The organism is Citrobacter sp. wls706, from assembly GCF_005281305.1.
GTDB classification, from domain to species: Bacteria; Pseudomonadota; Gammaproteobacteria; order Enterobacterales; family Enterobacteriaceae; genus Citrobacter; species Citrobacter werkmanii.
On sequence record NZ_SZXG01000007.1, the window covers coordinates 1 to 54,254 of the forward strand.

The 54,254-nt window shown below is 50.9% G+C and carries 56 protein-coding genes, 1 tRNA gene and 1 pseudogene; 27 read left to right on the forward strand and 31 right to left on the reverse strand.

Features of this window, described 5'->3' with window-relative positions:
- Positions 1 to 78 precede the first annotated feature (78 nt).
- Complete coding sequence (locus tag FDW92_RS03280; RefSeq protein WP_003036022.1) at positions 79 to 252, reverse strand: general stress protein; 174 nt, start codon at positions 250 to 252, stop codon at positions 79 to 81.
- A gap of 386 nt (positions 253 to 638) precedes the next feature.
- On the opposite strand from FDW92_RS03280, the gene wrbA reads away from it, so the two are divergent.
- Both wrbA and FDW92_RS03290 read left to right on the forward strand, forming a co-directional pair.
- Positions 639 to 1,235 (forward strand): NAD(P)H:quinone oxidoreductase, encoded by a 597-nt coding sequence (gene wrbA, locus FDW92_RS03285; RefSeq protein WP_003036019.1) that lies wholly within the window; start codon positions 639 to 641, stop codon positions 1,233 to 1,235.
- A 20-nt stretch (positions 1,236 to 1,255) separates the two neighbouring features.
- A complete protein-coding gene (locus FDW92_RS03290; protein WP_038639537.1) occupies positions 1,256 to 1,483 on the forward strand; it encodes a YccJ family protein in 228 nt (75 codons plus the stop codon).
- 38 nt (positions 1,484 to 1,521) lie between these two features.
- On the opposite strand, the gene agp is transcribed toward FDW92_RS03290, so the two are convergent.
- The 7 genes from agp to FDW92_RS03325 all read right to left on the reverse strand — a co-directional run bounded on the left by agp (position 1,522) and on the right by FDW92_RS03325 (position 7,926).
- On the reverse strand, positions 1,522 to 2,763 hold the full coding sequence (agp, locus tag FDW92_RS03295) for a bifunctional glucose-1-phosphatase/inositol phosphatase (protein WP_042314118.1): 1,242 nt from the start codon (positions 2,761 to 2,763) through the stop codon (positions 1,522 to 1,524).
- Between the two features lie 87 nt (positions 2,764 to 2,850).
- The gene (locus FDW92_RS03300) at positions 2,851 to 3,558 is read right to left on the reverse strand and encodes a winged helix-turn-helix domain-containing protein (RefSeq protein WP_042314119.1); all 708 of its coding nucleotides are present in this window, start codon (positions 3,556 to 3,558) and stop codon (positions 2,851 to 2,853) included.
- A 68-nt stretch (positions 3,559 to 3,626) separates the two neighbouring features.
- Entirely contained in the window at positions 3,627 to 4,382 is a 756-nt protein-coding gene (locus FDW92_RS03305) for a sulfite exporter TauE/SafE family protein (protein ID WP_042314122.1), read from the reverse strand.
- A 135-nt stretch (positions 4,383 to 4,517) separates the two neighbouring features.
- Positions 4,518 to 5,024, reverse strand: coding sequence for a protein disulfide oxidoreductase (locus tag FDW92_RS03310; RefSeq protein ID WP_042314123.1), 507 nt, complete (start codon positions 5,022 to 5,024; stop codon positions 4,518 to 4,520).
- Positions 5,014 to 5,637 carry a DsbA family protein gene (locus tag FDW92_RS03315; RefSeq protein ID WP_042314125.1) on the reverse strand — a complete coding sequence of 208 codons (624 nt, stop codon included), beginning with the start codon at positions 5,635 to 5,637 and terminating at the stop codon, positions 5,014 to 5,016. Before FDW92_RS03315 ends, FDW92_RS03310 begins: the two co-directional genes overlap by 11 nt.
- Positions 5,634 to 7,514 (reverse strand): protein-disulfide reductase DsbD domain-containing protein, encoded by a 1,881-nt coding sequence (locus FDW92_RS03320; protein ID WP_042314127.1) that lies wholly within the window; start codon positions 7,512 to 7,514, stop codon positions 5,634 to 5,636. Before FDW92_RS03320 ends, FDW92_RS03315 begins: the two co-directional genes overlap by 4 nt.
- 49 nt (positions 7,515 to 7,563) lie before the next feature.
- Complete coding sequence (locus FDW92_RS03325; RefSeq protein WP_042314128.1) at positions 7,564 to 7,926, reverse strand: hypothetical protein; 363 nt, start codon at positions 7,924 to 7,926, stop codon at positions 7,564 to 7,566.
- Positions 7,927 to 8,346: 420 nt separating this feature from the next.
- Between FDW92_RS03325 and dsbA the strand changes: the two genes are divergently transcribed.
- From dsbA to FDW92_RS03345, 4 genes are all read left to right on the forward strand, one after another.
- Positions 8,347 to 8,970, forward strand: a complete 624-nt coding sequence (dsbA, locus tag FDW92_RS03330) for a thiol:disulfide interchange protein DsbA (protein ID WP_042314130.1) — start codon at positions 8,347 to 8,349, stop codon at positions 8,968 to 8,970.
- A gap of 203 nt (positions 8,971 to 9,173) precedes the next feature.
- Positions 9,174 to 10,094: a curved DNA-binding protein gene (gene cbpA, locus FDW92_RS03335; RefSeq protein ID WP_042314132.1), complete on the forward strand. Its 921-nt coding sequence runs from the start codon at positions 9,174 to 9,176 to the stop codon at positions 10,092 to 10,094.
- Entirely contained in the window at positions 10,094 to 10,387 is a 294-nt protein-coding gene (gene cbpM, locus FDW92_RS03340) for a chaperone modulator CbpM (protein WP_042314134.1), read from the forward strand. Before cbpA ends, cbpM begins: the two co-directional genes overlap by 1 nt.
- 120 nt (positions 10,388 to 10,507) lie before the next feature.
- Positions 10,508 to 11,194 carry a Crp/Fnr family transcriptional regulator gene (locus tag FDW92_RS03345; protein WP_042314136.1) on the forward strand — a complete coding sequence of 229 codons (687 nt, stop codon included), beginning with the start codon at positions 10,508 to 10,510 and terminating at the stop codon, positions 11,192 to 11,194.
- A gap of 42 nt (positions 11,195 to 11,236) precedes the next feature.
- On the opposite strand, the gene FDW92_RS03350 is transcribed toward FDW92_RS03345, so the two are convergent.
- The 3 genes from FDW92_RS03350 to deoD form a co-directional block, all read right to left on the reverse strand.
- Positions 11,237 to 12,073, reverse strand: coding sequence for an outer membrane protein OmpK (locus tag FDW92_RS03350; RefSeq protein ID WP_042314138.1), 837 nt, complete (start codon positions 12,071 to 12,073; stop codon positions 11,237 to 11,239).
- Positions 12,074 to 12,168: 95 nt separating this feature from the next.
- Complete coding sequence (gene tsgA / locus FDW92_RS03355; RefSeq protein WP_042314140.1) at positions 12,169 to 13,323, reverse strand: MFS transporter TsgA; 1,155 nt, start codon at positions 13,321 to 13,323, stop codon at positions 12,169 to 12,171.
- Between the two features lie 38 nt (positions 13,324 to 13,361).
- A complete protein-coding gene (deoD, locus tag FDW92_RS03360; protein ID WP_042314143.1) occupies positions 13,362 to 14,069 on the reverse strand; it encodes a purine-nucleoside phosphorylase in 708 nt (235 codons plus the stop codon).
- Between the two features lie 271 nt (positions 14,070 to 14,340).
- Between deoD and FDW92_RS03370 the strand changes: the two genes are divergently transcribed.
- The 3 genes from FDW92_RS03370 to FDW92_RS03380 are packed head-to-tail and all read left to right on the forward strand — an operon-like array spanning position 14,341 to position 17,067.
- Complete coding sequence (locus FDW92_RS03370; protein ID WP_042314145.1) at positions 14,341 to 14,703, forward strand: GtrA family protein; 363 nt, start codon at positions 14,341 to 14,343, stop codon at positions 14,701 to 14,703.
- Positions 14,700 to 15,623, forward strand: coding sequence for a glycosyltransferase family 2 protein (locus FDW92_RS03375; RefSeq protein ID WP_137400542.1), 924 nt, complete (start codon positions 14,700 to 14,702; stop codon positions 15,621 to 15,623). The genes FDW92_RS03370 and FDW92_RS03375 overlap by 4 nt, the downstream gene beginning before the upstream one ends.
- A 1-nt stretch (position 15,624) precedes the next feature.
- A complete protein-coding gene (locus FDW92_RS03380; protein WP_042314149.1) occupies positions 15,625 to 17,067 on the forward strand; it encodes a glucosyltransferase domain-containing protein in 1,443 nt (480 codons plus the stop codon).
- A gap of 247 nt (positions 17,068 to 17,314) precedes the next feature.
- Here the strand turns inward: FDW92_RS03380 and FDW92_RS03385 are convergent.
- From FDW92_RS03385 to FDW92_RS23100, 3 genes are all read right to left on the reverse strand, one after another.
- A tRNA-Ser gene (locus tag FDW92_RS03385) sits at positions 17,315 to 17,402 on the reverse strand.
- A 142-nt stretch (positions 17,403 to 17,544) separates the two neighbouring features.
- Entirely contained in the window at positions 17,545 to 19,173 is a 1,629-nt protein-coding gene (locus FDW92_RS03390; protein ID WP_042314151.1) for an ABC transporter substrate-binding protein, read from the reverse strand.
- A 45-nt stretch (positions 19,174 to 19,218) separates the two neighbouring features.
- Positions 19,219 to 19,413 (reverse strand): hypothetical protein, encoded by a 195-nt coding sequence (locus FDW92_RS23100; protein WP_042314153.1) that lies wholly within the window; start codon positions 19,411 to 19,413, stop codon positions 19,219 to 19,221.
- Positions 19,414 to 19,442: 29 nt separating this feature from the next.
- On the opposite strand from FDW92_RS23100, the gene yccA reads away from it, so the two are divergent.
- Positions 19,443 to 20,102, forward strand: coding sequence for an FtsH protease modulator YccA (gene yccA / locus FDW92_RS03400; protein ID WP_003035917.1), 660 nt, complete (start codon positions 19,443 to 19,445; stop codon positions 20,100 to 20,102).
- Positions 20,103 to 20,157: 55 nt separating this feature from the next.
- Here yccA and FDW92_RS03405 read toward each other — a convergent pair whose 3' ends face one another.
- Both FDW92_RS03405 and FDW92_RS03410 read right to left on the reverse strand, forming a co-directional pair.
- The gene (locus FDW92_RS03405; RefSeq protein ID WP_042314156.1) at positions 20,158 to 20,634 is read right to left on the reverse strand and encodes a hypothetical protein; all 477 of its coding nucleotides are present in this window, start codon (positions 20,632 to 20,634) and stop codon (positions 20,158 to 20,160) included.
- Positions 20,631 to 21,386, reverse strand: coding sequence for a winged helix-turn-helix domain-containing protein (locus tag FDW92_RS03410; protein ID WP_042314157.1), 756 nt, complete (start codon positions 21,384 to 21,386; stop codon positions 20,631 to 20,633). The genes FDW92_RS03405 and FDW92_RS03410 overlap by 4 nt, the downstream gene beginning before the upstream one ends.
- A gap of 308 nt (positions 21,387 to 21,694) precedes the next feature.
- On the opposite strand from FDW92_RS03410, the gene FDW92_RS03415 reads away from it, so the two are divergent.
- The 6 genes from FDW92_RS03415 to tusE all read left to right on the forward strand — a co-directional run bounded on the left by FDW92_RS03415 (position 21,695) and on the right by tusE (position 27,928).
- A complete protein-coding gene (locus FDW92_RS03415) occupies positions 21,695 to 22,438 on the forward strand; it encodes a fimbrial protein (protein ID WP_042314158.1) in 744 nt (247 codons plus the stop codon).
- Between the two features lie 73 nt (positions 22,439 to 22,511).
- Positions 22,512 to 23,018, forward strand: a complete 507-nt coding sequence (locus tag FDW92_RS03420) for a CS1 type fimbrial major subunit (protein WP_042314159.1) — start codon at positions 22,512 to 22,514, stop codon at positions 23,016 to 23,018.
- Between the two features lie 72 nt (positions 23,019 to 23,090).
- Positions 23,091 to 25,808 (forward strand): TcfC E-set like domain-containing protein, encoded by a 2,718-nt coding sequence (locus FDW92_RS03425; protein ID WP_042314160.1) that lies wholly within the window; start codon positions 23,091 to 23,093, stop codon positions 25,806 to 25,808.
- Position 25,809: 1 nt separating this feature from the next.
- Complete coding sequence (locus FDW92_RS03430; protein WP_052511216.1) at positions 25,810 to 26,967, forward strand: CfaE/CblD family pilus tip adhesin; 1,158 nt, start codon at positions 25,810 to 25,812, stop codon at positions 26,965 to 26,967.
- Between the two features lie 10 nt (positions 26,968 to 26,977).
- Positions 26,978 to 27,529, forward strand: a complete 552-nt coding sequence (locus FDW92_RS03435) for a LuxR C-terminal-related transcriptional regulator (RefSeq protein WP_042314162.1) — start codon at positions 26,978 to 26,980, stop codon at positions 27,527 to 27,529.
- A gap of 69 nt (positions 27,530 to 27,598) precedes the next feature.
- Positions 27,599 to 27,928, forward strand: coding sequence for a sulfurtransferase TusE (tusE, locus tag FDW92_RS03440; RefSeq protein WP_042314164.1), 330 nt, complete (start codon positions 27,599 to 27,601; stop codon positions 27,926 to 27,928).
- On the opposite strand, the gene yccX is transcribed toward tusE, so the two are convergent.
- From yccX to FDW92_RS03455, 3 genes are read right to left on the reverse strand one after another with little or no spacing between them, the layout of a single operon-like run.
- Entirely contained in the window at positions 27,925 to 28,206 is a 282-nt protein-coding gene (yccX, locus tag FDW92_RS03445; protein WP_042314167.1) for an acylphosphatase, read from the reverse strand. The two genes, tusE and yccX, sit on opposite strands and share 4 nt — an antisense overlap.
- A 45-nt stretch (positions 28,207 to 28,251) precedes the next feature.
- A complete protein-coding gene (locus FDW92_RS03450) occupies positions 28,252 to 29,040 on the reverse strand; it encodes an AraC family transcriptional regulator (protein WP_042314169.1) in 789 nt (262 codons plus the stop codon).
- Between the two features lie 13 nt (positions 29,041 to 29,053).
- Positions 29,054 to 29,605 (reverse strand): YbhB/YbcL family Raf kinase inhibitor-like protein, encoded by a 552-nt coding sequence (locus FDW92_RS03455; protein WP_042314171.1) that lies wholly within the window; start codon positions 29,603 to 29,605, stop codon positions 29,054 to 29,056.
- A gap of 214 nt (positions 29,606 to 29,819) precedes the next feature.
- Here FDW92_RS03455 and rlmI point away from each other — a divergent pair, with 214 nt between their 5' ends.
- A complete protein-coding gene (rlmI, locus tag FDW92_RS03460; RefSeq protein ID WP_042314173.1) occupies positions 29,820 to 31,031 on the forward strand; it encodes a 23S rRNA (cytosine(1962)-C(5))-methyltransferase RlmI in 1,212 nt (403 codons plus the stop codon).
- Positions 31,032 to 31,088: 57 nt separating this feature from the next.
- Positions 31,089 to 31,406, forward strand: a complete 318-nt coding sequence (hspQ, locus tag FDW92_RS03465; RefSeq protein WP_038639447.1) for a heat shock protein HspQ — start codon at positions 31,089 to 31,091, stop codon at positions 31,404 to 31,406.
- Positions 31,407 to 31,510: 104 nt separating this feature from the next.
- Here the strand turns inward: hspQ and FDW92_RS03470 are convergent, their stop codons facing one another.
- Entirely contained in the window at positions 31,511 to 31,924 is a 414-nt protein-coding gene (locus FDW92_RS03470; RefSeq protein WP_006685217.1) for a CoA-binding protein, read from the reverse strand.
- Between the two features lie 172 nt (positions 31,925 to 32,096).
- Between FDW92_RS03470 and FDW92_RS03475 the strand changes: the two genes are divergently transcribed.
- Together FDW92_RS03475 and mgsA are read left to right on the forward strand one after the other, a co-directional pair.
- Positions 32,097 to 32,759, forward strand: a complete 663-nt coding sequence (locus FDW92_RS03475; protein ID WP_042314175.1) for a DUF2057 family protein — start codon at positions 32,097 to 32,099, stop codon at positions 32,757 to 32,759.
- A gap of 93 nt (positions 32,760 to 32,852) precedes the next feature.
- Positions 32,853 to 33,311, forward strand: a complete 459-nt coding sequence (mgsA, locus tag FDW92_RS03480; RefSeq protein WP_016152487.1) for a methylglyoxal synthase — start codon at positions 32,853 to 32,855, stop codon at positions 33,309 to 33,311.
- A gap of 32 nt (positions 33,312 to 33,343) precedes the next feature.
- Here the strand turns inward: mgsA and helD are convergent, their stop codons facing one another.
- Positions 33,344 to 35,398, reverse strand: a complete 2,055-nt coding sequence (helD, locus tag FDW92_RS03485; protein WP_042314178.1) for a DNA helicase IV — start codon at positions 35,396 to 35,398, stop codon at positions 33,344 to 33,346.
- Between the two features lie 125 nt (positions 35,399 to 35,523).
- On the opposite strand from helD, the gene FDW92_RS03490 reads away from it, so the two are divergent.
- Together FDW92_RS03490 and yccS are read left to right on the forward strand one after the other, a co-directional pair.
- Entirely contained in the window at positions 35,524 to 35,970 is a 447-nt protein-coding gene (locus FDW92_RS03490) for a YccF domain-containing protein (protein ID WP_042314180.1), read from the forward strand.
- An 18-nt stretch (positions 35,971 to 35,988) separates the two neighbouring features.
- A complete protein-coding gene (yccS, locus tag FDW92_RS03495) occupies positions 35,989 to 38,151 on the forward strand; it encodes a YccS family putative transporter (protein ID WP_042314206.1) in 2,163 nt (720 codons plus the stop codon).
- Here yccS and FDW92_RS03500 read toward each other — a convergent pair.
- Positions 38,120 to 38,734: a TfoX/Sxy family DNA transformation protein gene (locus tag FDW92_RS03500; RefSeq protein WP_042314181.1), complete on the reverse strand. Its 615-nt coding sequence runs from the start codon at positions 38,732 to 38,734 to the stop codon at positions 38,120 to 38,122. The genes yccS and FDW92_RS03500 overlap by 32 nt on opposite strands.
- A gap of 216 nt (positions 38,735 to 38,950) precedes the next feature.
- Here FDW92_RS03500 and sulA point away from each other — a divergent pair, with 216 nt between their 5' ends.
- Together sulA and ompA are read left to right on the forward strand one after the other, a co-directional pair.
- Entirely contained in the window at positions 38,951 to 39,460 is a 510-nt protein-coding gene (sulA, locus tag FDW92_RS03505; RefSeq protein ID WP_042314183.1) for an SOS-induced cell division inhibitor SulA, read from the forward strand.
- Between the two features lie 357 nt (positions 39,461 to 39,817).
- On the forward strand, positions 39,818 to 40,876 hold the full coding sequence (gene ompA, locus FDW92_RS03510; protein WP_042314186.1) for a porin OmpA: 1,059 nt from the start codon (positions 39,818 to 39,820) through the stop codon (positions 40,874 to 40,876).
- Between the two features lie 98 nt (positions 40,877 to 40,974).
- Here ompA and matP read toward each other — a convergent pair whose 3' ends face one another.
- Positions 40,975 to 41,427: a macrodomain Ter protein MatP gene (gene matP, locus FDW92_RS03515; protein ID WP_042314187.1), complete on the reverse strand. Its 453-nt coding sequence runs from the start codon at positions 41,425 to 41,427 to the stop codon at positions 40,975 to 40,977.
- Between the two features lie 185 nt (positions 41,428 to 41,612).
- Between matP and FDW92_RS03520 the strand changes: the two genes are divergently transcribed.
- Positions 41,613 to 43,373 (forward strand): Lon protease family protein, encoded by a 1,761-nt coding sequence (locus FDW92_RS03520; protein ID WP_042314189.1) that lies wholly within the window; start codon positions 41,613 to 41,615, stop codon positions 43,371 to 43,373.
- 68 nt (positions 43,374 to 43,441) lie between these two features.
- Complete coding sequence (gene fabA / locus FDW92_RS03525) at positions 43,442 to 43,960, forward strand: bifunctional 3-hydroxydecanoyl-ACP dehydratase/trans-2-decenoyl-ACP isomerase (protein ID WP_003035875.1); 519 nt, start codon at positions 43,442 to 43,444, stop codon at positions 43,958 to 43,960.
- A gap of 114 nt (positions 43,961 to 44,074) precedes the next feature.
- On the opposite strand, the gene rmf is transcribed toward fabA, so the two are convergent.
- From rmf to rlmKL, 6 genes are all read right to left on the reverse strand, one after another.
- Entirely contained in the window at positions 44,075 to 44,242 is a 168-nt protein-coding gene (gene rmf, locus FDW92_RS03530) for a ribosome modulation factor (RefSeq protein ID WP_003035871.1), read from the reverse strand.
- Between the two features lie 246 nt (positions 44,243 to 44,488).
- Positions 44,489 to 45,052 (reverse strand): membrane integrity-associated transporter subunit PqiC, encoded by a 564-nt coding sequence (pqiC, locus tag FDW92_RS03535; protein ID WP_042314191.1) that lies wholly within the window; start codon positions 45,050 to 45,052, stop codon positions 44,489 to 44,491.
- Positions 45,049 to 46,689, reverse strand: a complete 1,641-nt coding sequence (pqiB, locus tag FDW92_RS03540) for an intermembrane transport protein PqiB (protein WP_042314193.1) — start codon at positions 46,687 to 46,689, stop codon at positions 45,049 to 45,051. Before pqiB ends, pqiC begins: the two co-directional genes overlap by 4 nt.
- 4 nt (positions 46,690 to 46,693) lie before the next feature.
- Positions 46,694 to 47,947: a membrane integrity-associated transporter subunit PqiA gene (pqiA, locus tag FDW92_RS03545; protein WP_042314195.1), complete on the reverse strand. Its 1,254-nt coding sequence runs from the start codon at positions 47,945 to 47,947 to the stop codon at positions 46,694 to 46,696.
- Positions 47,948 to 47,962: 15 nt separating this feature from the next.
- Complete coding sequence (locus FDW92_RS03550) at positions 47,963 to 49,870, reverse strand: ABC transporter ATP-binding protein (RefSeq protein WP_042314196.1); 1,908 nt, start codon at positions 49,868 to 49,870, stop codon at positions 47,963 to 47,965.
- A gap of 12 nt (positions 49,871 to 49,882) precedes the next feature.
- Entirely contained in the window at positions 49,883 to 51,991 is a 2,109-nt protein-coding gene (gene rlmKL, locus FDW92_RS03555) for a bifunctional 23S rRNA (guanine(2069)-N(7))-methyltransferase RlmK/23S rRNA (guanine(2445)-N(2))-methyltransferase RlmL (RefSeq protein ID WP_042314198.1), read from the reverse strand.
- Between the two features lie 98 nt (positions 51,992 to 52,089).
- On the opposite strand from rlmKL, the gene FDW92_RS03560 reads away from it, so the two are divergent.
- Positions 52,090 to 53,196 carry a YcbX family protein gene (locus tag FDW92_RS03560; RefSeq protein WP_042314199.1) on the forward strand — a complete coding sequence of 369 codons (1,107 nt, stop codon included), beginning with the start codon at positions 52,090 to 52,092 and terminating at the stop codon, positions 53,194 to 53,196.
- Here FDW92_RS03560 and zapC read toward each other — a convergent pair.
- Positions 53,193 to 53,735 (reverse strand): cell division protein ZapC, encoded by a 543-nt coding sequence (gene zapC, locus FDW92_RS03565; RefSeq protein ID WP_042314201.1) that lies wholly within the window; start codon positions 53,733 to 53,735, stop codon positions 53,193 to 53,195. The genes FDW92_RS03560 and zapC overlap by 4 nt on opposite strands.
- A 165-nt stretch (positions 53,736 to 53,900) precedes the next feature.
- A pseudogene (locus FDW92_RS03570) lies at positions 53,901 to 54,254 on the reverse strand (quinone-dependent dihydroorotate dehydrogenase); the annotation flags it as partial.

A 54,254-nucleotide genomic window follows, 5' to 3' on the forward strand; every position in this document is an offset into this window, starting at 1 on the left:
CCGGCGGCGGTGGCTTCGTGGCGGCTAATAAGATGAAACACGAGACCGTCACGACATAACTAACAGGCAATGCAATAATTACGATTTATTGTTGCCGTGGCTATTTTTGCCCCCTTTCTTGCCTGCTTCTGAAGCGCGTTGCGGGTCATTCTTAAAGTTGCCCCCGCTGTGCTGGCCACCTTTTCGACCTGCTTCTGATGCTCTTTCGCGGTCTTCCGCAAAGTTACCGGAACCGCCTCGATGGTTTGCCATTACTGACCTCCGTCATTGATTAGACATCATATTGCATAGGTACTGAGGAGTGATACCTCAACGCAGCGTCTGGGCGATGCCCTTGTTTTCGCTACGTGGAATTAAGCTTAGTGAAGACCGGCCTGTTGACCAGCAAACTGTAATATCCTGCAACAGGATCCGCCGCATAACCAAAATAATAACATCAAGAAATCAATAAGCCTTTCTTATGACTACCGAATTTCTCCCGGTTAAATATGTATCATTTTGCAACAAAAGAGGATGTTATAAAAATTGTTATAAATCAAAGAAGTGTTTGTGAAATTTGCACTCCTGACAGTACGTCATATCTTTATAGGTAGGTAGCGAATCGCTACGGACACGGTTAACTCGAGGAGTAGTGTAAAATGGCAAAAGTTCTGGTGCTTTATTATTCCATGTACGGACACATTGAAACTATGGCCCATGCAGTTGCAGAAGGCGCGAATAAGGTAGACGGCGCGGAAGTCATCATTAAGCGTGTACCGGAAACCATGCAGCCTGAGATTTTCCTCAAGGCGGGCGGTAAAACACAAAATGCACCAGTCGCCACCCCGCAAGAACTGGCTGATTACGACGCCATCATTTTTGGTACCCCGACACGCTTTGGCAATATGTCCGGCCAGATGCGTACCTTTCTCGACCAGACTGGCGGGCTGTGGGCTTCCGGCGCGCTGTACGGCAAACTCGCCAGCGTATTCAGCTCAACGGGGACCGGCGGCGGTCAGGAACAAACCATTACCTCAACCTGGACGACGCTTGCCCACCATGGGATGGTGATTGTGCCTATCGGCTACGCAGCGCAAGAGCTGTTTGATGTCTCACAGGTTCGCGGCGGTACGCCTTACGGCGCAACCACTATCGCCGGAGGCGACGGCTCCCGTCAGCCAAGTCAGGAAGAGTTGTCTATTGCCCGCTATCAGGGTGAATATGTCGCAGGTCTGGCAGTAAAACTCAACGGCTAATCTTCAACAGGAGGATTCGAATGCCAACTCAAGAAGCGAAAGCCCATCACGTCGGTGAATGGGCAAGTCTGCGCAATACATCGCCGGAAATAGCCGAAGCCATTTTTGAAGTCGCGCATTATGACGAGAAACTGGCGGAAAAAATTTGGGAAGAAGGTAGCGATGAGGTGCTCATCAAAGCCTTTGAGAAAACAGACAAAGATTCGCTCTTTTGGGGTGAACAGACTATCGAACGCAAAAACGTCTAGCGCTCTGACTCCCCCGCTCGCACGGGGGAGTTTTTCTTTTACTTCGCCGCCTCATTCAACACGCTATCGAACTTATCGATCGGGCAAAAGCCGTTCGCATCTATCGGACACCCTTTCAGCTCCAGGGTCACGCGCTGCGCCGGGGATTTCAGCGTCAGGACATCCGCATTACGCAGTTGCTGCGAGCTTTGATAGACATATTCGATTTTCATCAGATCACGATTCGCCTTGCTGTCATGCCAGCGCTGGAAGACAATCTTCCCGCCGATCGGCGTACGCTCGTTCTGATCGTGAAGCTGGTACGGTTTGAAATCCAGCGCGGTGAGCAGCGAAGCAATGTTTGAGTCATGCCCCACCAGCACGGTTATTTTCGGCGCTTTCGCGCGTTCGGTAACCAGCGCATTATCAATATATTTCACCAGCGGTTTGGCGACGTTCTGCGCAACTTCCGGCGAGGTGAACAGGCTGTCCTGATAGCCATTTTTCAGCTTCGACAGCACCTTCCACTGTTGATCGGACTTAATTTCCCCCCAGGCGACCTGGTCCATCGGGAAACCTTCGTAATATTGCAGCGTAAAAGCATCGACCAGCGAGTTCCCCACCTTTAATGGTCCTGACACCCCCGGCTCCTGCTGGTATTTGGCGCTGAACGTATCTTTGGCGTCGGTCAGGGAACACTGCTGTTTTTCTTTGCAGGACGGCGAGTCTTTGTAGTCGGTCATTTGCTCAAGCAATTGATAGCTGTCGCTGAGCTGCATTTTGCTGCGCTCTTTTTCCATCGCCTGGACGGCCTGCTGGCTGAAGGCGGCAGAATCATCGGTGATCACCGGGTTAAAGGTGGGATCCATGGTACCCATTTTTTCCTGATGATGAACTGGAACGTCACACCCCGGGAATGCGCCAGTGACAAAGAACTGCGCCGTAGCAACCGTACGCTGCAGGCTATTCGCATAGGTATAGACCGTGTCCGGAGCCGGACATTCGCCCGTTTTCACCATCCCTTGCTCTGCCAGCCACTCACGCATGTAGTGACCCATATAGACTTCCAGCACGCCGCCTTTGGTGGTGAGTTGCCCGCCTGGAACATCCCATTCCGGCCATTGTTTAGGCGTGGACTGCTCAAGAACGCTGCCGTTATTGGCTAAAGGTGCACGTAAGTTATGCCGACTCATCATCAATACTTGCTGAAGCTGATAGCCTTCCGGCGCGGTCTGCGCGTACGCGGCGCCTGACACTAATACAGCCCCTGCCACGGCTGCGGCGATTAACGATTTATTCATCCCTACGACCTCTTGTTGTTATCAATCACAACAGAGTGTGACAGAAACAGGACATTTTTCCGGGAACGCTTTCGCAAAACAGGGCATCTACCGTGTTGTTTTAATACCGAACTCGCTATTGAGTTTGCGGATCCCTAGCGGGGTAAAGGTGACGTGGCGACTACCAGTCTGCGTTTTAATCCACTTTTGTTCGGTAAACCAACGTAGCAGCGTTGCGCCAAGCACGCCGCCAGGATGGTAACGTCGCTCACTCCAGTCCAGACAACCGCAGGCTAATTTCCGCCGTGCTGAGCCAGTAAAGAGGACGATCCCCATTTCCGTCAGTTTTTCCTGCCCGAGTTCAGTTAGCGTTTCACCATCCGGCGTTAACCACTGGCGGGAAACGAACGTATCAAACAGTCTCACCGCCACTTCTCCAGCGAGATGGTCGTAGCAGGTGCGGGCATGCCGCAAGCTCAGGGGCGTGGTGATTTTTCGAGGAGGAGATGTCGCCCACGCCACCCCCATCAGTCGTTCCAGCAGCTCAGCAATCTCTGCGCCTGCGAGGCGAAAATAACGATGCCTTCCCTGAGCGAGCGCCACCACAAAATGTTGCTCGCACAAACGCGCCAGATGCGCGCTGGCGGTTGAAGCGGATACATCCGCGACAGCGCTGAGTTCGGTCGCGGTCCAGGCGCGGCCATCCATCAGCGCGCACAGCATACGCGAGCGCGATTTATCGGCCATGACTGCTGCAGTGAGCGCCATGCGCGACTCCAGTTCGCCCTCTTCTTCCTTTAACATCACCGATGCCATAGTGACCTCGTTGGCCCTGAATATCTGAATTAACGATGCCATGAAAGCGCGCTTAAGTCACCGAAGGGTCACACCGCACGCACCATCATCTCCGCACCCAGTCCGAGCAGACACAACAGAAAACAGCGTTTAAACACCAGCGGTGAAATAACCCGACGTACGCGGGTCCCCATCCACTGACCAATCAGCGCGGGAACAATGGCCAACGCCGATAAGCTCAGCGACTGTGCAGGCAGCGCGTTGTGCCACCACAGTCCAAGCGCCAGTGCCAGCGTTGAAAATGTGAAAGAGATCCCCAGCGCCTGCACCAGTTCATCTTTCTCAAAACCCAGGGATTGGATCCAGGGCACCGCAGGCATCACAAATACGCCGGTTCCGCCGGTCAGCAAGCCGGTAACGAATCCAATAACGAGGGAGTACGGTTTTTCACGGTGCGCGGCCACCGCGATCTTCTTACCCGCCAACGTCCAGATGGCGTAAGCCACCAGCGCTACGCCGAGCGCAAACTGGGTACGGGCCGTGTCGCCGCCGGTAATCCAGGCACTGGCAAGCAGGGTCGCTACCACCACCATCAACAGCATTGGCCACAGCCGCTTGAGTAATCTGCGCGTATTACCACCGCCGCCAAACTGGAACAAATTACTTATAAGTGAGGGTAATAGCAGCATTGCCGCTGCGGCAACCGGCGAAATAAGCGATCCGAGGATTCCCATCGCCACGGTGGGTAACCCCATACCGGTGACGCCTTTCACCATGCCTGCGAGGACAAATGTCGCGGCAATCATCATTACCAGAGAAGGTCCAAACGCTACAGAACTCGTCATGTTGCATTTTCCTGCAAAGAGAAGGTGACCTATTCTGAACACCAATCACCCTGCTTGCTTCGCCAGACAACGAAATATGTCCTCCCGTTTTAGCGACGGCAGCATAAAAAATGCCGGGTTTCCCCGGCACGATTATCAGAACGTTTTCGCCCACCACAGCCGAAGCTTCATGCCCCAGTAGCTGGTCCAGCCGCTGGTTGTAGACATCACCCGGCCTTGCGACATCACCACCAGCGTGGGCGTGACGCTGACTGCCCAACTGTGGGAAATGGCCCCGTTTGCATCATTGATGACCGGAAAGTCCACGCCTTTTCGCGACAGCCAGCGGGATACCTCGGCTTCATTACCGGAGCGTAGCGCAATGGTCATCACGTTTTCCCCTTCCGAACGTAGCCTGGCGACTTCCGGCGTCGTGAAGCGACACACGCCGCACCAGCTTGCCCAGAAATAGAGCAATACCGGCTCGTTTTGACTCAGCGCCGCCAGCGTGACGGTTTCACCATCCAGCGTTTGTAAAGGCGTACTGTCAAACGAGGCGGGGAGCTGTGGCGCACGCCAGGCATCCATCAGCAGCATCACACCGGCTAACAACGCCAGTAAGATCACCCCTTCGCGCAGCCAGCGGCGCAGCTTACTGACCATTGGCTGCCGCCAGTTTTTCTTTTACGACTTCCTCAAGCGTTTCCCACGGTACCGCGCCGGGAATGAGTTCATCGCCAATAATCGTTGCAGGAGTACCTTGCACCCCGACCAGTCGCGCCAGTTGCAGATTCGTGCTCAGCGTTTCAGCACTTTGCGCGTCCAGCGTCACCGGAGTGGCGCCCGCTTTTTCCTGGGCCTGCTTGATACTCACGTCAGTATGATAGCCCTTCTTCTGCATCAGCTTTTCATGCAGCGCCAGAAACTGCTGCGGATACTGATGCCAGGTGGTCAGCACGGTCCGCGCCGCCAGTTCCGAACTTTCCCCTTTAAATGGCAGGGGTTTAATGACCACCGCCACGTCAGGATATTTCTGCACAATTTTCTCCAGCATCGGATCGAGCTGTTTACAGTATGGACAGTTGTAATCGGTAAAGTTTATCAGCGTCAGTTTCGCCTGCTTTGCACCAATACGTGGACTGTTGGGATCGTTAAACAGGGCTTCCTGGATAAGCGCTTCGATTTGCTTTTCCTGTTCCGGGGTAAATGGCGCAGGCTCTTTCGCCACGCTGACGACGGAAAACAGGGTTAACAGCAGAACAATCATCATCTTCATGGGGTGACTCCTTTGGCATCATTCAACGTTTGCAGTACCGCATCGCGGGTTAACAACGTTGGCAACGCCTGACCTTCCGGCAGACCGGGGCCATAAATTTGGTTATACGGCACAGCAACCTGGCCGCGTTTTTTCAGAAATTCGGTGATGGCTTCAGAAGGGAGCGTCCAGTCGCCGCGCAGCGCCACCACATCCGGCTGTTGCAACGCGGCCTGGACGTCATCTTTATGCAAAACGTTGTATTTATTTACCTTACAGGTAATGCACCAGTCCGCTGTGACGTCAATAAACACACGTTTGTGTTGCGCCAACGCCTCTTCAATTGCCTGCTCGCTAAGCGGCTGCCAGTTGACGCTCTCTTTAGCGCTACTTTGCCCTGCCAGCCCTAAATGCGGGAGCAGCAATGTCGCAAGCCAGATAGCCGAACCCAGCATCATCACGCCGAGCAGACGCCGCAGGATATTCATCCAGCGCCCCGGCCGCGGCAGGCGCAGCGCCAGACCGGGACGTAGGGCCACCAGCAGCCACGGTAGGCTCATCCCGAGACCCAGCGCGATAAACAGCCCCCACAGCGTCGGTAATGAGGCCGTCAGCGCCACCGCCACCGCCGTTCCCAGAAACGGGGCACTGCACGGCGTGGCGAGCAGGGTCGCAAATGCGCCTTGCCAGAAATGCCCCGACAGACCGTTGCCGCCGTGAGTCGCCAGCGTGGTGGTCATCGCCGAAGGCAAGCGGAATTCAAACCACCCGAACAGGCTGGCGCTAAACGTCAGCATCACCAACACCATAACGCCAATGAACCACGGATTCTGGAACTGGATCCCCCAGCCAAGCGCCTGATTGGTTAACCGCAGTACCGTCATCAATAGCGCCAGAGCCATAAAGGAGACCAGTATTCCGGCTACCGATGCGAGGAACTGACGACGAATCTGGCGGCGGCTTTTTTCCTCGACCAGTAAAATCGAACCCAGCTTCATGCCCAGCACCGGTAACACGCAGGGCATCAGGTTGAGAATCAACCCGCCCAATAGCGCCATTAGCGCCACCTGCCACAGCGGGAGTGAGGCGTTATCACTGGCTGGCGCTTCACCAATAGCAAGACGGCTTTCCTGCGCCACGCCGTTATCAGCCAGAACCAGCGTGACCGACTTACCGCGCAGATCCGGCGCACCTTCCCCCCAGCCATCATGTACAGGTACCGTGGCGCGTAGCGTTTCCCCGTCAACCTGGATTTGCGGCATACCAAAATCCGCATCATCTACGGCATCCAGATACAACCCAGGCGCAGTCCAGCCTCCGGCGCGCTGCGCCTCAACGACCAGCTCTCCGGCACGCGCTCCGGCATGAAGAGAATCAGTCAGGCCACTGGCGAGCGGGATCTGCCCCATCGCCTGAGCGTAGTCATGCGCAAAAGTCGGATCCCCGGCGGTGGGCGTTACGGAAAAAGGGAAATCCGTCAACAGGCAAACGTTGCTACAGGTGGATAGCGTCAACACGCCGCTAAGCGTGGCGGGCGATCTGCCGCGCACCATCATCGGGAACGTCACCCGATCGTGATACCCCTGGGTGGTGATATTGGCGACCTCAAAACGCGCAGGGGTTGGCCAGAACCAGTCAACCGTGGGCATTTCGCTCTTCCAGGCGATAGACGGCGCGACGCCCCCCTCCCCCGGTGAACGCCAGTAGGTTTTCCAGCCATCTTCCAGTTTAACATCCAGCAGCAGACGGGTTTCACCGGCGACTGACGTATCGGCACGTAATCGCACACTGGCGTGATCGTTATCGGGTGAACGTAGCCAGCCGGGTTCAGCCGCCCAGGATACGGGCAGCCAGAGTAATAACAGACAGAGCAGCGCCTGCCTGAAAACAGTCATCATAGTTTTTCTCCGTGAATAATTATCTAACAGTCAGCAACGGCTGTTCTATTCATTCACGGAAGACGCAAAATCGGAGATGTACCCTAAGAGTGGGCGGCGAGATGGCTCGCGGTGGGAAAAAAGGTAAACGAAACGCCCGCACTGGTGCCAGCAGCGACAGCAGCAGACACAGCGCCAGAATAATGCCCTCAAACAGTACCGGTGGCGCAGCCAGTAACGACTTCGCACTCAGTTCACATGGCGTAACCGGGGCAGCCTCATCAGGTTGCGCTTGTTCGCTTGTGACAACGTTTGGAGCAACGGTGTTCATCTGCAACGCATGCAGGCCCGCCATGCGCTGCGCGGTGCAAACCATCACCACAACACATGCCAGACAGAGGAACCACCATCCCAGCCGTTGACGTTTCGCCATTCTACCCTCACTGATTGATGCGGGTTATCTTAACCACTCGCCAGGTTTTAGCAACCTTTGCGCTGTAAAGTTATGTCCTGCTATTTGAAGGTTATACACACCCTCGCGCAATAAACACGCTATACGTGAAATGATTACCAATCATATTTTCAGCATTATTTATTACAGTATAACATTGCGAATCAAATACCCATTAAAATGTCACGCTAGTTATTATTCATTATTTATAAAGGATACCCGGTAATATTTCACATCAGCAGAAAACAAGACACCTCGAATGTACCGCCATGTATTGATGCGTAAATGAAAGTAAGGGCCAGCACATTTGCAATGTGAATATCGTATTATAGCGAAACGCAATGGACACCGGTTCATTTCAAGAACAACTTGTTTAATAAATGTTATTTAGAGTATATGGAAATGAAAAAATATTTATTACCCCTGATTGGATTACTTTTCACAGTTAGCGCTCAGGCCGCAACATTTACCGACGGCAAAGAATTTATCTCACTTGAGAAACCTGTCGCTACAGCACCGGCGGCGCTGAAGTTTTTCTCGTTTTACTGCCCTTCATGCTATCAATATGATGAAGTGTTTAAAGTGACTGATAACGTGAAAAAAGTTCTGCCTGCTGATGTCAAACTCACCGAGTATCACGTCGACTTTTTAGGCCCTTTGGGGCAAGACATGACGCATGCCTGGTCCGTCGCCATTCTCCTGAACGTGCAGGACAAAGTGAAACCATTGTTGTTTGATGCCGTGCAGAAAAAACAAACGATTAAGACAGCAGACGATATTCGTAACGTATTTATCAACGCCGGTGTTAGCGCCAGCGATTATGATGCCGCGTGGAATAGCTTTGCTGTGAAATCGCTCACCGCCAAACAACAGGAAATGGCTAAAGCTGTAGATTTAAAAGGTGTGCCTGCCATTTTTATTAACGGTAAATATATGATCAATCCGAAGGGGCTGAAATCAGATGACCTTAATTCTTTCGTACAGAACTATGCAGATACGGTCCGCTTCCTGATCACCAAATCCTGATATTTCGCTAACCCGACTATTCGCACCACACAACAGACGCCACAACCTTGTAAAGCGCTGTTGGTGGTGCGACTCCATTGTTTATAACGATATCCTTTCTTCCCGGTTGGCATTCGCCGTTATCAGGATTACCCTAAACTTAGCGGTGACACCTTTTGTCAGGGTTCACCTTCTGCAAGTGTTGATTTACACGAGAGAACGCTATGGAATTAAAGGATTATTACGCCATTATGGGCGTGAAACCGACAGACGATCTCAAGACAATCAAGACCGCCTATCGTCGACTCGCCCGTAAATACCATCCTGATGTCAGCAAAGAGCCTGACGCAGAAGCCCGGTTCAAAGAGGTCGCTGAAGCCTGGGAAGTACTGAGTGATGAACAGCGACGCGCCGAGTACGACCAGTTGTGGCAGCACCGCAACGACCCTCAGTTCAACCGTCAATTCCAGCAAGGAGAGAACAAAAACTACAGCGCCGAAAATTTCGACGATATTTTCTCCTCCATTTTTGGTCAGCATGCACACCACACGCGACAGCGCCATGCCAGCCGCGGACACGATATTGAAATTGAAGTTGCCGTATTCCTCGAAGAAACGCTCACTGAGCATAGCCGCACTATCAGTTACAACCTGCCGGTTTACAATGCCTTCGGTATGGTTGAACGGGAAATTCCCAAAACGCTGAACGTCAAAATCCCGGCAGGCGTGGGCAACGGTCAGCGTATCCGTTTGAAAGGCCAGGGTACCCCTGGTGAAAACGGAGGACCGAACGGTGATTTGTGGTTGGTGATTCATATCGCACCGCACCCACTGTTTGATATCGTCAATCAGGATCTGGAAGTTGTCGTTCCCGTTGCACCGTGGGAAGCCGCTTTGGGCGCGAAAGTGACCGTACCTACGCTGAAAGAAAGCATCCTGTTAACCATCCCTGCGGGCAGTCAGGCCGGGCAGCGGTTACGCATTAAGGGCAAAGGTCTGGTGAGTAAAAAACATACCGGCGATTTGTACGCGGTGATCAAAATCGTGATGCCGCCGAAACCTGACGACGCCAGCGCCGCTCTGTGGCAACAGCTGGCAGATGCACAAAAGACCTTTGATCCGCGCAAAGAGTGGGGGAAAGCATAATGGCTAATGTCACCGTCACCTTTACCATTACCGAATTTTGCCTGTACACCGGTGTATCAGAAGAGGAACTGCATGAGATTGTCGGCTTAGGGGTGATTGAACCCCATGAAGACGAGACCTTTGACGATCATGCCCTGACCGTAATGCGACGCGCAATGCGCCTGCGCCAGGAGCTGGAGCTTGACTGGCCGGGAATCGCCGTTGCGCTGACGTTGTTAGAAGAGAACGCGCAGTTGCGTCAGGAAAACCGCGTGTTGCGCCAGCGCCTGTCTCGCTTTATCAGCCATCCGTAGTACGTTGGGGTCAGCATCGCGCTGGCCCTTTTATGATCCAGTGTCCACGCTTAATGACATTGCTCAGCGAATGGCATACAGTCAGAATAAGAAATATCTCAAACCATAAGACGTTAGGCCATGCAGCTTAAACCCCTCACTAAAGGTCGTTTTCACAATATCTGGCAGCAGGATGATGCCTTAATCGAGAAAATATTCCAGGAGTTGCTCTCTGAAACTCAGATTATCCTGGAAGATGAATATCTCTATCGCCAGGGACAAATTGTTGATCGACTGATTATGGTGCAGTCGGGCAGAATTTCTTTGCGCTACAGCGCTGAGAATGGGCGTCGTTTTCAACTGGGCGCAATGGAATGTGATGAACAACTGTTTGGAGAAATGGAGTTTTTTACCGGTTACCGCTGCCAACTGGATATCGTAGCCGAAGAGCCGCTGACCGTAGCAGTGTGCAGCTGTGAACGCCTGGAAGAGGCGCTGAACCAACACCCCAGACTGGCGATATTTTTCGCCAGCGCGATGGCCGTTGACTATCAGGATATGTTAGAAATTTTCCTGCACCGGATGCTCTACCCAATCGTACACAACGTAGCGTACGACCTGTATCGCCAGCATCAGAACAAGCAACCGATGGATGGTTTTCATAAAAAATATCAGGAAGCGGAGCGATTCGGCACGACCGACAGGGTATATCGACGGGCGGTAAAAGCGTTGACGGATGCCGGGCTGGTAACGCGTACGAAACAAGGTCTGGAGATTAAGGATCTGGAAGGTTTACGCCAATTTCTCGGTAACGACATCATTGACTGACACACCAACCATTCTGAGTGTTGGTGTGCCGTCGGGTCGCTATCAGAACTTATAGGTGAGGTTGAAGTAGTGCCCAAGACCGGTGGTGCGCCCTGCTCCACCGTGATTTTCCATCAATGCCATATTGCGGAAATACTTCAATCCATAACCTACCGCATAGTGCTCTGAATGCCAGTAAATTCCGTTATACCATTCAATCGCGTTATTGCTATACAGCGGCTGGTTAGCAATCTTGTTAGCGGCAAACTGATAGTCAAAATATCCCTGATAGTTGAGATAGCTGCCGTTAGCGAAGGTATAGAACGGCGTCGACCAGTTGGTCGAGAACATGTAACCATCCCACTTGCCTTCGTTATCCGCGCCATAGTTTTCACGAACATAGTGGGCATAGATGTTCATTCCCACCATACCAAACCATGGGACCTTAACATCCGTACCTAAACCGACATAATGTTCAAACAATTCTCGATCGCCGATGTTATTCACCGTCGCGATATAAAATTCGTTAAATGGACCAACGGATAAATCTTTATTGAAAATAGCATCCAGGGAAAACCGCGGAGATATCTTGGCGAAGAAGTTATCACCACCGTGACGATCGTCCTGCTTGCTGTCTAAAATATCGAAGAAATCGACATAACCATACAAATCGATAATTCCGGAACGTGCACCGAACTCCAGTTCCAGATAGGTGTCATTACGAATACCATACGGTACTTTCGCATCCACACTTTGCATTAAATTCAATTGCATCCAGTTAAAATCATTTTTACGAATATTGCCATCGGTATAATCAGCCGCAAGAGCTTGCGTACAGCTGATAGCAATTACAGTGCCCAGAACTGTTTTTTTAAGCATTGATATTTTTTTCTTCAGCATTTTCAATTCCTTTGAGTAAGGTTGTGTGTCGCCCCACCCGATAAAGGGTGTGGCGGCTGGCTATCTAATTAAGGAGGTAAGCGTTATTACTGTATTTATTTACGTTTGAGTTTGAGTGTCCCCATCAGCATGACGAAGATAATTAAATACAACACCGGTATTGCATACATTATTTTCTGCAATCCCATCGTTTTTTCCATCAGAGCACTGATCGCAGGACTAAACATAGCCCCGGCGCTACCACTAATTAAAATATAAGAAACGTTCTGACTACTCGCACGCTTAACAAACGAAACGCCATAAGCAATAAAGGAGTTATACAACGCCGCACAGACAAACCCATAACTGTAAGCGAGATAATCAAGCCCAGAGATCTGTTCTTTCGTAACGATAATAGTAGTAATCACACACGCCAGAAGAATAATACTGAGCAGGAAATAATGGATCTTCACCCGGGAAACAATCACGGTAGATACTAACGCCCCGACCAGCGCAGCCCCCCAGTATTGGGTAATAATATTCCCGGCCTCTTCAAATGGAATACCAAACTTGTTCTTCACAAATAACGGTGCCCAGGTGAGGAAGGTATACAGCGCCAGCATGCCTAAAAACAGACCTATACCGCCGCTGATAATCCCAGGATTCCACTCTGATTTCACTGCATCTGTGCGATCCGCCGCAGGAGCCGTTTCGCAGGCATTGAAGCGGGTTAGTATCACAACTCCCAGCGTGAGTAAGGCCACTATGCCAACGCTAAGGTAGCTATAACTCCACGACATATTATGCGTCAGGGCAAAGGTAGTGATCAGCGGAAAAACCACGCCCGCAACGTTAAAGGTGGCATCCTGAACCACCAGCATCGTGCTCTGTATACGATCCTGCCAAACCGAAACCACGATTGTTCCCGCCACGCACAGACCAATACCGCCGCAGAATCCCACTAAGGTCATGGCGACCATCACCGGCCATAAGCCGGGGCTTAAGTGCATTGCCAGCGCGCAGAGGAACACTATCGAATAGATAATCAGCGTCATACGCTTCACACCGATTTTTTCTATCAGGAAAAAGGCGGCGATGGTCCCAGCTAGTGCTCCGCCATTGAGTAACGAAAATATTGAGGCGACAGTATTTACATCGGCACTGTAGCGTACTGCAATCGGTTCAATCAGCATGCCGAATTGGCTGGCAAACCCTGCCATAATAAAATTTGCCAGAAAACTAATCAGCGTAAGTGCTATTTTATTCTTCATATAATGCCATCTCTGATTGGTTCAATTAAAAGACGGGGCTAAGCCGTAACGGCCGTATTTAGCGCCAGCTCTATCATATTTTTAAAGGTTAACTGTCGTTCCTCTGCCGTCGTTTCTTCTCCTGTCAGGCAATGATCGGATACGGTTAAAATAGCCAGTGCTTCAATACTAAACTGATGCGCTAGTGCATACAGTCCAGCTACTTCCATATCCACCCCCAGCACACCGAATTTTTCCAGTGCCGGAATTAAATTTTCGTCAGGGTCGTAATAAAGGTCGCCACTGAAGACGTTACCGACCTTAATATCGATTCCGGCCTTTTGTGCCAACGTCCACGCCTGCTGTAATAATGGAAAATGCGCAGACGCCGCCATTGCGTAGCCCGCGCTACGTTTTAAATTAGTAACGGAATCCGTTCCGGCAGCGACGGCAAGGATAATATCGCGCATTTTGACATGATGTTGAGTTGCCCCCAGGCTACCGACGCGAATAATTCTCTGCACGCCAAAATCATGTACCAGCTCATGGGCATAAAGCGTCATTGAAGGAATGCCCATGCCGTGTCCCATTACCGAAACAGGTTGTCCAAAATAAAGACCGGTATAGCCCAACATATTGCGCACATTGGTAACTTCGCGGCAATCCATTAAATAGTTTTCGGCAATAAACTTCGCGCGTAGAGGATCGCCCGGCATAATCACAGTTGGCGCAAAATCACCCGGTTTAGCATTAATATGTGCAGTCATAACAATTCCTGAATTATGGGTATTGAAGATATGCAGGGATTGTAACCAGACGTTTGCAGGGGATTGAGGACAAAAGTCCTGCTCAGAGGATCGGCCTCTCATTTCTGAGAGTTAGTGTTGCAGTCTTGTGGCTCAGCGGAAAACCGCGCTCCCGGCACAGTCGCTCGGAGGTATCGCAAAACAAGCCTCTGCGAAAGGTCAAAGTCGAGGTGTCGATCTCGTTTTGCATCAATGTTAAACTCGCACACTTTCTATTAGACCTTTCTTAATTATGATAAAGCTACTTTCACGCTACATTTCCGTAGGGATTGTAAACACGGCATTACATTGGGCGGTGTTCGGCATCATGGTATACATCATGAAAAATGACCAGGCCGTGAGCAACGTGGTGGCGTTTTTGATAGCTGTGACATTTTCATTTTTTGCCAACGCAAAATTTACATTTAGTGCAAAAGCCACCAGCCGGGGGTATGTGCTATTTGTTGGATTTATGGGGCTACTGAGCTTTATCTCTGGTCAGGTATCCGATCACTACAACATTTCCCCTCTCATAACGCTGATAGAGTTCTCCTCTATCAGCCTGGTATGTGGCTTCTTATACTCAAGGTTCATTGTTTTTAGGGATCCGAAATGAAAATTTCTCTGATTGTTCCGGTGTTCAATGAAGAAGATACAATACCTATTTTCTACAACACGGTGCGTAGGCATGAAGAACTAAAAAAATATGATGTCGAAATTGTGTTTATCAACGACGGTAGCAAAGACGCTACAGAATCAATCATTAATGCTCTCGCCGTATCTGATAAGCTCGTCGTCCCCATTTCATTTACACGCAACTTTGGCAAAGAACCAGCAATTTTTGCAGGCCTTGGGCGTTCCTCTGGTGAGGCAGTTATTCCTATCGATGTTGACCTACAGGATCCAATCGACATAATTCCATTGATGGTCGAAAAGTGGCTTGCGGGTGCAGATATTGTGCTGGCAAAGCGTGCAGACCGCTCCACGGATGGAAAACTGAAGCGCAAAACCGCTGAGTGGTTCTATAAATTACACAATAAAATAAGCGATCCGAAGATCGAAGAAAACGTTGGTGACTTTAGACTTATGTCCCGCGATGTAGTTGATAACATCAAACTCATGCCGGAACGTAATCTCTTTATGAAAGGTGTTCTTAGCTGGGTAGGTGGTAGTACTGATGTTGTTGAGTACACACGAGCAGGACGTATTGCTGGTAAATCAAAATTTAATGGCTGGAAATTGTGGAATCTTGCTCTGGAGGGTATTACCAGTTTTTCAACGTTCCCATTGCGAATATGGACCTACATTGGTTTTTTTGTAGCCGCTGTATCCTTCTTGTTCGGTGCATGGATGATTATAGACAAGATTTTTTGGGGAAATCCGGTTGCGGGATATCCATCTATCATTGTTTCAATCCTTTTCCTTGGTGGGATTCAGTTAATTGGTATCGGTGTGCTTGGTGAGTACATAGGTAGAATCTACATCGAAACCAAACAACGACCGCGCTATATAGTTAAAAAACAAGATGAGATTTAAAATGTTCTCTAGATACGATAAAAAAGCATTGTTTATTTACTCAGGATTAGCCCTGTTGTTTATTTACCCCTTAATCCAGGCAGGCATCTATTATAGAGACGACTTAGATAGATCTATAACTGGATATTACGGCTGGCGTGGTTTAGGTCGCCCTTTTGCAGATATTTTAGCAAGATTTTTTTCTGCCAGCGGGCACTATAATCTGGACCTATTTCCTTATACAATGCTCGCATCATGTATTTTCTTAGGCGCATCTGCGCTTGCGCTCAGTAAGCACCTGATTAGATCAGACATTCCGAACGCAAATATGGTTGCTGCACTTTTAATATTCAACCCATTCATTTTGCAAAATATTGCGTACAGATATGATAGTCTCGGAATGTCGATTGCCTTTTTCCTTGCGGTGATTGCATATACCTATAAAAATAAAAAACTGACGATAGAGATTGCGACAAAATTAGTAGCTGGCGTATTATCTTTAACCTTATATCAACCATGTGCCAATATTTTTATTGGTTTGCTTGCAATTGATATGATCATCATTGCAACAAAAAATAATATAAAATTTCAAGAGTCAATAACTTTCTTATTCAAAAGAACGATTTTATTCGTATCGTTTTTTCTTATCTACATGCTTTTCTTCTCGCCAAAAAATAACTCTCGAGCAGAATTGATACATTTAGATCAGGGGGGGTTAGAGCATCTGGCCAAAACATTAACTGCCCTAAAAGAAATGGTTCTTTCTTATCTATACCACCCAGTTTATATTTACTTCGCAATCCCAATACTAATAAGTTGCGTGTTTATGCTCATTGCTTACCGTACTAATATAAAGCAAATAGCATCATTTATTTTGTATGGAGCCATCTCCTTTTTAATATTCATTATTTCACTTATGGGGCCAACATTATTACTTCAGGACGCACCAGTCCTTCCCCGTACTTTAGTCTCGTTTTCAGTTATACTGGTTATAATTGCTATACCGGTTATGCGTTTCGCTCCTCGTTTTAAATACGCGGCACTGATTCCAGTCATTGCCTCGCTTGCTTTTAGTGCTCAACTAAGCAACGCTATGAAGTCACAACAACAATACGAAGATTTTGTTTTTAGCATGATTGCGCAGGACATTGCCACTCATAAAGACATCACATCCATTGGTACTGTAGGTCAATTGAATAAAAATGAAAGAGCAAAATTATTAATAGATAATAAACCACTTATAGGCTATTTCGTTTATCCGGCCACCCAATTCTTAGCATCCTTTCAATTAATTAATAAAGGATTACCTCAAACCAGGCATGGTTATACTGATGTGGATGAAAGCAAAAACCAACTTGCTAACATGATTAATAAAGGAATTCAACCCGTATCATCTAATGAATATTATTCATTATTCATCGAGAACAACGCGGCTATAATCTATTTAGGTAAATTTAACAATTGATTATTAACAGCCCTCACACTTAATGTTGAGGGCTTTATTTTTGAAGAGTCAGAACCAATTATATCCAGCGAAAAAGAAGTTACCTATAGCCCGCCCGGGTTGAAGTGGGGAGTATGATGGTTGCTCGATTATGCCCTTCACTTACCAATTTTAGGCAACGTAACACCACCAACTCTTACAGTGACAGGTTTCGAATTTTCCCTATAAGCAAAAAGGGGTTACCTTTCGGTAACCCCTTTTTCATGTTTGGCGGAAGCGTAGAGATTCGAACTCTAGAACCCTTTCGGGTCGCCGGTTTTCAAGACCGGTGCCTTCAACCGCTCGGCCACGCTTCCAATGAGGCGCACTATAAACATCCCGAACGGACCTGTAAAGTACCAATGTGTTCGTTTGCCTGAAAAACAGCCAAAATAGTGTTAATCGACTGAAATAAAAACAAATTGGCCATTTATTCAGCACAAATAGCGGCTGCCAGGCTTAATGTTTTTTGATGTACATATCTTTGGTGTAGTAATTTCCGCGGTTATCCGGCGCAAATCCTCCTACCCACGGCTTCACCAGATGCGTGCGAACATAGTGATAAATCGGAATAGCAGGTACATCCTCACCTAACAGATCTTCAGCCTGCTGGTAGTCTTTACCTCGCTCTTCCAGTGAACTTGCTTTCGCTGCCTTATGCATCGCTTCATCAAAGGCAGGGTTACTGTACCCGGTGGTATTCTCACTGTCGCCGGTGCGGAAAATATTGAGGAAACTTGAGGCATCGTCATAGTCGGCTATCCACGCATAGCGCACAACGTCAAAATTACCGGTGTGCATGGTATCCAGCATGGTTTTCCATTCCTGATTTTGCAGCTTCGCCTCAACACCAAGATTTTTCTTCCACATCGACGATGCGGCAATCGCAATACGCTGATGCGTTTCGAAGGTGTTGTAGAGCAGATTTAAGCTCAGTGGATGGTCAGGACCATACCCGGCCTCCGTGAGCAGTTTTTTAGCTTCAGCAATGCGTTTGTCGAGTGGCCACGACGCATACTCTGGCGCATGCAGTTGTACCCCACCGATTTCAGGCTGGCTGATAACCCACGCCGCACGTTGCCCCTGCCCCATCACCTTTTGCGCAATGATGTCTTTATCCAACGCCATATTCAGCGCCCGACGCACGCGCGGGTCATTAAAGGGCGCTCTGGTCGTATTGAACTGATAGTAATAGGTTGAAAGCTGAGGCGAGACATGGAGTTCATCGCCCATGGTCTTTTTCAACTGCGCAAACTGATTGACCGGTACGCTATACACAATGTCAATTTCCCCCGCCTTATAGCGGTTCACGTCAGCAGATTCTGAACTAATGGGCAGGTAAGTGACTTTATTAATGACCGTGTGCCGATCGTCCCAGTAATGCGGGTTACGCTCGGCAACGATGCGCTCATTGACCACCCACTGCGATAATTTGTACGCTCCGCTGCTAACAATATGCTCTGGGCGGGTCCACTTATCGCCAAAACGGCCAATCAGCACTTTATCGAGCGGGACCAACGACGGGTGTGCCAGCATCGCCAGAAATGCCGCCGTCGGTTGCGTCAGGGTAATTTCCAGCGTGGTATCATCCAGGGCTTTAACCCCCAGCGTGGCGGGATCTTTGTTACCCTGAGCAATATCGACCGCGTTCACCACGTGCATATTGCCCAGATACGAGGCATATGGTGAAGCCGTTTGCGGTGAGACCAGCCGCTGCCAGCTCCAGACCACATCCTGTGCGGTGATAGCCGAACCATCTGACCAGGTTATGCCCGGACGTAAATGAAAGGTCCAGACGGTGTTACCTTTATTCTCCCAGGAGGCGGCAAGACGGGGTTCAATAGACCCATCCGGCTTAACTGCCACCAGTCCGTCGAACATATCGCTGATTAAATTAAACTCCACGTTGCTTTCGACTTTATGCGGATCCAACGACGCTGGCTCGCTACCGTTGTTTCTCACCAGCTCCTGTTTTTCTGCAAGTACTGTTCCTGCCGGAACATTTGCCGCCCTCGCAGCGCCGTATACCAACATCAAACAGGCAGCCAGCAACGCAAATGTAAATACTTTCGATTTATCTTGAGTCATTCCCTTTACCTTATTGCTCTGTTTATGATGACACCACTGTCACTGTCAGAGAGAAACGGGAATAAGGCAATATTTTTCAGTTACCTGGCTGATATCTGACAGGCATTTTTGCACATACAGTGCTAACATCTGATTCGGGAGCTTTTGCTGAAATAATATGCTTAAGCCTGGCGGCTTAAAATGCGTAAAGATGGGTAAAACCGCTGTGTCATTCCCCTTGATTTCATTATCCTTCATCATTAATTACATCTGTCATAAGAGAGTGACTCATGGATCGTATTATTAGTTCTTCACGCGATCGTACATCGCTACTCAGCACACATAAGGTGCTGCGCAACACCTATTTCCTGCTCAGCCTGACGCTGGCGTTTTCGGCGATCACCGCAACGGCGAGTACTGTGCTGATGCTGCCTTCACCGGGACTTATCCTGACGCTGGTGGGTATGTATGGTCTGATGTTCCTGACCTATAAAACGGCGGATAAACCGGTTGGCATTTTGTCAGCGTTCGCCTTTACCGGTTTCCTGGGCTACATTCTGGGGCCAATTCTGAATACCTACCTGTCTGCGGGCATGGGTGATGTTATCGGCATGGCGCTGGGCGGTACAGCACTGGTCTTCTTCAGCTGCTCTGCGTATGTGCTGACCACGCGTAAAGATATGTCCTTCCTCGGCGGTATGCTGATGGCAGGTATCGTGGTTGTGCTTATCGGTATGGTTGCGAATATCTTCCTGCAACTGCCGGCACTGCATCTGGCGATCAGCGCGGTGTTTATTCTGATTTCTTCAGGCGCAATCCTGTTTGAAACCAGCAATATCATCCGTGGCGGTGAAACAAACTACATCCGCGCCACTGTTAGCCTGTACGTTTCGCTGTACAACATCTTCGTCAGCCTGCTGAGCATTCTGGGCTTCGCCAGCCGCGATTAAGCAGCATCACTGATACGAAAAAAGAGAATGCCTTTGGCATTCTCTTTTTTATACCTTATTCACCCCGGCAGATATAGGTAGGATAACGCCGGTCCTGAATCAGCCACACGGCAGGTGAAAGTTCAGAAATCGTCAGGTAGTAGCGAGCGGTCGGCCAGGCGAAGCTTCCCCACTGGGCATCAGGGGTGTTGTCATTGTGTCGACGCCAGGTTTTGGTGTAACTCAATACAATGACGTTGTCATCGTCCCGCCGCTCCCACGTAAAGTCCACATCCCTGTCAATAATCAAATTTTGCCCCCCAGCTCTTGCCGCACCTTTATAGGTGGTCAACCCTGTACCGTCCCGATGAAAATAGAACTGCGCAATGGTATTGACCTTCACTTCACTTGCTTTTCCCTCATTACGCGTAAAATTAAATTCAGTGCTGCAGGCCAGCACATCGCTTTTGCCGACCGCGCCGCAATAGTAAAACAGCGCCAGTGCACCGCCAACCACGGCACCGCCCAATCCAAAAAGAAGCCTTATTTTCATTTTTCGGCCCCACTTTTATAGCGAATAGTCTTGCACAGGCTGGTTTTACTGACCGGGCAGGCACCGATGAACATTTCATCGGCAGCGGCGAGCGAAAAACGAGCACTGAAATAATAAATATCGTACTCCTCGCGCTCACAAGCCACGTTATTGGCCTCCAGTCGCTCGGCTAATTTCGAGAGCACTAACGGTCGTCCATGATCGTTGATAATCCAGACACTACAACGTGCGATTTTTTCCTCGACCGGCTTTAATTTCGCCGGAACAGTTATCTCCTGCGGGCGGCTAATGTAAATGCCCGCCCCCAACGCTGCGACGATCAATGCCGCTATAATCAACCACCTTTTCAGGTAAGTACGCCGGGGCTGTATGTCTGGTTGCGTGGAAGGGGATTGTGGCTCAGCGGCTTGAATGTTCTCACCAGGCTGAAAAATCACATCGGCATCAAAACGGAATCCATAGCGTGGGACTGTGACGATAAATTCGTATCCCTCGCCCAGAGACTGGAAGCTTTTACGCAGTTCGCTTACCGCTTTATTGAGATTATTTCCGGATGGCGTAAAGCCAAACTCTTCCCATACGCGAGTGATCAATTCCTCCCGGCTCAGGTCGCGTCCTCGGTGTTTAATAAATTCCTGTAAAAGACGAACGGCTGGCGCCGAAAGTGATAATACAGACTCAGGTTGTCCAACAAGACTTATTGCATGTGCTTCAGGATCAAATAACAACGAATTATTGCATATAAAAAACATCTTTTATTCTCGGCTGTAACCGCATGCTTTTTATTCCCTGGTACATCGACATGAAAACCGCCTCCTGATCTGCTTATTTTTTCATCAGAAGGAATTTTCTTCCCATCCTTGGCCGCGGTATTTTCGCTTAACTATACAACCTTAAAGCCAGAAAAGCAGGATAAAAAACTGTATATAGCGAGTTAACTAATACAAATTTTCACAAACCGCTGTTCTGGTTAAAGTTTCCCTGCCCTGAAGCGATACGAAAGCAGACGGTGTCCTGGTGTTAACGCGCCGCCTTTAAACTCAGAGCAGGCAGACTGATTGTGAAACAGAAAAAAAGAGTGAGCATGACAACAGCCTTTTATGTCGCCGCGCTGTCATTGCCATTTTTCTCAGAAATGACAATGGCCAATATGAGCGTGTATCCCATGGAACTGAATGTAGACAGTTCCGGTGCGGCGCAAATTAAGGTGGCGTCAAAAACGGATGATATTCAGTTCATTCGGGTGAGGCAAAAGAAAATTCTTAATCCCGGCACGGCCGAGGAAAAAGAGATTGACGTGGCGGCATGGAAAGAAGATGGCGTGGTGGTTACGCCCGAAAAATTTGCCCTCGCGGCCGGCGCGATGCGCGTAGTTCGGTTGATATCGCTTATGCCTCCGAAAAAAGAGACCACCTGGCGCGTCTATTTTGAAGGGGTAAAACAACCTGACAGCATTATTCCGGGCAAGGCAGAAAGCCCTGCCGCGATGGCGACATTGGGCGTCAACGTGATTTGGGGCGCACTGGTCCATATTGCCCCAGAAGAAAACGTAATTTCACTGTCGTTCGACCCTCGCCGCGGAACGTTAAAAAACAATGGCACGCTGCGTGTACCGCTCAGAGAGATTGGTATTTGTGATGCAAATTCATCGTGTAAATGGATAAAAGAAGACGCGACGATTTATCCGGACACTGAACGGAAATTAAAAACACTCACAATGAGCCGTGGCCAGAAATATAAATTCCGCTACTTCAACTGGGTGAATAAAACCGCTGAAGAAGCTGACTTACCCGTCGTGCAATAACACGACATCACTGTAAAACCCACGTAGTTCGTTTAAAGAGCCAAGGTGCTCATTTGTAAATATGGAGATATCAATGCGTAAGTATATTAAACCTCTGATGATTGTTGCCGCGATGGCCTCGTCCTTTAGCGCGCTGGCGATTCAAAAAGATATTACCGTTAACGCCAGCGTTGACTCACAGTTGGATATGACCCAGGCCGATAACACGCCGCTGCCGGCCAGCATCGACATGCAGTACCTGCCTGGCCGTGGTCTGGAAAGCTACCGTCTTAACACCAAGGTGTGGTCTAACTCCGCCACCAGCAACGTCAAAGTGCGCCTCGTTAGTGCGGCAAAACTCACCAACACGGATGGTGACCAGATTGTACCGATGACGGTCATTCTGGGTGATAAAACACTGTCCACCACCGATGCTGAATTTACCGGAACTGAACTGTTCCCTGGCAGCATTGAAAACGGTTCTGCAGTACTGCCGCTGACCATTTCTCAAACCACCAAAGGCATTCTGAAAACCGGTCAGTACAGCGGCGTTGTCAGCCTGATGCTGACGCAGGCGACAACCACGGAAGGCGGTGCGTAACACCACAGTACCTAAGGAATAACGTCAGAGGGTGCCCACCCTCTGACGTCAGGATGATGTCGAGGCTCGGTCATGGCGTTTCACAGAAATACTTTCCTCTTAGTTGCTTTGTTACCCGCATCCATCCAACTCGCCTGCGCAGAGATGGCCGTCCCGGCAGGTTTTGAAGATCTGGCGAAAACGCAGCGCCTGTGGACAGAAGTAAACCTTTATGGCGAGTCGCTTGGCCTTTTTGAAACGGATATCACGCTTGAAACGGTAAGTTTTGTCGCGCCTGAAACCGTGGTCACGGCCATCAAACGGCAGTTTAATGATGATCCTGCCCTCGTCGCCACCGTGTCTGCAGCCCTGGCCGTTCCTCTGGCCCGTAACGGCAACCTGGCATGCAGCAGCAATGGCTCCGCAACGGGATGCGATTACCTTGATACCCAGCGCGCAGCCATTATCTATGATGAGAATAACGCCCGCATTAATCTGTTTTTTGACAAGAAATTTCTGCCTAAACAAACCACAGAAAGCCAGTGGTATCAGCCCACGCAGGACACCGAGAATGCGTTAATCCATCAGCAGAATATCAATTTTGTTGCCGACAGGGATTACCAGTCAGCCACCGTTCAGGGCAATGGCGCGCTGGCACTCACCCAGGACGGCTACTTTAACCTCGACTGGACCTGGATGGGGCAACGTTCGAAGCACCAGCAGCAACAGGAAATAAACGTCAACAATGCCTGGTTTCGTCAGGATATCTGGCGCCAATACTATGTTCAGTTGGGCGAGATGGACACTCGCGATCTGTTCAGCAATGCCGGCGGGAATATCAATCTCAGCCAACTACCGCTGGGTAAAATTCGCGGCTTGCGCACAGGCTCAACAAGGGCATGGATCAATCCGGTTCAGCAGTCAAAGGGTACGCCTATCACCGTATTGCTTTCTCATGATGCGCGTATTGACGCCCGCCGGGGTAATCAACTGCTGGCCAGTTTTTATCTGAATGCCGGGGCGCAAACCCTGGACACCCGTTCGTTCCCGGACGGGAGCTATACCGTGACGTTGTCCGTCTATGAAAATAACCGGCTGACGCGCACCGAGCAGGTTCCGTTTACCCGAACTGGCATTACACCTTTCGATCGCGTCGAATGGTTCCTGCAGGCAGGCGAAACTGACAATAACGATCAAAACGACGAACGCAGCGCGGTCGCGCAGGCGGGCGTCCGTCTGCCCGTCACTCCGACGCTGGCGCTGACCAGCGGCGCAACAATAAAAAAAAACCAGCGTTTTCTGGAAAATGCGCTCGACTGGAGCCGTGGTTTCAACACCGGCCCGATCGATGGCGTGCTAAGTACCCGCTTTAGCTACCTATACGGCAGCGAAGGTCAGCGCGGCAACATTCAGCAAATCAGCTATAACGACGGTTTTTCACTGAGCTTCTATCGCAACGCGTTATCAGCAGAAAACTGCAATACCCGAAGCGCAGGGTTTGACGCCGTGAATGGCTGTTACCGAAGCCTGTCGGTAATGTTCTCCGTCCCTGTCGGCACCTGGTACGCGAGTCTGGGGTATTCAGATAACCGCAACGAAGGACGTTATGTTGCTCGTCGGGAACTCCCGGACAGTGATGATCGCCACGATGCGGGCTTGCCATGGGAGTCGGTTTATATGACCCGCTCGCGCACGCGGGCCTGGCAGGGCGGCTTGAGTACGGCTTTCAGCGCTCGCGGCCTGAACATCAACAGCAGCATTAACCTTTTCATGAGAAACGATGACTCCCGCGAAGGTAGGGATAAAGGCGGCTACCTGAGCGTAAGCCTGTCAATGGCGCATAACCGTCAGGGCGATGCGACGAGTTATACCTCTCTGGGCGCGACGTGGCAGCACCAGCAGCGTGAAAAAAACCAACTGAGTTACAACGTGGCGCACAACTGGTATGCCGATGCACGTGGTGAAAATGAGTATGGACTGAGCGCGTCAGGCATTAACAGCGATTCGCTCAATGCCTCTGCCTATACGCGCCAGGGCGGACGCTATGGCAACGGTAGTCTGACCGTCAGCGACGCCTGGGATCGTCAGGATGGGCGTCATACCCTGAGCAGCAGCGGCAATTACAGCTCAACGTTCGCGCTATCTCGCTCTGGCCTGTGGCTGGGTCGCTGGAGCGACGGGCGTCCTGCTTCAGCTATCGCGGTTAACGTTGCCACGCCGGAAGATTCCCAGGATCCACGCGTCGCTGTGTCGCTCGATAATGGCGGCAGCGCAGACATCCCAGGCAATAGCCGCGCCCTCTTCGCCGTGCCGGGCTATCAGCAGACGACGTTGACGATTAACGAATCGCTGGATGTCTCGCGGGGTGCCAGCAGTGAAATCACACAAGGTTCCGGCAGTAGAACGTTGTTTATGGTGCCAGGCAAACTGCTCCGTCGGCATGTGCAAACCACCGCAAGCTACACATGGCTCGGCCAGTTAACTGACGAACAACATTTGCCGTTTATTGGCGGCGTGCCACTGAACGTAAACGGCTGGAACGACCTAGGGAACGGCGGGTTTAGCGCCCAAAGCGATGCTTTGCTGCATAACCTCTACCTGGTGCGTCAGCAGCAGTTTTATCAGTGCGCGCTAAACGTGAAAAGTATGCGCGACGTCGTACGTTACGTCGGGTCGATCCCTTGTCGGGAATTAACCTTCTCTGCCCTGCCGGATGCGGTCCAGCAACAGGCCCAACTGATGCTCGCCGGACGTAACGTGCCGACTGGCCCGACTGCCATGAACGCAGGCAACCTCACTAAAGGGAAATGATGTGAACAAAAGCCTTATTATTTTACTTTTCCTGCTCCTATGGGCTGGCCAGACGCTGGCGGGTGCCCCGGCCGGAAGAAACTCCAGCGTTGGTATAAGCTACGATCGCATGGCACCGCCTGCACGGTTTGATATCTGGCTTCATGAATCAGGCGGCTATGATGCCGCCGATCCGCAAAAGTGGGGACGCAATACCCTGACCTGCTTATCCCGTACCGATACCACCTATGGCGCATGCATGACCGCCCCGGTGTGGTTCTCGGGGAATCCGGCCGCGCCCTATGCCATCAATTTACGTTTTACGCATGCTCTTACCCGCAAGACGGTGGATATCAAGGTGCATGGCGAACACTATATGTTTATCAACAATAGAGTCTTTACCTTTGCCAGTTTTGTCACGGGAGGGACAGTCGATATTGCAGCCTGGAACCGAGAACCCTACTTCGATTTCTATATTGTGAATAGCGAACTGGATAAGCTCACCCTGCCAGGGATCTGGACCGCCACGCTGAAGCAAAATCTGCGTGAGTGGGGGAGCGCCGACTGTGGCGGGAACTTCAATGACGTAAATGTCGGATGTCCGGGCTATCTCAGCATCGCTAACTGGCAGGCAAATATTCGCATTGAAGTGGTTGATCCAAGTAATCAGCAAATTTATCTGCCCGCATTTCCACACTCAACGCCTATCGTAAACCTCAACCTCACCAACTTCCCGGGGCGGCCCGGTGGCAGTGAGATCCAGGGGGAAAACACGCTGGATATGTGCTTGTACGACGGAAAAAACAGTACCAGCACCCGCACTTATCTGCGGTTTGAGGACGACGAGCTCAACGCTTCAGGCCGTGCCGAAGGCGCGTTTTCAATCCGGCGACGTGGCGGAAGTCAGACCGATGCGCGGGATCGTCTCGACTATCAGGTCTTTGTCACCAACCCCATTACTGGCGCAACCGAAACTGTCGCCAACGGTAAAACCGTGGTCTGGCAAGGCACCAACGATCCACAGTATCTGCGTCAGGTCGTGCTGCCCGGCGGGCGCGAGGGCGTACTGTGCGTACCTGCCCCTATTATCCTGAAAACCCCTGCGTTTGCTGCCAGCAGTAAAAATGCAGGGGATTACACCGGCACGCTACGCGTTATCTACACCCCCAGTACGTTATAAAGAGGCCGCCGTGAATTACGTCATTCTTGATAATAATCGTTTTTATGCCGAAGGGTTGCGCTATGCCCTTCTGCGCCGTAACGCTCCGACTCAGGTCAAGTGCGGCACGGTAGAGTGGCGTCGTTCGCTGCTGGCCTGCGACACCCTCGTTGTACGTTGCCGCTTTTCCGTCGCGAGGACGCATCTGGCGCTGGTCGACATTCTGCTGCAACTGGAGGCCAGACGCTGGGAGGGAACCGTTTATCTGGTGTGCAATGAAAAAGGCTGGGCACTGGCAACGCATTTGCGAAAGCGTTTTACCACGCTGACCTTGCATATCATTGATGACAGACTTGCCGTCGTGGATGCGCCGTATATGTTTGCTAAAGAGCCGCGTCGGGTACGCAGCCTGAACTGTTGTCTGACAGGCATGGAGTTCAATGTTCTCGACAGGCTGGTTAACGGACAATCGGTAAAACATGTTGCACATATGACGCAGATTAGCGAAAAGCAGGTATCGACGTATAAATGTAATGCGCTGAAGAAGCTTAATGCCAACAATCTGCTACAGCTTCTTCTGTAGGGCAAGGTTTCTCACGCCGCTCCTTATTTGCTAGACTAGGAGCGGTTTTTACTTTATCGACAGAGCACTATGTTCATTTTTGCAGGCCAGGAAATTGAGACCGATAGCGAAGGCTATCTGAAAGATACCACGCTGTGGAACGAGCCGCTGGCGGAGAAAATCGCCGAAAACGAAGGTATCGACCTCTCCCCCGAACACTGGGAAGTGGTGCGTTTCGTACGCGAGTTTTATCTGGAGTTTAATACTTCCCCCGCTATCCGAATGCTGGTAAAAGCGATGGCCAACAAGTTTGGCGAAGAGAAAGGCAACAGCCGTTATCTTTACCGTCTGTTCCCAAAAGGTCCGGCCAAGCAGGCGACTAAAATTGCCGGCCTGCCGAAACCGGTCAAATGTATTTAATAGCGGATACTAAATCCCTTTAGCTCGTCGCCAGGGCGGTGTGGTTCACTGAGAACCCGTTCTACCCTGGCGCTGCTCGGCCCCCCGGCTTTTAACCACTTCATTAGCTGTTCCACCCGCTCGCTTTCACCGCAGGCGACAACCTCTACGCTGCCGTCATCCATATTTTTAGCGTATCCGGTCAATCCCAGTCGTTGCGCTTCATGTTGCGTGGTGTAGCGAAATCCTACCCCCTGAACCCGACCATAGACCCAGGCGATTATGCAGACTTGTGACATTGCGGTTCTCCTTATCAACATAAATGAAGGAACAGTTACAAGGCCTCAGCGCACCTGCTTCGGCAGGCATCCGTAATGCTGGCGGAATCTTGCGGTAAATCGTGAGCCTGACAGATAGCCACAGCGTAACGCAATTTCGCCAATCGGCAGCGTGGTCGATTGTAGTTGAGAGAGCGCACAGGACATACGCACCTCTTCGACTATCTGCCGGTAACTCTGCGATTCCATCTGTAATCGTCTGCGTAACGTCGAGGTACCGATAGACAGGCGACCAGCAATCTCCTGAGCTGTCCATAGCTTAGCAGGGGATAACATAATTAGTTGCCGCACCTGTTCAGTAAGATTAAACCGTCGCTCGATAAGCAGAGGCCCTGCCACACCATCATGCAGTAGCGCCAGCAATAATCCCATCGCCTGATGCTCCTGCAATTTTGCAGGTAAGTCCTGGCGTACTGCATCCAGCAGGCTTTCCCACATAAAAGCCAGTCCGTTACTCATGGGCGTGCATAGCGACGTCAATTTTGCCGGAGGGAAATCCTTGACCCAGTTATTTTTAAACGTGGTAAGGATGCTCGTCGACAGCAATAGCAAATCCGAGCGAAATGCTCCCTGCTCCGGCTGATTAATAATCTCCAGAGGCGTATTCGCCGGGATGATAATCAGCTCACCCGGCCCTGCAACCAGACGATTGTCATCCTGAATAATGACCTTACTTCCCTGCGTAATATGGCAAATAGCAGCAGAAAACAGTTTAACCCGATGCAGGCGGTGCAGATGGCCGGAACGCACCTCAGCGGTGGTAAGGTTGTTATGGCGAAAATTTACATCCTGCACCAATGTATCCTCTTTATTTTGTTGCGTAAGTGGCGGTTAATTCAGCTTTTGCAATCACGTGCCTGTTCAGCATAAAACCGACCAGCGCACCGCTGGCGTTACTGTCAATTGGCAACGCGTCGGTATTTAACGCCCACACGGTAAACTGATAGCGATGAGGTTTATCGCCCGGTGGTGGACAAGCGCCGCCGAATCCAGCATAACCGAAATCATTGCGTCCCTGAACTGCTCCAGCGGGTAACTTATCCATGCTGGCTCCGCCAGGAAGCGTGTGGACCTGAGCCGGAATATTTACGATGGTCCAGTGCCACCAGCCGCTTCCCGTTGGCGCATCAGGATCAAACAGCGTAATGGCAAAACTTTTGGCATCAGTTGGCGGATTTTGCCAGCTCAGTTGCGGGGAAATATTGTCGCCACTGCAGCCAAACCCTTTAAACACTTGTTTTTGAGTTAATTGCAGGTTAGCGGGTATATCGGCGCTGGTGAGGCGAAATGTCGAGGCGGCAGAGGCATCAAAACTCAACGCGACAATAGCGGCGGTAGCCAGAGAGTAGAGAGCTTTCATTACATTTCCTTTTTCTGATTAAGAAATAGCAATGTAAACGGTGGGTATAAAAGAAACTGTGCCTCTGTGATAACGTTTTGTGCCGAAACGCCCAGCGCCATACGCTGATGATTGACCTCATCATCTGTGCTACTCTACGCGCCATTTTATTTTAATGGTTTCAGGTTGGTACTTTACTCCAGCCCGCGTCACTGTTTGTGAGAGGTTGCTCCGCATGACTGAATCTACAATTCCACATTATCCTCGTTTAGTGTTAGCCAAAGGGCGCGATAAATCATTACTGCGCCGCCATCCGTGGGTATTTTCCGGTGCTGTCGCACGTATGGAAGGCAAAGCCAACCTCGGTGAAACCATCGATATTGTTGACCATCAGGGTAAATGGTTAGCACGCGGCGCGTACTCGCCTGCGTCGCAGATCCGTGCCCGCGTCTGGACATTCGACAAGTCAGAATCCATCGATATTGATTTCTTCACCCGTCGTCTGCAACAGGCGCAAACATGGCGCGACTGGCTGGCGAAAAAAGATGGGCTGGACAGCTATCGTCTGATCGCAGGAGAATCCGATGGTCTGCCGGGCATCACCATTGACCGCTTCGGCAACTTTCTGGTATTGCAACTGCTCAGCGCTGGTGCTGAATATCAACGCGCCGCGCTGATTAGCGCCCTGCAAATTGTGTTCCCGGACTGCGCTATTTATGACCGCAGCGACGTGGCCGTGCGTAAAAAAGAAGGAATGGAGCTGACCCAAGGGCCGGTAACGGGCGAAGTGCCGCCAGCCCTGCTGCCTATCGAAGAACACGGGATGAAGCTGCTGGTTGATATTCAGCACGGTCACAAAACCGGTTATTACCTCGATCAACGCGACAGCCGTCTGGCCACGCGTCGTTATGTAGAAAATCAACGTGTTTTGAACTGTTTCTCTTATACCGGCGGCTTTGCGGTCTCAGCATTAATGGGCGGATGCCGCCAGGTGGTCAGCGTCGACACTTCTCAGGAAGCGCTCGATATTGCCCGCCAGAACGTGGAACTGAACAAGCTGGATCTGAGCAAAGCTGAATTTGTGCGTGATGACGTATTCAAACTGCTGCGCGCTTACCGCGATCGCGGTGAGAAATTTGATGTCATTGTGATGGATCCACCGAAGTTCGTCGAAAACAAAAGCCAGTTGATGGGGGCCTGCCGCGGCTATAAGGACATCAATATGCTGGCTATTCAGTTGCTCAATCCCGGCGGCGTATTGCTGACCTTCTCCTGCTCCGGACTGATGACCACCGATTTATTTCAGAAAATCATCGCTGATGCCGCAATAGATGCTGGTCGTGATGTACAATTTATAGAGCAGTTCCGTCAGGCCGCCGATCACCCGGTGATCGCTACCTACCCGGAAGGGCTGTATCTGAAAGGGTTTGCCTGTCGCATCATGTAACTTGAAAAGTGGAATATTACCCTTACATAGAGGGTATCTATTTCCCGGGAGGTGACTATGATTGCCAGCAAATTCGGTATCGGCCAGCAGGTCCGCCATTCCCTGTTAGGTTACCTCGGAGTGGTCGTGGATATCGACCCGGAATATTCGCTTGATGAACCGTCAGCCGATGAGCTGGCGGTTAACGACGAACTTCGCGCCGCTCCCTGGTATCACGTGGTGATGGAAGACGATAATGGTCTGCCGGTGCATACGTATCTGGCCGAAGCACAGCTGAGTGGCGAGCTACAGGAAGAACATCCAGAGCAACCGTCGATGGATGAACTGGCGCGAACAATCCGTAAACAGCTTCAGGCTCCGCGTCTGCGTAATTGATGCGAACAAAAGCCCGATGGCAATTCGCTTATCGGGTTTATGCTGCTAATCCGGCCAGCAACGCGGGCCGGATTATCGACGTGCCTTAAGGCAACAACACAACCTTACTTCGCCAGTCCCAGGCGCGGGATCTCAATCGCTGGGCAGCGATCCATGACCACCGCCAGCCCCGCGTCACGCGCCAGTACGGCTGCCTGCTCGTTAATCACACCAAGCTGCATCCATAAGGTCTTCGCACCGATGGCGATAGCCTCCTGAGCAACGCCCCACGCCGCTTCTGAATTGCGGAAGACATCCACCATATCCACTTTCTCCGGCACATCCGCCAGCGTCGCGTACCCCTGTTGCCCCAACAGCGTTTTCCCGGCAACTTTTGGCGAAACGGGAATAACGTGATAGCCCTGATCGAGTAAATACTTCATTACCCGATAGCTTGGACGATCGGGTTTATCGCTTGCACCAACCAGTGCAATCGTACGGGTAGATGTCAAAATGCCAGCAATATCGGTCTCTTTCATCGTCTTCCTCCAGGCTGTTTAACAAAGTGTACGACAAACCTGGCCTTGCAACCATTCATCCCATACTGGCGCATGAGAGCTAAACTCAAAAATATGTCTATATGTTAGTAAACATGATCACCGAAAAATTTAGATACATCTGATGCAGATATTTTCTGGACAGGAGAGACCTATGAAAGCCGGCATTGTGACAGCCTTGATTGCTCTGTGTTTGCCGGTAACCGTTTTTGCTACCTCTTTACGTCTGTCGAGTGAAATTGACCTTCTGGTGCTGGACGGAAAAAAAGTCTCCAGCTCATTACTGCGTGGTGCCGACAGTATTGAGCTGGAAAATGGTCGGCACCAGCTTGTATTTCGCGTAGAAAAAACCCTTCGCCTGTCCAGCCACGAAGAACGTCTGTATATTTCTCCTCCGTTGGTTATCAGCTTTGATACTCAGCTCGTCAGCCAGGTTAATTTTCATCTTCCTCGTCTCAACAATGAGCGGGATGCCTCACATTTCGATGATGCACCTCGTGTGGAACTGCTGGATGGGGACGCCATGCCTATCCCCGTTAAGCTGGATATTCTGTCAATCACCTCGACGGCGAAAATCGTGGATTATGAAATGGAAACTGAGCGCTATAACAAAGCGGCTAAACATGCGTCATTGCCACAATTCGCCACCATGATGGCCGACGACAGCTCGCTGCTTTCTGGGGTGTCTGAACTGGATCGGGTGCCGCCTCAGTCGCAAACGCTGACCGAGCAACGATTAAAATTTTGGTTTGAGCAGGCCGACGCCCAAACGCGAAGTAACTTTCTGCAGTGGGCCCAGAAACAGCCTTCTTCATGACATTTATGTTCCCATACGCATTTTTTTTGTCTTTCTCTTGCAGCGTCAAGTGCTTCCAGTACTCTGTAACAAGGTTAACTTGGGAGCTGTACTATGGAATTAACGACTCGCACATTGCCAGCGCGTAAGCATATTGCGCTGGTGGCACACGATCACTGTAAAAAGATGTTGATGAGCTGGGTGGAACGCCACCAGCCGTTGCTGGAAAAACACGTTCTGTATGCCACGGGAACAACAGGCAACTTAATTCAACGCGCGACAGGAATGGACGTCAACGCGATGCTGAGCGGTCCAATGGGGGGGGACCAGCAGGTGGGTGCGCTGATTTCAGAAGGGAAAATAGATGTGCTGATCTTCTTCTGGGATCCGCTCAACGCCGTTCCCCACGATCCTGATGTCAAAGCCCTGCTGCGCCTGGCTACAGTCTGGAACATTCCGGTCGCCACCAACGTGTCGACCGCCGATTTTATTATCCAGTCGCCAAACTTCAACGATGCGACGGACATACTAATTCCGGATTACGCCCGTTATCTGGCAGAACGCCTCAAATAATGCCCAGGCAGGCGGCAACTACCGCCTGCGTTTCAGGGTTTCCTCGTTACCGGGACATCCAGTCGCTTAAGCTCGTCAACAAAACACGATGGTGTTTCTTTATTGAACAGCAACCACACCCGGTGACGTGCGCGCGTGAGTGCCACATACAGCAACCTTCGCTCTTCGGCATCCGGAAAATCTTCAACCGGCGGGAGCAACGCCTCTTCCATAATCGACTCGCGGGCTGGCGCAGGAAAGCCATCATTACCCTCATGAAGACCGACGACAATAACGTAGTCCGCTTGCTGCCCTTTACTGGCATGGATAGTCATAAAATCCAGCTGTAGCTTAGGCCAGCGGGTAGACGCTTTCTCCAGACTGGTCGGTTTCAGATGATGGTATCGCGCCAGGACCAGAATTCTCTCTTCTGTTTTCACAAAACCCGACAGTTTATCCAACAGCAGATCCAACTGGTTTTCATCAAGCAAGGTGACGGCTTTTTTATCCCCTGTCATCAGGCTGTTGAGCGGTTTCGTAAGCTGATGAGGATTCTGCTGGATAAACTGATTTGCGACCTCGCCAATACGGCTATTGAAACGGTAAGTCGTATCCAGATTACAGCGATCGCCCTCGCCAAAGTTTTGCTGGAACGCGGTGGTCAGAGATAGTTGCGCCCCGCTAAACCGATAAATGGCCTGCCAGTCATCGCCTACGGCAAACAGCGTAGTCTGCGAGTTTTGCTTACGTAGCGCGGCCAACAAGGCGGCACGCTGAGGAGAAATATCCTGAAATTCATCGACCAGAATATGCTTCCAGGGACTAATAAACCGCCCTTTTTCCAGAATAACAATGGCCTGATGGATTAACCCGGAAAAATCGACGGCATTCTCGTCCTTCAGGGCGCTCTTCCAGGCTTTGAGCAGGGGCGCCATGAGCTTTATGCGTTTACTGAACAGGTCGCGGATCTCCTCCGGGGCATTGGCAATCATCTCCGCCTGCGCTCCGCCATGCATACGCATCAGGCTAACCCAGCGATCGAGACGGGAGGCCAAACGCCGCTGTAATTTTTCGTCGTCCCAGAAGTTACCTTCGGGTACAGACCACTGCATCTCTTCTTCTAACCACTGTCGCCAACCTTTTGCCTGCGCTTTTTTCTCGCTGCACTGCTGACGCCAGGTAGTAATGAAGAGTTTGCTGCGCGCAACGGCGTCATTTTCAAGCTTGCTAACTGTCGGGACTTTTTTGCTGCCCTGTGAAATGATATGCAGCGCCAGTGAATGAAACGTCCGCGCGGTGACCTCGTCCGTATGCAGACGTTCACGGATGCGATCGTCCATCTCCTGGGCTGCTTTGCGTCCAAACGCCAGCAACAGAATTTGTTCAGCCGCCGCCTCGCCTCGCGCTAACAACCAACCCGCACGAGCGACAAGAACCGATGTTTTGCCGCTTCCCGCCCCTGCAAGCACCAATAATGCTTGCTCACCATTCACCACCGCGCGTGCCTGGGCAGGGTTCAGCGGCGAAGATTCAATGTGCTGGAAAAACTCGGCATGCTCTGCCAGCATCGCATCGGTATAGGCCTGATTGTGCTGTAAACGACAGGCCTCAATATCCTGCAACCATGCCTGGCATTGGCGTAACGCCTCCCGGCAATTTTCAAATTCTTCCAGCCGCTTCACCGGTAGCGGCAATGCGGCAAAGGCTCGGAGGATCTGCTGTTGCAATCCTGAGATTTGGCTACGCGTCAGCCATTTATTTTCACTTGTCCGGGATGCAATCGCATCCAACTGCTGCTGTAAAACCCCCGCAGCAACGTCACTCATTTCCTGGCTCCACTGCTGCCAGAGCGCATTTAAATGATGATGGAAGCGTTGGGTTTCCGCCCACTCTGTACCGTGAAGGCGAACCACCTTCTCATCCGGGAGTACAAACTCCAGCTCTCCCCATACCAGGCCGCGTTTGCAATGAATAGCCAGCAACTGATTGAAGGGAATAAGATACTCGTGACGATCGCCGGAAACTTTAATCCCGGCATTGAGAATAACGGCCCGATCGTAAGGGTGTTGTGCCAGACGTTTTCCAAGAGAAGTTGCTTTCAGTTCCATAAGACTCAAGCGGATCCACACGAAGAGGTTTGCTTATCAGTGTAACCGCCAGAGAAAACGTGCTCCAGCCCAAAAAAACGTTACAATTGCCGAATTCACAGAAAACCAGAGTTAACCGAGGGTTTATGCGTACTGTTCTGAATATTTTAAATTTTGTGCTGGGTGGGTTCGCCACCACCCTGGCCTGGTTATTGGCTACGCTGGTCAGTATTGTGCTTATTTTTACATTACCCTTGACCCGTTCGTGCTGGGAAATAACCCGACTCTCGCTGTTTCCCTATGGCAACGAAGCGATTCATGTCGATGAACTTAATCCGGCAGGGAAAAACGTGCTTCTTAATACCGGTGGCACATTGCTCAATATTTTCTGGCTGATTTTCTTCGGTTGGTGGCTGTGCCTGATGCACATTGTCTCCGGTATTGCCCAGTGCATTTCGATTATTGGTATTCCGGTGGGCATTGCGAACTTTAAAATCGCTGCTATTGCGCACTGGCCGGTGGGTCGCCGGGTGGTTTCAGTCGAAGTTGCCCGCGCTGCGCGTGAAGCCAATGCGCGCCGTCGCTTTGAATAATCAGGACTGATGGCCTTTATGTTAAGTCCACTGCTTAAACGCTATACCTGGAACAGCACCTGGCTGTACTACGTGAGAATTTTTATCGCGCTTTGTGGCACCACAGCGCTGCCCTGGTGGCTGGGCGATGTTAAGCTGACCATCCCGCTCACGCTGGGTATGGTCGCTGCCGCGCTGACCGATCTGGACGATCGTCTCGCTGGCCGGCTACGCAATTTGATCATCACGCTGATCTGCTTTTTTATTGCCTCGGCCTCTGTCGAACTGCTCTTCCCATGGCCATGGCTGTTTGCCATTGGGTTAACGCTTTCCACCAGCGGCTTCATTCTGCTGGGGGGGTTAGGCCAGCGCTATGCAACCATCGCTTTTGGTGCGTTGTTGATTGCCATTTATACCATGCTGGGAACGTCGCTTTACGATCAGTGGTATCAGCAGCCGATCCTGTTGCTCGCTGGTGCTATCTGGTACAACCTTCTGACGCTGACCGGGCATCTCCTGTTCCCCATCCGCCCACTACAGGACAACCTTGCGCGTAGCTACGAACAGTTAGCGCACTACCTGGAACTGAAATCACGCCTTTTTGATCCCGACATTGAAGATGAAAGCCAGGCACCGTTATATGATTTGGCCCTCGCTAATGGGCAATTGATGGCGACGCTAAACCAGACCAAAGTATCGTTACTGACTCGCCTGCGCGGTGACCGCGGACAGCGCGGAACGCGTCGAACGCTACATTACTATTTTGTAGCGCAGGATATTCACGAACGCGCCAGCTCCTCACATATTCAGTATCAAACGCTACGCGACCATTTCCGTCACAGCGACGTGATGTTTCGCTTCCAGCGCTTGATGTCGATGCAGGGGCAAGCCTGCACCCAGTTGTCCCGCTGTATTTTATTACGCACGCCTTACCAGCACGATCCGCACTTTGAGCGCGTCTTCACGCATATAGATGCCGCCCTGGAGCGTATGCGTGCGAGCGGTGCGCCTGCAGACCTGCTCAACACGCTGGGATTTTTGCTCTCAAACCTGCGAGCTATCGACGCCCAACTGGCCACCATCGAGTCAGAACAGGCTCAGGTACTCTCGCGTAATGAGTCTGAAAATCAGCTTGCCGATGACAGTCCGCATGGGTTCAGCGATATCTGGTTACGTCTGAGCCGTAATTTTACGCCTGAGTCAGCCCTGTTTCGCCATGCAGTACGCATGTCGCTGGTGCTTTGTGTCGGCTATGCCATTATCCAGATTACCGGGATGAACCACGGATACTGGATCCTGCTGACCAGTCTGTTTGTCTGTCAGCCAAACTACAACGCTACCCGACATCGCCTGGCGCTAAGGATTATCGGTACATTGGTAGGAATCGCCATTGGTTTACCTATCCTGTGGTTCGTTCCCTCTCTGGAAGGTCAGTTGATACTTTTGGTGATCACTGGCGTACTGTTTTTTGCCTTTCGCAACGTCCAGTATGCACACGCCACGATGTTTATCACGCTGCTGGTATTGCTGTGCTTTAATCTGCTCGGTGAAGGTTTCGAAGTGGCGCTGCCGCGCGTCATCGATACGCTGATTGGGTGTGCCATCGCTTGGGCAGCCGTCAGTTTTATCTGGCCAGACTGGCGTTTTCGTAACCTGCCGCGTGTCATTGAGCGGGCCACTGACGCAAACTGTCGTTACCTCGATGCTATTCTCGAACAATATCATCAGGGTCGTGATAATCGTATGGCATACCGTATCGCCCGTCGTGACGCGCACAATCGTGATGCAGAGCTTGCCTCCGTGGTGTCGAACATGTCGAGTGAACCGGATGTCACGGCCCAAACGCGAGAAACAGCGTTTCGCTTATTGTGCCTCAATCATACGTTTACCAGCTACATTTCCGCCCTTGGCGCACACCGCGAACAGTTAACCAACCCGGAAGTTCTGGCATTACTGGATGATGCCGTCTGCTACGTTGATGACGCGCTTCACTATCAACCCGCAGACGAACAGCGCGTCTACCAGGCGCTGGAGGGGCTAAAGCATCGAATTCAGCATCTTGAGCCACGTCCGGATAGTAAAGAACCGCTTGTTATACAGCAGGTTGGGTTATTGATCGCCCTGCTACCGGAAATCCGGCGCTTACAACAGCAAATTGCCGTGCTGCCTTCTAATACCCCGGCTTCGGCGTCAGGGAACTGACCCACTCCACCAGCTCCTGGCGACGGACCGCCGGGAGCGCTGCTTCATGCACGCCACCGACCGCGCCTTCAAGGGCATAAAGTATTTTTACCGTCAGGGCTGGATTATTTTGCCGCAGTTTCAGCCAGCACATTTGGGCGCCCAACGTTCGCAATGTTCCCTCATCTTTAATTCCTGCTTCATTTAGCAGGGTCTCCAGATGAAACGTCATATTTGGTAGTTCCCGCAGACGATGTTGAGCAAAGCGACTCTGTTTTTCCTTAACAGCAGCATCCAATGAGTACCGCGATAACGACACTAACTGCTGCTGGTTTTGCCACAGCGCATCATTCACCTGATAGTAGTTGAGTACCACCGGACGCCCGCGCTTTATAAATGTCAGCCAGACAGGCGAATTTTTTGCACAGTACTGTACGCTCTGTTCGCAGGCCCGAAGATATAACTCACCGCTGGCGACCATAGCAAAGACCGTATCCCCAACCGTCAAACTGTAGCTGCCAAACAGTGAGCGATAATGAATGGTTCCCAGAGACGCCAGATATTCTTGTGATTTATAGATCTTTGCATAAGAAAGTTCTTTCATAAAAATCCTTTTAAATCATAACGTAAGCAAATGATTTTCAGTAGCAGATCCGTTAATGACGAAAATAGGCAACTTATTCGCATGGGGCAAGATGAATTTTATTTTTCCCGTAACTACGACTAAAAATTGCGAACCTGTTTCCGAAAATAAGGTTGATCTTTGTTGATAGCAGGGTTACTGTATATCCATACAGTAACTCACAGGGCTGGATTGATTATGTACACTTCAGGCTATGCAAATCGTTCTTCGTCGTTCTCTTCCGCATCAAGCAACATTGCGCGCGTTTCATCAGAGAACGCAACCGCTGGGCTTATCAGTGAAGTAGTCTATCGCGAGGACCAGCCCATGATGACGCAACTACTGCTGCTTCCCCTCCTGCAACAGTTAGGGCAGCAATCACGCTGGCAGCTGTGGCTGACGCCTCAGCAAAAATTAAGTCGGGAGTGGGTGCAGTCGGCCGGACTTCCATTGACAAAAGTAATGCAGATTAGCCAACTCTCCCCCTGCAATACGCTGGAATCGATGATTCGAGCGCTGCGCACAGGTAATTACAGCGTCGTTATCGGCTGGCTGGCAGAAGAATTGACGGAAGATGAACATGCCGAACTGGTAAAAGCGGCTGATGTAGGAAATGCTATGGGATTTATCATGCGTCCTGTTCGCGCACAGTCACTTGCGGGGAGACAGCATTCCGGGCTAAAAATTCACTCGAATTTGTATCATTGAGTAAAATTAGGATTTATCCTGGAATTTTTTTTCATGCTTCAATTTGCCTTTGAGCTTTAACGCGTTTTTCGTCCGAACGCCTGTCTCAAGCGGTTTTCAGGAAATCCTCAGTGCATTTAGTCATCAATAAATGTTAAATATTATGTATACAAGCCTTTTTTTTTCATATGCCTGACGGACTTCACACTTGTAAGTTTTCAACTACGTTGTAGACTTTACATCGCCAGGGGTGCTCGGCGTAAGCCGCAGATATCGGTAGAGTAACTATTGAACTGGTCCCCGGGTGAAGGATTTAACCGTGTTATCTCTCTTCGGAGATATTCATGGCGAATTTTGGATGATAACGAGGCGCAAAAAATGAAAAAGACAGCTATCGCAATTGCAGTGGCACTGGCTGGTTTCGCTACCGTGGCGCAGGCCGCTCCGAAAGATAACACCTGGTACGCTGGTGCTAAACTGGGCTGGTCTCAGTACCATGATGTTGGCAACAACCAGATCAACAACGCCGGTCCTACCCACGAAAGCCAACTGGGTGCTGGTGCGTTCGGTGGTTATCAGGTTAACCCGTACGTAGGTTTTGAAATGGGTTACGACTGGTTAGGCCGTATGCCGTACAAAGGCTACACCGACCAGACTCATCAAAACGGCGCTTTCAAAGCTCAGGGCGTTCAGCTGACCGCTAAACTGGGTTACCCAATCACTGACGATCTGGACGTTTATACCCGTCTGGGTGGTATGGTTTGGCGTGCAGACGCTAAAAACAACGAAGGCTTCAAAGACCACGACACTGGTGTATCCCCAGTATTCGCTGGTGGTGTAGAGTATGCAATTACTCCTGAAATCGCTACCCGTCTGGAATACCAGTGGACCAACAACATCGGTGACGCGAACACCGTTGGCGGTCGTCCGGATAACGGTCTGTTAAGCGTTGGTGTTTCTTACCGTTTCGGCCAGCAGGAAGAAGCAGCTCCAGTAGTTGTTGCTCCGGCTCCGGCTCCAGAAGTACAGACCAAGCACTTCACTCTGAAGTCTGACGTTCTGTTCAACTTCAACAAAGCAACTCTGAAACCAGAAGGCCAGCAGGCTCTGGACCAGATGTACAGCCAGCTGAGCAACCTGGATCCGAAAGACGGTTCCGTAGTGGTTCTGGGCTTCACTGACCGCATCGGTTCTGACGCTTACAACCAGGGTCTGTCTGAGAAACGTGCTCAGTCCGTTGTTGATTACCTGATCTCTAAAGGTATTCCTTCTGACAAAATCTCTGCACGTGGCATGGGCGAATCTAACCCGGTTACTGGCAACACCTGTGACAACGTGAAAGCTCGCGCTGCACTGATCGACTGCCTGGCTCCGGATCGTCGTGTTGAGATCGAAGTTAAAGGTATCAAAGACGTTGTAACTCAGCCTCAGGCTTAAGTTATCGTCTTATAAAAAAACCCCGCATCGCGGGGTTTTTTTTCATCTGTGTTTTAATCAAAGCACACTACTACGTCACCCATTAAACCATCCTGCCACTACTCTTTTCCGAGTAGTGCCTGTAAATCCTGTTTTAAGGTCGACATTTTATTCGCGTACTTCTCTTTATGCTCCGCATCTTCAATCAGTTGCACAATGGTTTCAGAAAGCGTTTTACCCCGCCGCTGCGCAAGGCCAGCTAAGCGTTGCCAAACCATAAACTCCAGATCGATAGATTTCTTTCGCGTATGCTGATGCTCAGCATTAAAGTGCCGCTTGCGCCTCGCCCGTATGGTCTGTTTCATACGATTGAGTAGCGCAGGGTTCATGTGTTCTTCAATCCAGGTATTGACCCGAACCGGTTCATTTTCGAGGGTTAGCAATAAATCAACGGCTTCTTTGGCAGCGCTGGCCTCCACGTAACGGGTTATTAATTCCCCCTCACGATGCTTCTTCACCAGATACTTCCACTTCCAGCCGCTTTCAAGATTTTCAAGTTGTTGATATTTCATTGCGATCTCAATGTTACCGTGTAACTCTTATCAGAATATCAGCTTTTTGAGCAACTGAAGAAAAGAATATCCAGCCTGTGAACTGCCGCGCGTCATCACAACCGTTTCGCAGTGCTTTCCAGGTGTGTAGTGATGAGGGTTACGGTATAATCTCGTTTTTAACAACAGACTAAAAAACATCAACTTTGACCATTACGAAACTTGCATGGCGTGATCTGGTTCCTGATACCGACAGTTATCAGGAAGTATTTGCACAGCCGCACGTCACTGACGACACCGATACCTTACTTAGTGATACTCAGCCACGTTTACAATTCGCGCTAGAGCAGCTTCTGCAGCACTGGACGACGTCCTCGTTCATGCTGGTAAAAGCGCCAGAAGAGCTTGAATACCTTAACCTTATTGCGACAGCCGCACGTACACTGCACACGGATGCAGGGCGCCTGACTGGAGGTCATTATGATATCTCTGGTCACACTATTCGGTATCGTACAGCAGAAAAAGCAGAAGACAATTTTGCGACGTTAACTCAGGTGGTCAACGCTGACTGGATTGAAGCCGAACAACTGTTTGGCTGTCTGCGTCAGTTCAATGGCGACATTACACTGCAGCCAGGTCTGGTACATCAGGCGAATGGCGGGGTGTTGGTTATCTCATTACGCACGCTGCTGGCCCAGCCACTGCTGTGGATGCGCCTGAAAGCCATCGTCAGCCACGAGCGTTTTGACTGGGTAGCTTTTGATGAGTCTCGCCCATTACCCGTTTCCGTTCCGCCTATGCCGCTTAAACTGAAAGTGATTTTAGTCGGTGAACGCGAATCACTGGCGGATTTTCAGGACATGGAGCCAGAACTGGCTGAGCAGGCCATTTACAGCGAATTTGAAGACAACCTGCAGATAGTCGATGCCGAAACCATGACACAGTGGTGCCAGTGGGTAATGCATACCGCCACGCGCAACAATTTGCCCTACCCCGCGCCTGATGCCTGGCAGGTTCTGATCCGCGAAGCGGTGCGCTATACCGGCGAACAGGATACGTTGCCGCTTAACCCCTTGTGGATCATCCGACAGTTCAAAGAAGTGGCCCCGCTATGCGAGAGCGAAACCTGCACAGCGGAACAGTTCAGCCTGATGCTGGCGCAGCGCGAATGGCGGGAAGGATTCCTGGCCGAACGTATGCAGGATGAGATCCTGCAAGAGCAAATCCTTATTGAAACGGAAGGCGAGCGAATTGGTCAGATCAACGCCCTGTCGGTCATTGAGTTTCCGGGTCATCCTCGCGCGTTTGGGGAACCATCACGCATCAGCTGCGTGGTGCATATTGGCGATGGTGAATTCACGGATATTGAGCGCAAAGCCGAGCTGGGAGGAAATATTCATGCCAAAGGCATGATGATTATGCAGGCGTTCCTGATGTCTGAACTCCAGCTGGAACAGCAAATTCCTTTCTCAGCCTCGCTGACCTTTGAGCAATCATACAGCGAAGTAGACGGTGACAGCGCGTCGATGGCGGAATTGTGCGCATTGATTAGCGCCCTCGCCGACGTCCCTGTGAATCAAAGCATCGCCATTACTGGTTCCGTCGATCAATTTGGTCGGGCGCAACCTGTCGGCGGTCTGAACGAGAAAATTGAAGGTTTCTTCGCCATCTGTCAGCAGCGTGAGCTGACAGGCACGCAGGGCGTTATCATTCCATCAGCTAACGTCAGGCATCTGAGCCTGCAACCAGCGCTGCTACAGGCGATAGAAGAAGAAAAATTCACTATATGGGCGGTGGACGACGTGACCGATGCGTTGCCGCTGTTATTAAATCTGGTGTGGGATGGCGAAGGCCAGACAACGCTGATGCAAACCATCCAGGAGCGCATTGCGACAGCAACGCAGCAGGAAGGCCGTCATCGTTTTCCATGGCCGCTACGTTGGTTGAACTGGATTATTCCGAACTGATCGGACTTGTTCAGCGTACACGTGTTAGCTATCCTGCGTGCTTCAATAAAATAAGGCTTACAGAGAACATGGTAGATAAACGCGAATCCTATACAAAAGAAGACCTTCTTGCCTCTGGTCGCGGTGAGCTGTTTGGCGCAAAAGGCCCACAACTGCCAGCACCAAGCATGCTGATGATGGACCGTGTCATTAAGATGACCGAAACCGGTGGCAACTTTGACAAAGGTTATGTTGAAGCTGAACTGGATATCAACCCGGACCTGTGGTTCTTCGGATGCCACTTCATCGGCGATCCGGTAATGCCAGGCTGCCTGGGTCTGGATGCCATGTGGCAGTTAGTTGGATTCTATCTCGGCTGGCTGGGCGGCGAAGGTAAAGGCCGCGCGCTGGGTGTAGGCGAAGTGAAATTCACCGGTCAGGTTCTGCCGACCGCGAAGAAAGTCACTTACCGCATTCACTTCAAACGCATCGTTAACCGTCGCCTGATCATGGGCCTGGCTGATGGTGAAGTGCTGGTTGATGGTCGTCTAATCTACACCGCAAACGATCTGAAAGTAGGCCTCTTCCAGGATACTTCCGCGTTCTAATCGCAGAGATCAGGCATTGCGTCGTTGTCGGATGACAGCATAAACGCCTTATCCGGTCTGCAAAAAGGCGAAACCTCCGCTCTGCGGAGGTTTCTTTTATCTAAAGAGACAGAATCAGGCCATTAAAACCCTATCCCCCATGGCTTCTCGCCAGCCTCCCAGCCAGTATGATCTCTGATTCAGCGTCTGATAGGGACACATTTCTTTTGAGCGTCCGGCAATGCCGGCCTGATATCCACGTTGATGTGCCCGTTCCAGGCGATCTCGTTTTTGTCTCTTCATGCCTCGTTTCCCTCATCTTTAGTTCTGGTGGAAAAGAAAACAGTGATTACTAAGTGTGCAATCACACTAAACGAATACCCCTAAACATCAGGCTCGTCAATGCGCAAAATTCACGCCAGTGTCATATTTGTGAGCTACCCGCAAAATCATTTGTACAAAAATAATCAGTCAGAACAGTTATCTTCACGCAAAAAAAACCGCCCCGGGCAACGAACCAGGGGCGGTATAATTTACAATTATTTAAGCTTAAGGAATGCGTTTTAGCTCTTGAGCAATTGCCGTCGCTTCCTGGCTCCAGGCGTTGGCGAGAACCTTCACCATCTCATCGTAGCCGTCCTTAGTCTGCACAGCTTCGATGTGGAATGGGCGTTTAATCAACTGTTCCTGGTGATTCAGTAGCCATTCGCCGCTTACGATAACCTTCCCATCGTACCTGCCGTGGAAGCCGGTTACAGTGACGTTCAACGTATCCTGCGTGCTCCCCAGCGGCTGCGAAGCAACAACCCAGCCAGGTAATTGCATACTGAGGTTCGTCACCAGCGTATTGCGCAATTGCTGATCTAAGGGGCTGGCCCAGAGATTGTTATTCGCTATCACATATTGCACATCGCTGGTCTGGTAAACCACCCCATTACCCGCCAGATAGTCCGGCACCGCAATCTGCTCAACCCACAGCAGACGGTTACCCTGGTTGGCGGAGCTCTGGACGCCACCTTGCGCGATAGGAAGCTGATAATAGCTTTTATTTTCTCCGCTGGAGCTGCATGACGTCAGCCAGACCGCCATCATCACCACTAGCCACTTTTTCATTGTTTCGCCCTCTTCGGCTCTGGATCTTTTTTGTCCTTCGCTTCAAATACCAGCGCATTGCTCTTATCGTTCAACGTTTTCAGTACTGGTTGCAGTTCGCGCAGTACCTGATCAAGACGCTGCATATCCGCCACCATCTTGTTGTAGGCGGCAGATCCTGGCTGGAAGCCCTGCATGCTACGATTAAGTTCACGCAACGTATTTTGCATATCTGCCGGAAGATCCTGCATTGACTGACTGGACGTGATCTTATTCATGTTATCCAGCGTAGTTTGCAAATGCTTCATCGTACGCTGGCTTTCTGACAACGTATTGGTCGCCTGCTCAATCATCGGGTTCAACGGCAGATTATTAATCTTATCCAGCGCTTCCATCAGACGTTGCTGGATCTGCGCCAAACCGCCACTAACCGTCGGGATAATCTGGTAACCATTAAATTCGCGCACGCCGGTAATCGGCGGTTCTTTCGGGTAGAAGTCGAGATCAACATACAGCGCGCCGGTCACCAGGTTCCCGGTTTTCAGCGATGCGCGTAATCCACGTTTGAGCAATTGCTCCAGATGAGCGCCAACATCAGTGTCCTCGCCCAGCTGTGCTTTCAGGCGTTCAGGTTCGATACGTACCAGTACTGGAATACGATAATCATTGTTAAATACCTGACGCATATTCGGTGAGAAGAAAGGTACTTTACTTACCGTCCCCAAACGAATACCGCGGAACTCCAGCGGTGCGCCTGGCTGCAAACCACGAATCGAATCCTTAAAGAACATCAGGTAATCAATATGATCCGTATACAGGGAATCCTGAATACTTTTTTGATCGTCATAAAGATTAAACGCGGACTGTTGCCCAACCGGTTCACCTTGTTCTAAGCCTTCTGGCACATCAAAACTTACGCCACCACCAAACAGCGTGGAGAGCGATCCCATTTCTACGCGCATACCTGCAGAGGTAAGATCCACGGCGATCCCGCTGTCTTTCCAGAAACGTACATTGCTGGTCACCAGACGATCATTAGGCGCATTGATGAAGAGCTGGTAACTGATAGTACGTTTTTGCGCATCAAAGGTACTGGTCTCAACCGAACCCACGCGATAACCACGGAACAATACCGGATCGCCCGGGCTTAACTGCCCGGCTTTTTTACTGTCCAGTATCACGCGGATCCCTTTCGCATCTGGCGGTGCCAGCGGCGGTGAGTCCAGTAGTTGGTAATTTTCTAGCTTATTCCCTTTATTGCCGGGCTGCAGTTCAATATATGCCCCGGACAATAGCGTGCCCAGGCCGCTGATACCTTCACGTCCAACCTGCGGCTTAACAACCCAAAAAACAGAGTCTTTATGCAGCAGCTTTTCCATTCCGGAGTTAAGGCGAGCTTTAATCTCCACATGGGTCAAATCATCCGTCAGAGTGGCGCTCTCGACGATACCGACATCGACGCTGCGGCTTTTAATTGTCGTTTTGCCCCCTTCAATCCCTTCGGCATTGGTGGTAATCAGCGTGACTTCCGGCCCTTGATGGCTGTAGTGATAAAACAGGACCCACGCGCCAATGAGCGCAGTAACGATTGGGAATATCCACACGGGCGACCAGTTTTTCACCTTCTGCACTTTGGCTTCCCCACTTTTAGATTCCATGCTGTCAGGACTCCTCATGATCTGGTTCTGGTTCACGGTCCCACGACAGACGCGGATCAAATGTCATCGCAGAAAACATTGTCATAATGACGACTAAAGCAAACATCAAAGCACCCATTGCAGGATAAATGTTCATTAACCCCCCCATACGCACCAGCGCAGAGAGTACCGCAATCACAAAAACGTCGATCATTGACCAGCGACCGACAAATTCCACCACTTCATAAATCAAGTGCATACGTTCACTGTCACGTTTGCCGTGCCCCTTGGCATCCCAACATAGCCAGGCAATGGCAATCATTTTCAACGTCGGCACCATAATACTGGCGATAAAGATAACCGCCGCCACTGGATAAGAACCCTCGCTCCAGATCAAAACTACGCCTTCAAGAATCGTTGACGGCAACTTGGATCCGAGCAAATCGGTGATCATGATCGGCAGGATGTTGGCAGGAAGATAAAGCATGATTGACGTGAACAATAACGCCAGCGTCCATTGCAAACTGTTTTTACGACGCACGTAGCCTTTGGTCTCGCAGCGTGGGCACACCCGTTCGTCAGCGGGAAGAATCGCGGTGCAGCAGGAACAAGAACGCAGCCCCTGCCGGATACCGGGCACGCCTGGCTTTAATTCCTGCTTAATGACAGGCATTGGCGCAATATCATCCCACAGCCAACGGCGGTCAACGCACTGGAACGCCCGTAGCTGTAGAACACAAAAGAAACACCATGGGATGAAACTGCTGCCCACGCCGATATCACCATACGCCATCAGCTTAACGAAACTGACCAGCACTCCGGCGAGGAAGATTTCCGCCATCCCCCAGCTTTTCAACTGAAACAGGACGCGCGCCAGCCGGGCCTTTAGCCAGCCGGGCATTTCGGCCCGGTTCACCAGCAGCAGAATAGTCAGTAAACAAAACGCGGGAACCAACTGGACAAATAATAAAAAAAACGTGCCGAGGCTGGCGTAATCTTCTGAGAAAAGCACGCTGGGGATTTCCAGCAACGTCACTTCGCTGCTTACCCCTGCGACGTTCATATTCACAAAAGGGAAGAGGTTTGATAAAAGCAGCATGAAAAGCGCTGCTAAAACATAGGCAGTAGGACGCTGCCTTGGCGCGTCCCACTCAACCGTTAACGTAGTGCCACATCGTGGACATGCCGCTTTCTGACCATGCTCCAGGCGCGGTAACGCCACCAGCATGTCACACTGCGAGCACAAAATATGCTTCGCGGCATGGTGATGTTCGCACATATGTGCTCCTTTAAATTATGCGCCATTCTTCAAAGATTCAAGATACTCCCAGCGCTCAAAGGCTTGCTCAAGTTCTTGTTCCGCTTCGTTCAGATTAGCTAAAACCTGTTGCGTTTGCTCGTGCGGCTGACTGAAAAAAGTGGCGTCAGCAACCTGAGCTTGTAATGTTTCCAGCTTAGCTTCCAGTTCTTCAAGCAATGCGGGGAGCTGCTCCAGTTCGCGCTGCAGTTTATAGCTTAGTTTGCTCGTGCCACGTTTGACAATTTCTGCTTTAGGAGCAACAGCTTCCTCTGTTTTTTTCACAACGGGCTGTTTAAACGCCACATGCTGCGATTGCTGGCTGCGCGCGTCATGGTAACCGCCGACATAACGACCAATTTTACCACCGCCTTCGAAGATCCAGCATTCCGTAACGGTATTATCCACAAACTGACGGTCATGGCTCACCAGCAGTACGGTGCCCTGATAGCTGTCAATCAGCTCTTCAAGCAGTTCCAGCGTTTCGACGTCAAGATCGTTCGTTGGTTCATCGAGAATTAAAAGATTACTGGGTTTCAGGAACAAACGCGCCAACAACAGGCGGTTTCGTTCTCCGCCGGAGAGCGCGCGTACTGGCGTCATCGCCCGTTTTGGATGGAACAGGAAGTCCTGCAGGTAGCCCAACACATGGCGGGGTTTACCGTTAACCATCACCTCTTGCTTACCTTCGGCCAGATTGTCCATCACGGTTTTATCCGGATCCAGTTCAGCACGGTGCTGATCGAAATAAGCCACTTCCAGCTTGGTCCCAACATGAATGCGTCCACTGTCTGCCTGCAGTTGGCCTAGCATCAGTTTGAGCAGCGTCGTCTTACCGCAACCGTTAGGGCCAATTAACGCAATTTTGTCGCTGCGCTGCACCTGCGCGGAGAAATCTTTTACCAGTTGCTTACCATCAACCTGATAATCCACATTCTCCATTTCGAAGACAATCTTGCCCGAACGGCTCGCCTCTTCAACCTGCATCTTCGCCGTGCCCATCACTTCGCGACGCTCCCCGCGCTCGCGACGCATCGCTTTCAGGGCGCGAACACGGCCTTCGTTACGGGTACGACGTGCTTTGATACCCTGGCGGATCCAAACTTCTTCCTGCGCCAGCTTGCGATCAAACTCCGCGTTTTGTAACTCTTCTACCCGCAGCGCTTCTTCTTTCTCCAGCAGATACTGATCGTAGTTCCCCGGATAGGTCACCAACTTTCCGCGGTCAAGATCGACAATACGCGTCGCCATATTGCGAATAAACGAACGGTCGTGGGAAATGAAAATAATTGTCCCGTTGAAGGATTTCAGGAACCCTTCCAGCCAGTCGATTGTTTCAATGTCCAGGTGGTTCGTCGGTTCATCCAGCAGCAGTACGCGCGGATTACTCACCAACGCACGGCCCAGCGCCGCTTTACGCAGCCAACCACCAGACAGCGACGAAAGCGCGGCGTTAGGATCCAGCCCCAGTTGCGCCAACACTTCATTAATGCGACTTTCGAGCTGCCACAGATTGTGGTGATCGAGCATTTCCTGAACCCGCGCCATCTCATTCAGATTTCTGTCGCTCGGATCGGTCATTACCAGGCGCGAAATATCGTGGTAACGCTTCAGGTATTCAGCCTGTTCCTCAATACCTTCGGCAACGAAGTCATACACGCTGCCCTCGACGTTACGCGGCGGATCCTGTTGCAGACGCGCGACGACCAGATCCTGCTCATAAATAATACGCCCGTCGTCAAGACCCTGTTCACGGTTCAGGATCTTCATCAGCGTCGATTTACCCGCGCCGTTACGGCCTACCAGACAGACGCGTTCGTTATCCTCGATATGCAGTTCCGCATTATCAAGAAGTGGCGCATCGCTGAACGACAGCCATGCACCATGCATACTGATCAATGACATTTACTTATCCTTTCAGGCTGCGGTAATCAGCCAGCAATTGTGGATCTGACGGTTACGGGCAAAGTCCTGGGAAAGCGTTTTTTGGGTAATTTCTTGTGCTTTTAATCCCAGTTCAGCCACCCCCTCGAGATCCATACGGAATCCACGTTTGTTGTTGGAGAACATGATCGTCCCGTCTTTACGTAACAGACGTTTTAGATCTTTCATCAGCGCCAGATGATCGCGCTGCACATCAAACGAGTCTTCCATGCGTTTAGAGTTAGAGAACGTTGGCGGATCGATGAATATCAGATCGAACTGTTCATTGGCATCGCGCAGCCAGCCGAGACAATCGGCCTGAATTAAACGGTGAGCGCGACCGCTCAGGCCGTTAAGACGCAGGTTGCGTTCAGCCCATTCCAGGTAGGTACGCGACATATCAACCGTCGTGGTGCTCCGCGCGCCGCCCAGTCCGGCATGAACGCTGGCGCTGCCGGTGTAGGAGAACAGATTAAGGAAATCCTTACCTTTACTCATCTGACCCAGCATGCGACGCGCAATGCGGTGATCGAGGAACAAACCGGTATCAAGATAGTCAGTCAGGTTCACCCACAGACGCGCGTTGTACTCACTTACCTCAATGAATTCACCCTTCTCATTCATCTTCTGATACTGGTTTTTCCCTTTTTGACGCTCACGGGTTTTCAGCACCAGTTTATTCGGGGCAATCTCCAGTACCGAGAGCGTAGCGGCAATGATATCGAACAGGCGTTGACGCGCTTTCTGCGCATCGACCGTTTTCGGCGGCGCGTATTCCTGCACCACGACCCAGTCACCGTAACGGTCCACTGCTACGTTGTATTCCGGCAGGTCGGCATCGTACAGGCGGTAGCATTCAATACCTTCCTGACGCGCCCATTTTTCCAGCTTCTTAATATTCTTACGCAGGCGGTTGGCATAATCTTCTGCGACCGTAGCAGGCTTACTGTCGGTGCTAGTTTCTGCAACGTGATAGTTCTTCTGTACGCAATCCAGCGGACCATTTTTCGCTTTAAACTGCTTATCGGCACGTAATTGCAGGCTGCTGAGCAAATCCGGCGAGGCGCTAAACAGGGACAGATTCCAGCCGCCAAACTGGTTTTTCATTGTGCGCCCCAGCAGGCTGTGCAAGGCAATCAGCGCCGGTTCGCTATCCAGGCGTTCGCCGTATGGCGGGTTGCTGATAACCGTCCCGTACGGTCCTTTCGGTAACGGGTTGCTCAGTTTGGCCACATCTTTGACTTCAAACGTCATCAGATCGGCAATTCCGGCGCGACGGGCGTTACTGCGAGCTTTTTCAATTACGCGAGCATCGCTGTCAGATCCATAGAAGTGCGAGGTGTAGTCTGCGAGACCCTTACGCGCGCGCACCTGCGCTTCGGCTTTAACCTCTTGCCACACAGCGTCATCGTGCTGCGCCCAACCGCTGAACCCCCAATATCCACGGTGCAGACCTGGCGCACGATCGGTTGCCCACATTGCCGCTTCAATCAGCAGCGTACCGGAGCCACACATCGGATCGAGTAACGGCGTGCCCGGTTGCCAGCCTGAACGCATCACAATGGCGGCAGCCAGCGTTTCTTTAATCGGCGCCTGACCTGCGCGATCGCGATACCCACGCTGATGCAGGCCATCACCGCTCAGATCGAGCGCAATACTGGCGGTATCTTTATTCAGCCACACGTTGATGCGCAGATCCGGAGATTCCCGATCCACATTCGGACGCGGCAGATTTTTACGGGTAAAGGCGTCGACAATCGCATCCTTCACCTTCAGCGCCCCGTACTGGCTATTACGAATAGTTTCGTTCAGGCCACTAAAATGCACCGCAAATGTAGCGCCCGGATTAAATATCTCTGTCCAGTCGATTGCCTGAACACCGAGGTACAGATCAAGATCGCTGTAGACCTTGCACTCTCCCATCGGCAGGATAATGCGCGAGGCCAGGCGGCTCCACATCAGGCTCTGGTAAACAAGCCGCGTGTCGCCCTTAAAATGGACCCCACCCTGAACGACCTGACACTCCAGCGCGCCGAGGTTTTCCAGTTCAGTTTTTAACAGCTCTTCCAGCCCGCGGGCCGTACTGGCAAACAGAGAATTCATAATGTCACTTTTACTCCGAGAAAATTGCTGCGCATTATAGCTAATATGGGCGGTATGTCATAAAGTTGAAGGCTTATTTTCGCTCGAGGGGCTGTACAGTGGTCACGTTAACCCGACTTTTTATTCATCCGGTTAAATCAATGCGCGGTATTGGGCTTACCCATGCTCTGGCAGACGTTAGTGGTCTCGCCTTTGATCGCATTTTTATGATTACCGAACCCGACGGGACGTTCATTACCGCCCGACAGTTCCCACAGATGGTGCGTTTTACCCCTTCCCCTTTCTACGATGGATTGCATCTTACGGCGCCAGACGGCAGCAGCGCGCTTGTGCGATTTGCCGACTTCGCCCTGCAGGATGCGCCGACAGAAGTGTGGGGCAACCATTTTACCGCGCGTATTGCGCCAGCGGCTATCAACCAGTGGCTGAGCGGTTTTTTCTCCCGTGACGTACAGCTTCGCTGGGTTGGTCCGCAGCTGACGCGCCGGGTGAAGCGCCGCGATGATGTTCCTTTGTCCTTTGCCGATGGTTATCCCTACCTTTTAACTAACGAAGCGTCATTGCGCGATTTGCAGCAGCGCTGCCCGGCAAGCGTAAAAATGGAACAGTTCCGCCCCAATCTGGTGGTTTCAGGCGCTGCCGCCTGGGAAGAAGATACCTGGAAAGTGATCCGCATTGGCGAGGTTATTTTTGACGTGGCTAAACCTTGTAGCCGCTGCATTTTCACTACCGTCAGCCCTGAGAAAGGTCAGAAGCATCCGTCCGGCGAACCGCTGGCCACGCTGCAAAGCTTTCGCACTGCAACGGATAACGGCGATGTCGATTTCGGTCAGAATCTCATTGCGCGTAACAGTGGCGTGATTCGCGTTGGCGACGAGGTTGAAATTCTGTCCACCGGTCCGGCCAGAGTATATGGCGCGGCAGAAACCGATGATACTGCCCCGGTGCAACAACCCGATGCCACGGTGCTTATCGAGTGGCAGGGACAGACCTTTCGCGGAAATAATCAGCAGGTATTGCTTGAACAGCTGGAAAACCAGGGTATCCGGGTTCCCTACTCATGTCGGGCGGGAATTTGCGGATGCTGTCGAATTCGGCTGGTAGAAGGCGAAGTGAGCCCGCTGAAAAAATCAGCGATGGGAGATGACGGGACGATTCTGTGCTGTAGTTGTGTGCCCAAAACGGCAATCAGGCTGGAAAGTTAAACCGCCTGCTCAAGGCTGAAACTGTCAACCATTGTCTGCGGTTTCAGTCTGTCATTCATGATTTTAATTGCGTCGCCAAGCTGCATGGTGCGCCCGGCAATCACCACGCCCGGTTGTGCCAGCAGACAAAGCGCGGCGTTTTCACCCGGTTCAACCACTAACAGGTTTACCTGCTCATCGGTATCGCTTAAATCGACACAGGCAGCGTCCCCTACCACTGGCGTCCAGTTAATGCCGTGGGCGACAAAGTGCCAGCTTTTTGGCATCTGCGGCTTAAGATAACGAATAGCCACCAGCGCATTGAGCACCAGTTCCGCTTTTTGTTCTTTCGCTAAATCCAGGTAGCGGCATTTTTCTTCAAAGGAAAAATAAAGCGCGGCGTCATCAACGCAAAATCCGGAAGGAGAAAATGCATCAGGAGTGAGCATTTTACGAGCAAAACGCGAACGGAATAACATACCATTGGCTAAATCGAGCATCATACGATCGTGCTCTTCATCATAATACCAGCGCCAGTTATCGTCGGGTTTAATTCGCATCAGTTTCTCTCCTTTCCTTAATCATCGCCATTACGACAGTATCCTTTTGCCGCTTCGTTTATTGCCCTAATAATAAAAGCTCAGAATGCTTAAATAAGCAACAGTAAAGGAATATAAAACAACCAGGGCTAGAAATAAAGCCCTGGATTGTGATTAAGGTAGCATTCAGATATTGCTGACGATTTCTTTAATCAATGGTGGACCTTTAAAAATAAAGCCCGAATAAATCTGTACCAGGGTAGCGCCAGCGGCTATTTTCTCACGCGCGGCGATGACCGAGTCGATACCGCCAACGCCAATAATCGGCAACTGACCATTTAATTCCTGAGACAACTGGCGAATAATTTCTGTACTTTTTAATTGTAACGGACGACCGCTCAACCCACCCATTTGATCGCAATTTTTCATTCCCTGTACGAGAGAACGATCGAGAGTGGTGTTAGTTGCAATTACGCCATCAATATTATGACGAACTAAACTGTCGGCGACCTGGATCAGTTCTTCGACGGAAAGATCCGG

Coding starts and splice junctions, on each gene's coding strand:
- FDW92_RS03325 (WP_042314128.1), bottom strand. CDS start 7,926: ATGGCGAAACGTCAACGGCTGGGATGGTGGTTCCTCTGTCTGGCATGT.
- FDW92_RS03310 (WP_042314123.1), bottom strand. CDS start 5,024: ATGGTCAGTAAGCTGCGCCGCTGGCTGCGCGAAGGGGTGATCTTACTG.
- yccX (WP_042314167.1), bottom strand. CDS start 28,206: ATGTCACAAGTCTGCATAATCGCCTGGGTCTATGGTCGGGTTCAGGGG.
- ompA (WP_042314186.1), top strand. CDS start 39,818: ATGAAAAAGACAGCTATCGCAATTGCAGTGGCACTGGCTGGTTTCGCT.
- FDW92_RS03500 (WP_042314181.1), bottom strand. CDS start 38,734: ATGAAAGAACTTTCTTATGCAAAGATCTATAAATCACAAGAATATCTG.
- yccA (WP_003035917.1), top strand. CDS start 19,443: ATGGATCGTATTATTAGTTCTTCACGCGATCGTACATCGCTACTCAGC.
- yccS (WP_042314206.1), top strand. CDS start 35,989: ATGTTAAGTCCACTGCTTAAACGCTATACCTGGAACAGCACCTGGCTG.
- FDW92_RS03375 (WP_137400542.1), top strand. CDS start 14,700: ATGAAAATTTCTCTGATTGTTCCGGTGTTCAATGAAGAAGATACAATA.
- tsgA (WP_042314140.1), bottom strand. CDS start 13,323: ATGAAGAATAAAATAGCACTTACGCTGATTAGTTTTCTGGCAAATTTT.
- FDW92_RS03380 (WP_042314149.1), top strand. CDS start 15,625: ATGTTCTCTAGATACGATAAAAAAGCATTGTTTATTTACTCAGGATTA.
- FDW92_RS03305 (WP_042314122.1), bottom strand. CDS start 4,382: ATGACGAGTTCTGTAGCGTTTGGACCTTCTCTGGTAATGATGATTGCC.
- rlmI (WP_042314173.1), top strand. CDS start 29,820: ATGACTGAATCTACAATTCCACATTATCCTCGTTTAGTGTTAGCCAAA.
- FDW92_RS03420 (WP_042314159.1), top strand. CDS start 22,512: ATGCGTAAGTATATTAAACCTCTGATGATTGTTGCCGCGATGGCCTCG.
- FDW92_RS03320 (WP_042314127.1), bottom strand. CDS start 7,514: ATGATGACTGTTTTCAGGCAGGCGCTGCTCTGTCTGTTATTACTCTGG.
- sulA (WP_042314183.1), top strand. CDS start 38,951: ATGTACACTTCAGGCTATGCAAATCGTTCTTCGTCGTTCTCTTCCGCA.
- tusE (WP_042314164.1), top strand. CDS start 27,599: ATGTTCATTTTTGCAGGCCAGGAAATTGAGACCGATAGCGAAGGCTAT.
- pqiA (WP_042314195.1), bottom strand. CDS start 47,947: ATGTGCGAACATCACCATGCCGCGAAGCATATTTTGTGCTCGCAGTGT.
- rmf (WP_003035871.1), bottom strand. CDS start 44,242: ATGAAGAGACAAAAACGAGATCGCCTGGAACGGGCACATCAACGTGGA.
- FDW92_RS03300 (WP_042314119.1), bottom strand. CDS start 3,558: ATGGCATCGGTGATGTTAAAGGAAGAAGAGGGCGAACTGGAGTCGCGC.
- wrbA (WP_003036019.1), top strand. CDS start 639: ATGGCAAAAGTTCTGGTGCTTTATTATTCCATGTACGGACACATTGAA.
- FDW92_RS03345 (WP_042314136.1), top strand. CDS start 10,508: ATGCAGCTTAAACCCCTCACTAAAGGTCGTTTTCACAATATCTGGCAG.
- FDW92_RS03490 (WP_042314180.1), top strand. CDS start 35,524: ATGCGTACTGTTCTGAATATTTTAAATTTTGTGCTGGGTGGGTTCGCC.
- zapC (WP_042314201.1), bottom strand. CDS start 53,735: ATGCGAATTAAACCCGACGATAACTGGCGCTGGTATTATGATGAAGAG.
- FDW92_RS03410 (WP_042314157.1), bottom strand. CDS start 21,386: ATGTTTTTTATATGCAATAATTCGTTGTTATTTGATCCTGAAGCACAT.
- FDW92_RS03455 (WP_042314171.1), bottom strand. CDS start 29,605: ATGAAAGCTCTCTACTCTCTGGCTACCGCCGCTATTGTCGCGTTGAGT.
- hspQ (WP_038639447.1), top strand. CDS start 31,089: ATGATTGCCAGCAAATTCGGTATCGGCCAGCAGGTCCGCCATTCCCTG.
- rlmKL (WP_042314198.1), bottom strand. CDS start 51,991: ATGAATTCTCTGTTTGCCAGTACGGCCCGCGGGCTGGAAGAGCTGTTA.
- FDW92_RS03550 (WP_042314196.1), bottom strand. CDS start 49,870: ATGTCATTGATCAGTATGCATGGTGCATGGCTGTCGTTCAGCGATGCG.
- mgsA (WP_016152487.1), top strand. CDS start 32,853: ATGGAATTAACGACTCGCACATTGCCAGCGCGTAAGCATATTGCGCTG.
- FDW92_RS03280 (WP_003036022.1), bottom strand. CDS start 252: ATGGCAAACCATCGAGGCGGTTCCGGTAACTTTGCGGAAGACCGCGAA.
- pqiC (WP_042314191.1), bottom strand. CDS start 45,052: ATGAAAAAGTGGCTAGTGGTGATGATGGCGGTCTGGCTGACGTCATGC.
- FDW92_RS03475 (WP_042314175.1), top strand. CDS start 32,097: ATGAAAGCCGGCATTGTGACAGCCTTGATTGCTCTGTGTTTGCCGGTA.
- FDW92_RS03405 (WP_042314156.1), bottom strand. CDS start 20,634: ATGAAAATAAGGCTTCTTTTTGGATTGGGCGGTGCCGTGGTTGGCGGT.
- FDW92_RS03470 (WP_006685217.1), bottom strand. CDS start 31,924: ATGAAAGAGACCGATATTGCTGGCATTTTGACATCTACCCGTACGATT.
- helD (WP_042314178.1), bottom strand. CDS start 35,398: ATGGAACTGAAAGCAACTTCTCTTGGAAAACGTCTGGCACAACACCCT.
- FDW92_RS03425 (WP_042314160.1), top strand. CDS start 23,091: ATGGCGTTTCACAGAAATACTTTCCTCTTAGTTGCTTTGTTACCCGCA.
- pqiB (WP_042314193.1), bottom strand. CDS start 46,689: ATGGAATCTAAAAGTGGGGAAGCCAAAGTGCAGAAGGTGAAAAACTGG.
- cbpA (WP_042314132.1), top strand. CDS start 9,174: ATGGAATTAAAGGATTATTACGCCATTATGGGCGTGAAACCGACAGAC.
- FDW92_RS03350 (WP_042314138.1), bottom strand. CDS start 12,073: ATGCTGAAGAAAAAAATATCAATGCTTAAAAAAACAGTTCTGGGCACT.
- FDW92_RS03315 (WP_042314125.1), bottom strand. CDS start 5,637: ATGAAGATGATGATTGTTCTGCTGTTAACCCTGTTTTCCGTCGTCAGC.
- agp (WP_042314118.1), bottom strand. CDS start 2,763: ATGAATAAATCGTTAATCGCCGCAGCCGTGGCAGGGGCTGTATTAGTG.
- fabA (WP_003035875.1), top strand. CDS start 43,442: ATGGTAGATAAACGCGAATCCTATACAAAAGAAGACCTTCTTGCCTCT.
- deoD (WP_042314143.1), bottom strand. CDS start 14,069: ATGACTGCACATATTAATGCTAAACCGGGTGATTTTGCGCCAACTGTG.
- FDW92_RS03390 (WP_042314151.1), bottom strand. CDS start 19,173: ATGACTCAAGATAAATCGAAAGTATTTACATTTGCGTTGCTGGCTGCC.
- dsbA (WP_042314130.1), top strand. CDS start 8,347: ATGAAAAAATATTTATTACCCCTGATTGGATTACTTTTCACAGTTAGC.
- FDW92_RS03370 (WP_042314145.1), top strand. CDS start 14,341: ATGATAAAGCTACTTTCACGCTACATTTCCGTAGGGATTGTAAACACG.
- FDW92_RS23100 (WP_042314153.1), bottom strand. CDS start 19,413: ATGATGAAGGATAATGAAATCAAGGGGAATGACACAGCGGTTTTACCC.
- matP (WP_042314187.1), bottom strand. CDS start 41,427: ATGAAATATCAACAACTTGAAAATCTTGAAAGCGGCTGGAAGTGGAAG.
- cbpM (WP_042314134.1), top strand. CDS start 10,094: ATGGCTAATGTCACCGTCACCTTTACCATTACCGAATTTTGCCTGTAC.
- FDW92_RS03290 (WP_038639537.1), top strand. CDS start 1,256: ATGCCAACTCAAGAAGCGAAAGCCCATCACGTCGGTGAATGGGCAAGT.